Below are 57,671 nucleotides of genomic sequence, written 5' to 3'. Positions count from 1 at the left end.
GTTTCCCATGCAACACAGACCATTTCAAAATATGGAAAGTCCTTGTTGGAGGATGGTCAAGAAGAGATACAGGAACATAATGAAAGGGAGATAACCAAGGCACTTGCGGTGGCTTTTGATGAAAAATACCCAGTCCATATCAACATTCCGTTTGAAGAGCCGTTGTATGGAAGGGTAGAAGAGCCCTCCGTCCAAATTCAAAATCTTGAAGCCCAAGCAGCCCCAGACAGCCCAATGGAAGAAAATTGGGATGAATTGTCTGAGGTTTGGAGACATAGTTCTCGAAAAATGGTTTTGGTAGGTGTTAATCAACCCAATGCCATTGAAACAGAAGTATTGGAGATTTTGGCCAACGACCCCAACACGGTTTTGTTTACCGAGACCACATCGAATCTGCACCATCCAGATTTTTTTGAGAGTATAGATAGCATCATTGCTCCCATTGAAAAATCCGAAGATAGGGAAGAGCTTTTTCAAAAGTTACAACCTGAACTTTTGGTAACCTTTGGAGGTTTGATCGTGTCCAAAAAAATAAAGGCTTTTTTGCGGGAGTACAAATCCAAGCAGCATTGGCATATCGATACCAAAAAGGCCAACGATACTTTTTATTGCCTAACAAAGCATATTAAAACCAATCCCAATCAGTTTTTTAAAAGGATGGGAACAAATGGTTCGGGCGAAAGTGACTTTAAAGCGTTTTGGGAACATAAAAAAGATGGCTACGAGAAAAAGCGCAAGGACTATTTGGAAGAAATTCCATTTTCGGATTTTATCGCTTTTGACCGTATCATTAAAAATATACCCAAAGGGTATCAGGTGCATTTGGCCAATAGCTCCACGGTAAGGTATGCACAACTTTTTGCGATGGACCGATCCTTGCAAGTGTTCTGCAATCGGGGCACAAGTGGCATAGACGGTACTACATCCACGGCTGTGGGCAGTTCCATTTACAGCGAACAACCCACACTTTTGCTCACGGGAGACTTGAGCTTCTTTTATGATAGTAATGCATTGTGGAACAAATATATACGTCAAGATTTCAGGATTGTGCTCATCAACAATTCAGGGGGGGGCATTTTCAGGATCTTACCCGGTAAAGAGGATACGGAAGAGTTTGAGACCTTTTTTGAGACAAGTCACGGACTATCCGCGAAGCATTTGGCGGAAATGTATGGTTTTGAACATATCTGTGCAAAAAATGAGGCAGAACTGGAAGATGCATTAGAGGGTTTTTACTCAGAATCAGACAAGCCAAAAATATTGGAAGTCGCCACACCACGGGTTTTGAACAATAAAATTTTGCTTGGGTACTTCGATTTCATATCTTAGAACCGTAGCTATAAAATCAATAAGAACACTAACACACTATGAGTAAAAGAGACGAATTAATTGAAAAGTACGCCGAGGACATCAAGAGCAAATTTGGACAGACTCCAGATATGGATTTGTTGACAAAAGTTGCCATTGGATTAGGTCCGGCCATTTATAATTTGGATGCCTCGAAAGTTTCAGGTTCTGACGAAAAGGAATTGGAAACGGTAAAGAACAATTTCTTGATCAAAAAATTGGGATTGGCGGAAACACCTGCATTGATGGAATCCATCAATAGCGTTATCGATGCCTACGGAAAGTCGGAAAAGAACAAACAACGTGCTGTCATTTACTATATGTTGACGAAGCACTTTGGAAAAGAATCGGTTTATAATTAAGATTACGACCAATGTAAAGAAGCTGTCCAAATATGGGCAGCTTTTTTTATACCCATAATTTACAGCTACCTTTGCCGAATGATAGAACTGGGAAACTACAATACCCTTAAGGTGCTCAGGAGCACCAGCATAGGACTTTTTCTGGGAGACGATGAGGGCACGGAAATTCTATTGCCCAATAAATATGTTCCTGAAGACTTTCAGATTGATCAGGAAATGAAGGTATTTTGTTATTTGGACAATGCCGAGCGCCCCATATCCACCACGTTAAAGCCAAAGATTGTCCGTAATGGATTTGCTTGTTTGAAAGTAGTGGAAGTGGGGGCATATGGCGCCTTCATGGACTGGGGGCTGGAAAAACACTTGCTTGTTCCCTTTAGGGAACAGTCCCAACGAATGGAAGAGGACAACAAATACATTGTGCATTGTTACATGGACGAGGAGAGTATGCGGTTGACCGGGTCGAGTAGGGTGGATAAATTTTTATCCAATGAAAACGTGGCATACGAACAGAATGATCCAGTTGATGTTTTGGTGCACAGGAAAACCCCTTTGGGTTGGGAAGTTATTGTGGACGACCGTCACAAAGGACTCATTTTTGACAGCGATATTTTTAAACCTGTAAGCGTTGGCGACCGTTTAAGAGGATTTATCAAGAATGTGAGGGATGACAAAAAAATAGATATATCCCTGCAACCAATCGGGGCCAAAATGCTGGAGCCCACAGCCAAAATGATTTTGGATAAACTTGTGGAAAATGGAGGGTTTCTACCGCTTCACGATAAATCATCCCCAGAAGAAATAAAGAAAACCCTGCATTTGAGCAAAAAGGCGTTTAAAAAAGGGGTTGGCATTTTGTACCGACAGCGAAAAGTCAACATTCAGGATGATGGTATCCACATGTTGTGATATGGAAATGTGTGTCAATGTCAGATTCTTTCAAGCTTTAGAGGCGTAAAGTTTTTTTCTTTAGGTAAATATTTTATTTTTGTAGGGATTCAGATTAACTTATTGGTTGTTATGCGTTTAGCATGACACATAATTATAACCCCCTTCATAATATGCCTTTTATTGAAGAAAGCGATTTGTTGGACCTTCATAAGGATATAGACAAGGCCCAGATTATCAACGAAAGACTTCTCGATCAGATAAAATATAAGAACAAGGACCTGCGTAAAATCAAGTTACAGCGAAATATTCTTTTGGGTTTTGTCGGCCTGTTCGTCATTTTCACCTTGGCCATTACATCTTTTACTGCAGGACTTAGCAGTAAACAATCTTTTGATAATCAAAGCAATGTGCTTGTTTCCATTGATAGCTTGGATGTGATTAAGGCGAGAATAGATAATCTTAGAAACCAGAATGAAGAGCTTAGTTTGGTAAAGGAGTTTTACTTGGCCAAAGAGTTTTTGAACAAGGAGAAAATCTATTCCGTACAGGTAAAATCCTTTGTGGAAAATAATGTGACCTTGGCTTCAGAGGCATTGACCAATACACTTTTTGTAAAGACCAATCCTTTTTACGCTTATTCACTAGGTAATTTTGAAACCTTGGAAGAAGCACAGAAATTCAGGAAACAATTGGTTCAAATGGGCTTCCAAGATGCATTCGTGGCATCATACAAGGATGGCCAAAGGGTTAAAATAGAAGATCCATATTAATCTTGGGAAACACAAAGGCTTGGGTACAAGCTGCTAGACTCCGTACACTTCCGCTTTCTTTGTCGGGAATTATAGCAGGAACGGCATTGGCTGCTATGGAAAATCAATTTGATTGGATGCTGTTTATTTTGGCTTTGCTGACCACGGTAGGTTTTCAGGTCACCTCCAATTTTGCCAACGATTACGGTGATGGAGTAAAGGGAACCGATAATGAGGATCGTATAGGACCTGCAAGGGCCATTCAAAGTGGTTCCATAACCCGAAGTTCCCTCAAAAAGGGGATAATCATCTCCATAATCATCAGTATGCTGATTGCCCTGGCATTGATTTATCTGGCCTTTGGCTTGGAAAATTTCTTCTACATAGTGTTGTTTTTTGTACTTGGTCTGTTGAGCATTTGGGCGGCAATAAAGTACACGGTGGGATCCAATGCTTATGGGTACAGGGGCATGGGCGATTTATTTGTTTTCCTTTTCTTTGGACTTTTGGGAGTATTGGGCAGTATGTTCCTTTACACCAAATCGTTGGGATGGAATGCTGTTTTACCTGCCGTTGCCATTGGTTTTTTGTGCGTTGCTGTATTGAACTTGAACAATTTAAGGGATGTGGTTTCCGATAAAAAGTACGGCAAGATCACTATGGTGGTCAAAATGGGGTTCGATAATGGGAAAAGGTATCATTCCTTCTTGATTTTGATGGCCTTGATTTGTTTTGTGCTATTTCTTTGGTTGGAAAACTTTGGCTGGAAAGCCTCTTCATTTATGCTGGCCTTTGTTCCCTTATTGATTCATTTACGCAAAGTGATGCTGACCCAAAATCCTGGAGATTTGGATGTGGAATTAAAAAAAGTGGCGTTGAGCACTTTTTTATTGGCTCTATTATTCTTAATTTCTGTTAATATTTTTTTGTAAATTTGATTTACAACCAAATAAACGTAAAGGAACTTGGAACATCCGATAAAAATTTTGATCGTAGAGGATAATGTTATCATTGCAGATGACATGCAATCCATGCTAGAGGAAATCGGCTATGAGATCGTGGATAATGTAATTGTGTACGAACAGGCCGTAGATGTATTGAAAAATAACCATGTGGACCTTGTGTTGATCGACATTATCTTGGCTTCGGACAAAACGGGTATCGACCTAGGTAAACACATTCGTGATACCTATAACATCCCGTTTATATTTGTTACCTCCAACTCCGACCGCGCCACTGTGGAAAATGCCAAAACGGTAAAGCCGGATGGTTATTTGGTGAAACCTTTTGAACAGCAAGATTTGTACACTTCCATCGAAATTGCACTTTCCAATTTTAATTACGAGAAGAAAGGTGTTCAAAAAATTGAGGATGAGGCAGCAGATGAGATTACGTCAAACTCCGTTCTTAAGGATTCCATCTTTGTCAAAAAACAACATCTATATTATCGGATTCAGTTTACCGATATTCAGTTTATAAAGGCCGACAATGTTTATTTGGAAGTCAATACGGCCGATAAAAAGTTTTTGGTACGTTCCCCGTTAAAGGATTATTTGGAAAAGTTACCAAAGAACAAATTTTACAGAGCGCATAAGTCATATATCGTGAATGTGGACCATATAGATGCCATCAATTCCAAGGACATTATGATCAACAATAACTTGATTCCGATTTCCAAGGACTTCAAGGAATTTATCCTGTCATCAATGAACAGCTAGTTTTCGGATAAGAATTCACAATACACAAGCGCTCCACAAGGGCGCTTTTTTTGTGCCACAACACTTATGAAAGGGGAAGACCACAACTTTAGGGACATTCGCAACAATATTTTCACAGCTTCGAAGAACAGTCATACTTTAGCAGTGTTAATAATTCAGAAAGTAATTTTTTCATTTTCATATAGTGTTCTCGTAAAAGGGTCTTGTTGTAAAAAGCAGGGCCTTTTTCAATTTTAGAAGTTTCCGTGTTTAGAGCAAAACTCCATAAACGGCACAAAACATCGATAAAATGCCACTTGGCATACAGCAGTTGCCATTTCACAACAGAATAGGGCACTTTCACAACAATAACGGTCAAGTCTGTACCCTGAGATTTAATTTTGCAGCTAAACTAGCGTTCTTTATATACCCCATACATTGCAAATCAGCACAAGTTCCGTTTTTTTGAATTGATTTGGTATCGGGGGCAATAAAGGAAAAAAGGGCACGATAACAATATAGGGCCTTTGGCAAATGCCAAAGACACTGTATCAATTAAATTAATGGGACGTTACGTAAGATATTTATTTACCGCTATCTATTTTGTTTTTCTTTCGACTTCAACGGCACAGACTATTGATGGAGAAGAGAAAAGTGTCCTGAAGGAATTTCAAGATACCGACCAACCCGCCCAGCGGTTCCAGGTCTTTTTCAATTCCTTGGACCGGTACAATGTAAATTCCGCTTATGATTGGTTGGATACCATCAAAATCTATCTGGCCAACTCCGAAAAAACAGAGGATACCATTGCATCCCGTCTCTACCAAATAATGCAAGCGCAGGTATATAACGATTTGGGCGAATATGACAAAAGTACCGTATTGGCCAAGGAGTTGATGGATGCCAAGGACTCTTTTGATGTAGCGTATCAAAAAGTAATACTCGATGTGCTCGATGATAATTATGCCAACCTTCAATTGTATGATAAGCAAATAGAAGTACGGGAAGAAAAGCGTGAATTGGGTATTACCGAAAACGTTGCTTTCTACGATATCTATAGCAATTTAGGGCTGTACAGGGAGGCATGGCAACAGTATGCCCAAGAGGTAAAACCCACCATTGCGGACAACGATTCCTATGGTTTGGCCAAGTACCACACTAAAATGGGCAACTACCTTCGATTGGATGATTCGGCTCCAACCGCCCTTAAAGAATTGAACAAGGCAAAAGGCTACTTGAACGTTTACCTTAACGATGTATCCATTCAAAACAGTGAAAGCGACATATTTGAAGCCGAATTGCTCAAGGCCCGAATAGATGGAGGTATTGCCAAATGCCATGTGGAATTGGGTGAGTATGAGACAGCCATACCGCTATTGGAAAAAAGCATCGAAGTATTAAAAACATCCGCCAGCAATGCAGACCAAAGCGAGGTAGTGGAAAACTCCCTGTTTTTGGCCGAAGCCAATCTACAGGAAGACGCTTTTTCAAAAGCGAAAACAATACTCGATATGGAATTTGACAACATCAGTGTTCTTCAAACCATAAAAAGAAACAGCCTGTTGGCCGCCTATTACGATAAAATTGAGAGCTATAAGAACGCGGCTGCGTACTACAAACGCAATGAAAGGATAGAAGACTCCTTGGCAGAGAAGCAATCGACCATAATAAAACAACAATTGGTAACCATTGTAGCCAATAAAAATTTGCAGAATTCACAACGTATGATCGATGAGCAAAAACGTAACATTGAGTTGATACGAAGTGATATGAAGGCCAAGGATGAGCGAATCAATTTGGTGTTCATATCATTGATATTTACCCTTTTAGGTTTTGCAGGATTGGTTTATGCCTATTTAAAAAGTATCAAAAACCAACGATTGATCGCCGAGCAAAAACACATTATTGAAAACTCCCTTGTAGAAAAGGATTCCCTTTTAAAGGAAATCCACCATAGGGTAAAGAACAATCTTCAAATGGTTTCCAGTTTGTTGAGCCTACAGACCAAAAATACCCGAAGCAAGGCAGCCATAGTGGCCTTGGAAGAAGGTAAGAGTAGGGTAAAGGCCATGGCTTTGATTCATCAAAAGTTATATCAGAATGATGATCTTTCGGTTATAGAGATGCAAGGCTATATTGAAAGTTTGATCAATAGTGTGCAATCCGTTTACAAAAAAGGTGGGCACAACATCAGTATTACCATTGATGCCGAAGGAACCGAGTTGGACATTGACCGTGCCATACCATTTGGCCTGATTTTGAACGAACTCGTGTCCAATTCCTTCAAGTATGCCTTTCCCGAAAATGATGAGAACGGTAAAATTTACATCCATTTGCGCAAGAACGGGGATCAAGGTTATTTTGAATATACCGACAACGGTGTGGGACTGCCCGAAGACACTGATGAGCGTTCGCATTCTTCCATGGGAATTCGTTTGATCAATCGATTGGTCAACCAACTTCAGTCCAAATTGAATGTGGACAGAAATGTAGAAGGCGTGCGGTTCTGGTTTAATTTCAGTTGATTTACCGAACCTGACTTTTCAGCACCATTTTATGCAATAGTTTAGGGAAGAAGCGTTTCAAATAAATTCCTTTCACTTCTTTTCCACCCACATATATCTCAAATTTATCCTTCTGAATGGCTGAAATTATTTCTTTTGCCGCCAAAGCAGGCGTAATTCCGTTCTGTGTGGCCACATCATCATTCTTTTGGGTAGAACCATCTGCTGTCAATGCGTTTTTGGCCACATTGGTCTGTACAAAACCGGGGCACACTAGGGTTACCTTGACTCCATCTTTTTCGTGTTCCATGCGCATAACATCAAAAAAACCATGAAGTGCATGTTTGGCACCGCAATAACCAGAGCGATAGGGCGAACCAAACTTGCCCATTAGACTGGTAACCGTGACATAACGTCCTGATTTGTTCGTGATAAAGTGGGGAAGTATGGCCTTGGACAGGGCCACGGTGCCCAAGTAATTCACATCCATCAACTGTTCATACACTTCCAATTTAGTGTCTTTGATCAAGGAGCGTTGACTGATTCCGGCATTGTTCACCAAAATATCGATTTTACCATAAAAGGAAATGGCCCTTTGGGTAAGTATTTCCATCTCATTATGATTTTCAAGGTCCAAGGGCAAAATGGAAATGTTGTCCGTGTTACCACATAATACTTTTACCTTGACGAGTTCTTCTTCCCTTCTTGAGGAAAGAATCAGATTACAGGAGTAGGAACTAAGTGCCAATGCCAAACTCTTGCCTATTCCCGAAGATGCGCCCGTGATCCAAATGGTTTTTCCATGGATACTTTCCATAAGTACTGTTTTAGATTCAAAATATACTTAAATTTGGCCTACTTCATGAAAGCAAGCTACAAAAAGTACACCCTCGATTTTAAAGTGCCCAGTGGTACTTCGCGTGGGGTAATGACCCAAAAAGAAACTTGGTACATCATCCTAAAAAATAATGGTGCATTCGGAATAGGGGAATGCGGTATTTTACGTGGATTGAGTGTGGATGACCGCCCCGATTACGAACAAAAACTCGCTTGGACCTGTGACAACATCCACTTGGGAAAAGATGCTTTGTTGAATCGTTTACGCCAATACCCCTCCATTCAATTTGGGTTGGAGCAAGCTTTTTTGTCTTTGCAAGCCAAGGATTCATTTAAACTTTTTCCGTCTGATTTTACCCAAAAGGAATCGCCGATACCCATAAACGGTCTTATTTGGATGGGCGATACTGCGTTTATGCTCAAACAATTGGAGCAAAAGCTGAAAGATGGTTTCAGGTGTATCAAAATGAAGATCGGAGCCATTGATTTTGAAAAGGAGGTATCCATTCTTAAATCCATCCGCGACAATTTTTCGCCGGAAGAAATCGAACTGCGAGTGGATGCCAATGGGGCTTTTTTGCCAGAAGAAGCTATGGGAAAGCTGGAGCGTTTGTCAGAGTTCAAGTTACATTCCATTGAGCAACCGATAAAGGCAGGGCAATGGGAGGAAATGGCCAAGCTCTGCGAAAACACGCCATTTCCAATTGCCTTGGACGAAGAATTGATCGGAGTTTTTGATGTAACACAAAAGCAACAATTGCTACAAACCATACAACCGCAATATATAATATTGAAGCCAAGTTTGGTCGGAGGTATTGGAGGGTGTAAAGAATGGATTGCTTTGGCGGAAAAAAAGCAAATAGTTTGGTGGATTACCAGTGCCTTGGAAAGCAATATTGGCCTTAATGCCATAGCCCAATTCACATACGCTTTGGGCGCTACAATGCCCCAAGGATTGGGGACTGGGAGTTTGTTTACCAATAATATGGAAAGCCCTTTGGAGGTTGTCGAAGGGAAACTTTTTTACAGACAAGCTAAAGCCTGGGATATGGATTTAATACAAGAAATATGTACATAGAACAAGCCTATAAAGGATTTACGGATCGTTGGAGATATTTTGTGGGATTTTTGATTGTATTTGTCTTTTGGCAAATACTTGGTGGAATACCGCTTCTAGTTGCCGTAATGATGAAATCTGATTCATTTGCTACCATGACCACAGATCTAGGGCAAATGGCAAATACACTCGGTTCCAATCTCTTTTTCTTTTTGATAATGCTGACATTTTTTGCAGCTATGGTCAGTTTGTGGTTTGTGGTAAAGTTTATCCATAAGTTACCATTTAAGCATTTTACCACATCCCGTAAAAAGGTTGATTGGAAAAGAATCATCTTCTCTTTTGTGCTCTGGGGTATAATTTCATCGGGTATGATCATTTTGGATTTGTACCTATCGCCTGAAAATTATGAGTTTACATTTGAACCAGTTCCATTTTTGATTCTATTGCTACTTTCCATCATTTTTGTCCCGATTCAGACCAGTTTCGAGGAATATTTCACAAGAGGGTATTTAATGCAATCCATCGGATTGGCTGTCAATAACAAATGGCTTCCCTTGATCGTTAGTTCATCGCTTTTTGGACTACTGCACATATTTAACCCTGAAGTGGAAAAATTGGGCTATGGTGTTTTGGTGTTTTATATAGGGACCGGTTTTTTTCTAGGGATATTGACCTTAATGGACGAAGGCTTGGAATTGCCTCTGGGTTTCCATGCTTCAAACAATTTTTTTGCCGCATTACTGGTAACAGCTGATTGGATGGCATTCAACACAAATTCAATCTACAAGGATGTTTCCGACCCAGTTCTAGGCTGGGACGTATTGATACCCGTTTTTGTGATTTATCCCATTTTACTGTTTGTTTTCTCAAAAAAATACGGTTGGAACAACTGGAAGGAAAAACTTTTTGGACGTGTATTGTCCAAAGAAGAATTTGTAGCATTGACCGATGGCGAATCCGACTTGGCATAACATCCATCCTGATTTTTGGCTAAATGGTGTTCAGCATACCAAAGAAAGCCTTTTTGAGTTAGGGCATGCCTTGGTAAAATCCGAAGAACCATACAAGAAACCCATTGGGGAATTTTTACGGGATTGGATTTCGCAGAAGCCCACAGTAGCAGTAGACACATCTGGGTCTACGGGCAACCCCAAAACCATAGTGCTCAAAAAAGAGCACATGATGAATTCAGCATTGGCCACGGGGGCATATTTTCAGTTGGGAGCCAATCAAAATGCACTTTTATGTTTACCCTGCACAGGAATCGCAGGCAAAATGATGCTGGTCCGAGCCATGGTTCTCGGTCTACATTTGGATTACGTGGAACCCTCATCAAATCCATTGTCCGGAAATACCAAAACCTATGATTTTGTGGCCATGGTCCCCTTACAGGTTCAAAATTCGCTAGACCAGATGGATAGGGTAAAACAACTGATTATAGGTGGAGCGCCAGTGGATTTATTTTTACGAAGCAAGCTCCACTCACTATCGGTTCAAGCATTCGAAACCTATGGAATGACGGAGACCATTACCCATATTGCCGTGAAACGAATCAATGATGAATCAACCGATTATTTTGAAACATTGCCCAATGTCAGCATAGCTGTGGATGATAGAGGATGTCTTATAATTGATGCCCCCCAAATTTCGGATGAGAAAATAATCACGAATGATTTGGTGGAACTGATAGGCAAACATCAGTTTGAGTGGCTGGGACGATATGATTCCATCATCAATTCGGGAGGAATCAAATTGGTTCCAGAAAAAATTGAGGAAAAGTTCTCCAGCCTTATCCAATCCCGTTTTTTTGTGGCTGGCCTGCCTGATGAGGCTTTGGGTCAAAAATTGGTTCTTGTGGTAGAGGGAGGTATGCTGGACCAGCACGAATTGATTCAAAACATTAAAGGGCTAAAGGAGGTTTCAAAATATGAGGTGCCCAAGGCGGTTTACTTTGTAAAAGCCTTTGAGGAGACTTCGACCAAGAAGGTGGACCGAAAAAAAACGCTTCAACAAATAAGCTAAGTTTTGTACATTCAGAATCTTAAAAAATCAACCATGCAAAGAACTATTAAATTAGCATTGTTACTCTTACCCTTTATGGGCATTTCCCAACAAATACTCCCCGAAGTAGAGCGAGCTCGAGTGATGGACGAGATTTTGGAAGAACGTTTTAATGAACTCCTTCCCCAATTAATGGATGATGCAGGATTGGATATGTGGGTGTTGATATCCCGTGAATACAACGAGGACCCAGTGCTCCGAACCATGTTGCCTGCAAAGTGGTTGAATGCCAGACGCAGGACTATTTTACTTTTTTACAGGGATAAGGAAAAGAATACGATAGACAAATTGGCCGTTGCTCGATACAACATTGGTAAAAGTATCAGTTCTGCATGGGACAAAGAACAAGAACCCAATCAATGGAAACGTTTGATGCAATTGATAGCTGAACGAAATCCGGATAAAATCGGACTTAATTTTTCCAAAGACCACAACATAGCCGATGGTTTGGATAAAACCGATTATGATGAATTCATGGTCAACCTACCTAGAAAATACCAATCCAGAGTGGTATCTGCAGAGCAATTGGCTGTGCGTTGGATAGAGACCCGTACTCCAAGGGAGATGACCATTTTCAATCAGTTGACGGATATAACCCACGACATAATTGCAGAGGCCTTTTCTGAAAAGGTTATAACTCCAGGAATTACCACGACAACCGAAGTGGAGTGGTGGATGCGCCAAAAAGTAACGGATTTAGGCCTGGAGACATGGTTTCATCCCACTGTTGATATCCAGCGAACAAGTGAGGAATTGGTAGGTCATTTATATTCCTTTTCAGGTCGTCCCGATGAAGCCGTAATCCAACGTGGGGATTTACTGCATTGTGATTTTGGAATTACGTATTTGCGTTTGAACACCGACTGTCAGGAATTGGCTTATGTTCTCAAACCAGAAGAAACTGAAGCACCATCTTTTTTGGTAAATGCTTTGTATGATGGTAACCGTGTACAGGATTTTCTGACCCAGAACATGGTCGAGGGTAGAGTGGGAAACGATATTCTGGCCAAAGCCTTGCAAGATGCCAAAGATGCAGGGCTTCGTCCTTCCATTTATACACATCCTTTGGGCATGTACGGACACTCTGCAGGAACCACTATCGGGATGTGGGACGCCCAGGCCGGAGTAATGAAGGATGATGGGGAGAACTATCCATTAAACCCGAATACCGCTTACGCCATTGAGTTGAATGCCACAGTGAACATCCCGGAATGGAATAGGGATATTCGTATTATGTTGGAAGAACCCGGTTTTTTCGGAGCAGATGGATTCCGATACATCAATGGCAGACAAACTGAGTTATTGCTGATTCCCAGACCAAAACCACATTTAGGGAATTAAATGCTTTATACCTGTAACACTCCCATATTGAATTTTTTATCGATAGGAGCGTGGTTGGCAGCCTCAATCCCCATGGAAATCCATTTACGGGTATCCAACGGATTGATTATGCCGTCCGTCCAAAGTCGGGCAGCGGCATAATAGGGGGATATCTGGTCGTCATAACGCTGTTTGATTTCATCAAAAAGCTCTTTTTCCTTTTCAGCATCGACGGATTTGCCACTTTTTTCCAAACTGGCCTTTTCAATCTGTAAAAGCACTTTTGCGGCAGAGTTTCCGCTCATCACGGCAAGTTCAGCACTGGGCCAGGCCACAATCAATCTGGGGTCGTAGGCTTTGCCGCACATGGCATAATTTCCAGCGCCGTAACTGTTGCCTATCACAATGGTAAATTTAGGCACTACCGAATTACTAACCGCATTTACCATTTTGGCCCCGTCTTTTATAATACCGCCATGTTCACTTTTGCTGCCCACCATAAAACCAGTGACATCCTGTAAGAACACCAACGGAATTTTCTTTTGGTTGCAATTGGCGATAAATCGGGTGGCCTTATCTGCAGAATCGGAATAGATGACACCACCAAATTGCATTTCGCCCTTTTTGGTCTTTACCACTTTACGTTGATTAGCCACAATACCCACTGCCCAACCGTCAATACGGGCGTAACCGGTTAAAATTGTCTGTCCGTAGCCTTCTTTATACTGCTCAAATTCGGAATCGTCCACCAAACGTTTAATAATCTCCAACATATCATATTGGTCGCTACGGGATGCTGGCAACAGTCCGAAAATATCATCAGGATTTTCTGTTGGTTTTTTCGCTTCAACCCTATTGAATCCAGCCTTGTCGAAATCCCCAATCTTACTTACAATGTTTTTGATTTTGTCCAAGGCATCTTTATCATCCTTGGCTTTGTAATCTGTAACCCCGCTAATTTCCGAGTGTGTGGTTGCGCCACCCAAGGTTTCGTTGTCAATGGACTCGCCAATGGCCGCTTTTACCAAGTAACTTCCCGCCAAGAAGATGCTTCCTGTTTTGTCGACAATTAAAGCTTCGTCGCTCATAATGGGCAAGTAGGCCCCTCCGGCAACGCAGCTGCCCATTACTGCGGCAATTTGGGTTATGCCCATACTGCTCATTACGGCATTATTTCTAAAAATGCGGCCGAAATGTTCTTTATCTGGAAATATTTCATCCTGCATGGGTAAATAAACCCCAGCACTGTCCACCAAGTAAATGATAGGCAATTTGTTTTCTATGGAAATTTCCTGTGCACGCAGGTTTTTCTTTCCTGTGATAGGGAACCAAGCACCAGCTTTTACGGTTGCGTCATTGGCCACCACCACACATTGTTTTCCCTGTACGTAGCCAACTTTTACGACAACACCGCCAGACGGACATCCGCCATGCTCCTCATACATATCCTCTCCTGCGAACGCACCTATTTCAATGGAATCTGCATCTTGGTCCAACAAATAATCGATTCGCTCCCGTGCCGTCATCTTGCCTTTGGCATGGTGTTTTTCGATACGGCTTTTTCCTCCTCCTAGCTTTACTTTGGCCAGTCTACGCTTTAGGTCGGATAATTTTAATTTATTATGGTCTTCGTTCTTATTGAAGTTGATATCCATTCTACTTTAAATTCGTTTCGTTGGTTAAAGATAAGGAGTTATAATCATTACTTTTGAACTATATGGAAACCAAAATACGATGGGGCATAGTAGGCCCAGGAAAAATAGCTAGAAAATTTGTATTGGACCTTTTGCTTGTGGCAGATGCCGAAGTTACTGCAGTGGCATCACGGTCGTTGGAGCGGGCCAAAGAGTTCGCTGATGAATATGGGGTACAACATACGTTTGGGAGTTATGATGAATTGTTCCAATCAGGAACAGTGGATGTGGTCTATATTGCCACGCCCCATAATTTTCATAAAGATTTATCTGTAAAAGCGCTTGAAAACGGTATTGGGGTTTTGTGTGAAAAACCAATGGGCGTCAATAGGGCAGAAGTGGTGGAACAGGTAAATGCATCGAAGCAACATAATGCTTTTTTGATGGAAGCCATGTGGTCTCGCTTTAATCCATCCATCAAAAAAATAAAACAACTTGTTGATGCTGGCGAGATTGGTAACCTGAAATATCTTCATGCCGATTTCGCCTTTTATGCTTTGGACAGGGATGAAGATTCCAGATTATTGAACCCCAACTTGGCTTCGGGGACTATTCTGGATATTGGGATTTATCCAATTTTCTTGTCTTATTTACTATTGGGAATGCCCGATACCATTATGGCCGCCTCTAAAATCCATGAAAATGGAACGGAATTGCAGACCAGCATGATTTTTGACTACCCAGATGCCCAAGCTATGCTTTACAGTGGTTTTACCAGCAATTCTAAGATGGAAGCCGAAATTTCAGGAACAAAAGGAGAGGTGTTTTTAAACCCAAGATGGCATGAGGCAGATGGGTATACTTTGACAAAAGAAGGGGAAACCGATCAAGTTGACCTGCCGTTAACCGGAATTGGTTACTATTATGAAATCCTGGAAGTGCACAAATGTTTGAAGGACAATAAAATCGAGAGTGATTTGTGGTCGCATCAAAATAGCTTGGATTTGTCGGCTTTATTGGACACTGTAAGGGAAAAATGTGGGGTAAGCTTTCCTTTTGAAATATAATCCTTGATAATAACTTTACATTATCCCTATTTTTGCGATATTTGAAACTCTTCAGAAAAATATATAATGGGAATGAATAAGAACACTGTGCTGGCCTGGGCCACTTGGATTATGATTTTTGTGGGTATTGGCATGATAGCACTTGGCGCTTTTAAATATGATGAAGTAGCAGGATGGGGCTTTGCGGCTGTTGGAATAGGATTTTTTGCCGTAGCTTGGGTATTCAATGCCCTAAAAGGTAGAGTGTAGTCTCTTTTTCATAAACAATTTAATTTACAATAAATGTCAGACGATAAGAAAGTCATTTTTTCAATGTCTGGGGTAACCAAGACCTTTAAAACGGCCAATACCCCTGTGCTTAAAAATATATACCTAAGCTTTTTCTACGGGGCCAAAATCGGGATTTTGGGTCTAAACGGTTCAGGTAAGTCCACCTTATTGAAAATAATCGCAGGAGTGGATAAAAACTATCAGGGCGATGTGGTTTTTTCTCCCGGGTACTCCGTTGGGTATTTGGAGCAGGAACCTCAGTTGGATGAGAACAAAACTGTTCTTGAAGTGGTAAAGGAAGGTGTTGCCGAGACCGTGGCCATTTTGGATGAGTACAATAAAATCAATGATATGTTCGGTTTGCCCGAAGTTTATGAGGATGCCGATAAGATGCAAAAGTTAATGGACAAGCAAGCAGCGCTTCAAGATCAGATTGATGCCGCAAATGCCTGGGAACTGGACACGAAATTGGAGATTGCCATGGACGCCCTTCGTACTCCAGAATCCGACAAGAAAATAAGTGTGCTTTCCGGTGGTGAGCGAAGAAGGGTAGCCTTGTGCCGTTTGCTTTTGAAAGAACCGGATGTGTTATTACTGGATGAGCCTACCAACCACTTGGATGCCGAATCCGTACATTGGTTGGAACACCATTTGGCACAATACAAAGGAACTGTGATAGCCGTTACCCACGACCGTTATTTCTTGGACAACGTTGCAGGTTGGATTTTGGAATTGGATCGTGGCGAGGGAATTCCATGGAAAGGAAATTACTCTAGTTGGTTGGATCAAAAGGCGAAACGATTGGAGCAAGAAAGCAAACAAGCTTCCAAGCGTCAAAAAACATTGGAACGCGAGCTGGATTGGGTCCGTCAAGGCGCCAAAGGTAGACAGGCCAAACAAAAGGCCCGTTTAAAGAATTATGACAAACTGCTCAGCCAAGACCAAAAACAGGTAGAGGAGAAGTTGGAAATCTATATCCCGAACGGACCTCGTTTGGGAACCAACGTTATCGAGGCCAAAGGCGTAAGCAAAGCTTTTGGGGATAAATTACTCTATGAAGATCTTAACTTTAAATTGCCACAAGCTGGTATTGTGGGTATTATTGGACCGAATGGTGCGGGTAAGACCACCATTTTTAAAATGATCATGGGAGAAGAGACTCCCGACAAAGGTGAATTTGAGGTTGGTGAGACGGCGAAGTTGGCCTATGTGGATCAATCACATTCCAATATTGACCCGGAAAAAACCATTTGGGAAAACTTTAGTGATAGCCAGGAATTGATCATGATGGGAGGGAAGCAAGTAAATTCCCGTGCTTACCTGAGCCGGTTTAATTTCTCTGGTAGCGAACAGAACAAAAAAGTAAATATGCTCTCCGGTGGAGAGCGTAACCGTCTCCATTTGGCCATGACGCTAAAGGAAGAAGGTAACGTACTGCTTTTGGATGAGCCTACCAATGATTTGGACGTAAACACGCTCCGTGCTTTAGAAGAAGGTTTGGAGAACTTTGCTGGTTGTGCAGTGATCATTTCCCATGATAGATGGTTCTTGGATAGGATCTGTACCCACATCCTTGCATTCGAAGGCGATTCTCAATTATATTTCTTTGAGGGTTCTTTCTCCGATTACGAAGAGAACAAAAAGAAACGCTTGGGAACGGATATCATGCCCAAGCGTATCAAGTACAAAAAATTGATTCGTTAAAAAAAGGAGGAATTATTCTTCTCCACCGAGATTTTTGATTCCTTCCTCCAATAGTTTCTTCGCTTTTTCCAAATAAGCTTTTTGGTGTGCTGCCAGGCTATTCGGATCTTGAGTGTTTCTGGAACTTGAACCGATGGAGTTGGAGAGTTCCACTAATTGCTCAATGGCTTGTTCTGCGGATTGGAGTTTATCATCGGCATGTTTCTCGAAAACTTTGATCATTTCCAGTTCCATGGATGCTACCGAAGCGGTTTCTGCCACTTCAGTTTCTGGGTTTTCTTCATAGGAAGCCTCCACTTCAATTGTGGCCTCATTAGTAGTTCCAAGGGTACATTGGTCGATTATGGTTATCAACTCGTTGATTTCACCCAAAGCTTTTTTGGTAAAGAACCTACCAGCTTCCCAGTCAGCGGGTTCTATAGCTTGCTCCAAGGTTTCCATGGCATCCAAGGTCTTGTTTTTTGCTTTTTCACAACTACAATCAGCCATGAAGGATTCAGCTTTTTCCATAGCGGTCAAAGCCCTTTCAGCATAGTACATTTGGTGCTCAAAGTTTGTGGCATTCATGGCTTTTTTGCCATGACTGAGTGCATAGGTTACTTTGGAATAAAAATTATCACACTGATTTGCATAGGTAGCTTGTATGGCAAAAAGTATTGCCATCACTACAAAAACATGGGATTTGGGAGCCATATTCAAGTATTTGATTTGGTTACTAAGTTAGTTGTTCTAACGATGAAAACCCGTTAATATTATATGGGATTAATAATCTTCGTTTGGATACCAGTCCAATTGTACTACTTCTATATTGGAATCCCCTTCGTTCACAATGCTTTTGAACTTTTTGACATCGCTGACATCAGGCCGTCCCCTATAATGATATGGGTATACCTCTTTGGGTTTGAATTCCAAGACGGCATCAGCTGCACTTTCCACGGTCATGGTATAAGGTAGGTTCATACAAACAAAAGCTTTGTCGATATTTTCCAAAGCACGCATTTCAGGAATATCCTCTGTATCTCCTGAAAAATAGATGAGCTCGTCCCCAAAAGTGAAAACATACCCGTTTCCCCTTCCTTTTACATGAAATTCTTTGGCTTCTTCACGTAGGTTGTACATGGGAATGGCTTTTGCTGAAAATCCTGCTATTTCTTTGGTCTCACCATTCTTCATTGCAGTTGTTTTGGATGATAAGTTTTCCTCCATTTGCTGTTTTACCGCTTCAGGAGCAATAATTTCAACACCATCCAAATCCAATTCATTCAAGGTTTCTGGATTAAAATGGTCACCGTGTATATCTGTAATGAAAATAAGGTCCGGTTGTTGTTGACCTTCAAAAGCAGCTTTGCCTCCAACGGGATCTATATATATGGTAGTTGTATTCCAATTGATTACCGCAGTGGCATGTTCGATTGGAATTATGGTAGCAGCAGGAGGGGTATCCACAACCAACACTTCATCTTCTGAAGCTGTTGAAGCTTCTTCCTGTTTCTTTTCGTTTTGCTTACATGAAATAAAGAATATTAGCAAAGCACTAGCGGTTAAAAGCATATTTTTTTTCATGGAGTCTTTTTTTAAATCCTTTTAAAAATAAGGGATCATGAACGGAATTGTAATTTTTTGTGAAAATTATTTCCGTCCAAATAATCCAAATACAAATCCAATGCGTATATAAACCAAACACGATTGATTAAAAACCTTAAACGAGAATCAATTAAAACAAAAAGTTATGACTGAAACAAAAAATAACAATAACGGATTGAAAGTAATTGCTGGTCTGTTGGGTGTAGTTCTTTTAGGAACCATTATTTACACTGTGAGTCTTTATCAAGATAAAAAACAAACCACGGAAGCTCTTACTCAAGAGAAAGAATTGGTTGTAGAGGATTTGAACAATTTGAAGTCTGAATACGACAAAGCTATTTTGGAAAGCAATGCTACAAACGAAGAATTGGTTGCAGCTAGGGATAACATTGCAAAATACATCGATTCTGTAAGCAGCATGAAAGCTGATATCGCTACACTTTCCCGTTACAGAAGGCAAGTAAGTGTTCTTAAAGCTGAAAGAGAAGAACTTTTAAAACAAGTGGATTCCTTGACACAATCCAACAGCTTGTTGGCCATGCAGAGAGACAGTACTTTTGCTGAGTTGGAACAACAAACTGTCTTCAACGATTCTTTGATCATCCAGAACACGCAACTGGCCGATGCCGTTGAAAAAGGTTCTGCCCTTAACCTAAGCACTATCAGTGTTGACGCCATTAAAGAAAGAAACAGTGGTAAATTGGTTTCTACAAGAAGAGCCAAAGCAACCGATAAATTCAAAGTTTGTTTTACCATTGCTGACAACGTAATCGCTGAAGCCGGTGACAGAGAGTTCTATATCGAAGTTCTTGGACCACAAGGAAACGTATTGGGCGAAGGTTTGACTACAACCACGGAAGAAGGAAGCTCTCTTACATATAGTAAAGGAACCAACTTCTACTACGAGAACGATGCTTTGGATGTATGCGACTACATAAACAAGCCTAGTGGGGATTTCCAAGATGGAAACTACATGGTAAATGTTTATGACAACAAATTGAAATTGTTGGGAACTTCCAGCTTCGAATTGAAGTAATAAACACACACTATCACTATAATGAAAAGGCCCGTCCAATTTTGGACGGGCCTTTTTTATGCTTCATTTTTTTGTGGCTTATTTTAAGCTGCCGACCATATCCTCAGGCTTTACCCACTCATCATATTCTTCAGGGGTTACATAACCAAGATTTACGGCTTCTTCTCTAAGTGTGGTGCCATTTTTATGCGCAGTGTTGGCAATCTCAGCAGCTTTGTAGTAACCAATTTTGGTGTTCAAGGCCGTTACCAACATCAAGGAGTTGTTCAATAAGGTTTTAATGGTATCGTGATTTGGTTCAATACCAGAAGCACAGTTCACATCAAAACTGACACAAGCATCCCCGATCAATTGGGCGGATTGCAAAATATTGGCTGCCATAACAGGTTTAAATACATTTAGCTCGTAATGACCCTGCGTACCTCCAACACCGATGGCCACATCGTTCCCCATTACCTGTGCACACACCATGGTCATGGCCTCACATTGTGTAGGGTTCACTTTACCTGGCATAATGGAACTTCCAGGTTCGTTGGCAGGAATAATGATTTCCCCAATACCAGAACGAGGGCCGGAAGCCATCATACGGATATCGTTTGCAATTTTGTTCAAGGAAACGGCCAACTGTTTCAATGCGCCATGACTTTCCACAATGGCATCGTGGGCCGCCAAAGCTTCAAACTTGTTTTCGGCCGTTACAAATGGTTTCCCAGTAAATTCCGCAATGTATTTGGCAACAAGCACATCGTATCCCTCAGGCGTATTTAAACCAGTGCCCACAGCAGTTCCGCCCAGAGCAAGCTCGCTCAAATGTGATAAGGTGTTATTTAGTGCCTTTAACCCGTGATTTAATTGGGAAACGTAGCCAGAAAATTCTTGGCCCAAGGTTAGGGGAGTGGCGTCCATCAAGTGGGTCCTGCCGATCTTAACCACATCCTTGAACTCTTCGGATTTTTTCTGTAAAGTGTTTCGCAACTGTTCCACGCCAGGTATGGTAACCTCTACTATTTTTTTATATGCGGCAATGTGCATTCCCGTAGGGAAAGTGTCGTTGGAAGATTGGCTTTTGTTCACATCGTCATTGGGCTGAATGGTTTTCTTGCCTTCCCCAATTTTTTTACCTGCAATTTCGTGTGCACGGTTGGCAATTACTTCGTTCACGTTCATGTTACTCTGCGTGCCCGAACCGGTTTGCCAGATGACCAAAGGAAACTGGTCATCGTGCTTGCCATCCAGTATTTCATCACAAACCTGTGCAATAAGGTCTCTTTTTTCTTGACTGAGCACTCCCAGTTCGTTATTGGTGTAGGCCGCAGCCTTTTTTAAATAAGCAAATCCGTACACCACATCCAAGGGCATGGATGCCGGAGCACCAATTTTAAAGTTGTTTCGGGAACGTTCGGTTTGGGCGCCCCAATATTTATCGGCGGGTACTTTTACCTCGCCCATGGTGTCTTTTTCAATCCTGAAACTCATAGTTTAAAATTTTGTCTTACAAAGGTAGGATATAGGGCATTTATATGGTAGTTGATATAGATAAATACACTTTTTTTTGCCCATCTACTTGCTTTTTTTGATAAGAAGAAAGTATCTTTGTTAAAACAAAAGGAGTAAAGATGTTCGAATTTGACCAATATTTAGGTTTTTTAGCTTTTCTAACAATTTTGACAATCGGTTTTTGGTTGATGATATTCCTATTGACCTTTGTAGTACCTTATTGGTTGATTGGCAACCTAAGGGAAATGTTTAAAGAAAGAAAAGAGGCCAAACGAGCCCAACTAGAAGAATAAGATATACAAAAAGAAGCCTCATTGGCTTCTTTTTTATTTCAATCTATTCCGTAAAAATAGTCCTCATTGGGTTGAAGACTATTTTTTTACCATACACATACAGAAACTAGAAGTTGATACATAAAAAAAGCAGCCGATAAGGCTGCTTTTCTATTTTACGTTCTAGGTAACTTACTAATCTTGGAATTGTCCCTGACCCTCATCGTCGTCAGGGCCTTGTTGTCTACCTCTTTGACGTTGTTCTTTGGGCTGGTTAAACCTGTATATGAAAGACAGATTCACTTGTCTTTGTCTCCATTGGAACTCACTGTCCGATGTAAATGTAGGTGTCTGGGTAAATGATCTACGTTTTCTGGAGTTGAACAGGTCACTGGCATTCAATGAAAGTGTAGCCTTGTCATCAAATAGATCTTTGCTCAAAGCCAAGTTTAAAGAGAACATTGGGTCCGATTCCGTTTGTGCATTCTGTCTAGGTCCCATGTAAAAGGAGTTGGCCTGAAGCTCTATCTTTCCTGGCAAGGTAAACTTGGAACTTAAACGTGCAAAATAGCTTGAGTTGGTCGTACCATAATCAACACCATTGAATTCTCCATCAGAAGAGAAGGTAAAGTAGTTGATGCTACCATTCAATCTCCACCATTTGGTAGGGCTGTACATTACACCCGCTTCGGCACCGATTCGCTCGTTGGTGGACAGGTTAATAGGGACCCTTCGGATAATCTGGATACCGTCTGAGGTAAATTGACCGGTATTCTCGGTAATAAACTCAAAAGATTGTGTTTCACGTTGATAGTATACTGAAGATGTAAGCGTTAATTTTTTCCATCTTTTCATGTATCCAAGGTCAAATGCGTTGGCAAAGGCAGGGTCCAAATCAGGATTTCCTTGAAAAACGTTGGTTCTACTTGATCTAGAAGGGAAAGGATTAATGAACCATCCTCTAGGTCTGTTGATTCTTCTGTTATATCCAAGTGAAATATTCTGGGTTTTTGAAATTTCATAAACAAAGTTCACAGTGGGAAAAAGCCCTAAATAGTTCTTGTCAAAGTTTAGATCAACATCTTCCCCTACAAGTTCTTGTAAAGCCTCAGTGTCGATAGTGGCATCAACTTCACCTCGCATTTCCGTATTTTCCAAACGTAGACCGAGCAACACGGAAAATTTACCGTATTTGTTTCCATACTGCGTATAAAGTGCATTTACATTTTCGTGGTACGTGAAAATATTGGTCAAATCCTGATTGGTATCAAAGTTGCCCGTTCCCTGATTCAAGGTGTCCAATTGATAATCGTTCACTTCCTTTTCAAAGGTACCTCGGTAACCCGCTTCAAATTGAGCATCTCCCATGGGCAACACATAATCGATTTGAGCCAAGATATCATCTTGCTTTTGCTTTTCGTAAATATTTTCCAAAGCGATCAGACTATCACTTGGAATGGTACGGTCTTCACGAATACCCGTAAGTACATCTTCATTATTGTAGGAGTATTGGAGATCCGCGGTCAACTTTTGGCCATCGTCGTCAATATTATTGGTATAGTTCAAGGAGAACTGTCGGCTATTGCCTTTCTCAGCCTGATCTTCTGTCCTAAAAGTTCTACTATTGATGCTGCCATCAACAAAACGCTGGTTGTCATTCTCGTTTATATCATTTTCATCCGACCATCTATAGAAGAAACTACCTGTAACAGATGACTTTTCGGTAATAAAATACTCCATACCAATATTCAGGTTGAAACCATCATCATTTCTACTGATATCCCTGTCCTCCAGAATTCTGTCAAACTCACTTTGCTCGGACATATAGGTGTTGTCGTTGTAACCACCTCCGGGAGACTCTCTATGATAATATCCAAGTGTGTTGAAAATGTTGAACTTCTCTGTTCTTATGTTGAAGTTGGTGGTTGCCCTTGCATTAAATGGTATACCGCCCGTAAGATTGATGGACCCGTTGATACCCAATGTTTTCTCCTTCTTCAGGATAATGTTAAGGATACCTGCCGTACCCTCGGCATCATAGCGGGCAGAAGGACTGGTAATTACCTCCACCTTTTCAATAGCATCGGCAGGTAGTTGCTGTAAAACGTCGGTAGAACCAAATCCTGCCAAAGCAGAAGGTTTACCGTTGATAAGGATACGAACGTTATCATTGCCCCTTAAGCTAATGGCTCCTTCCACATCTACAGCGACGGAAGGAATATTGCTCAGGGCATCACTTACGTTACCTCCACTAGTGGTGATATCCTTACCAATGTTATATACTTTTTTGTCCAAGCGAACCTCGACAGTGGTTTTTTCCCCAACAACTTCAACTTCTGCAAGCTGTGCAACATCGGGGGACATGGAAATAGACCCTAAATTGGTGTCGGAATTGTACGTTTGCCCCTTTCGCGAATAGGTTTTGTAAGAAATAAATTCAACACTGATGTTGTAAGTTCCGGGAGCCGTCTCAATTTCAAAATTTCCATCGAGGTCCGTGATTCCACCGGTTACTTGGTCAGGGCTATCTGCTTTTTGCAAAACAAAGGTTGCGTATTCCAGAGGTTGCCCTGATTCTGAGTCGATTACTTTCCCCGAAATTGTTATGGGTTTTTGGTTTTGTTGCGCTAAGCCTTGAAATGTGGAGAAGGTCAATAGCAGCAACGGGATGATTATCCTGTGCATAGTTTGATTTTTACGCTGCAAAAATTGGAGTAAAAAAGGAGGGCACGAAATATAAATCCCCCAACAACGTAAATGAACCTGTGAATGACCTTAAAGAATTGTTAATCCTTTTTCTTCTTCTTTTTCTTCTTCTGTTTTTTCTTTTTGGCTTTGAATTGATTTTCTTGGAGTTCCATGAAGGCTTCGTACTTTTCTTCAGGTAGACCAGCCTTTAGTTCGGCATCTTGGCGTCGTTTGATATTTTCGATCTCTTCCTTCATTTTAAGAGGCTCCAACTCCAAAATTTGAAGCTCTATACGCTGTTGTACGGATTGAACCAATGAAGTACGAACCACGGCTTGTTCAAACGGGTCTAAACCTATTGCTTCTGTAATGGAAGGCATTTGTTCGTCCACAATTTCTTCGGCGGTAGGTGGAGTTTCTTCTTTAGTGCTTTCAGTAGGTCCTGCCTGTGGAATAGCACTTCGTCCTCGGCCATACATACTGCGAGATCCATATCCATAAGGAGAACCATAACCGTATTGGGCTGAAATATCATTGATGAACAATACTCCAATAAAAAGAATTATATAGAATAAGGTTTGTTTACTTTTCATGGGATAAAGATACTATTTAGGATTAATTTAAGGGCCTATCAGGTGTTAAATGTAGTTGGATATCAGAATCATAGCAAGTTGGCTATATTCTCAGGAGGTCTTCCCACAACAGCCTTTTTGCCGTTGACAATGATAGGTCGTTCTATCAATTTTGGATTTTCGGACATGGCCGTGATCACTTCATCATCGGTCAAGGTTTTGCCCTTGAATTTTTCTTTCCAAATGGCTTCGGTCTTTCTTACCAAATCAATAGGGGATATGCCCAGATATTCGATCAAGGTTTTCAATTCCTCTTTGCTCGGAACATCATCTAGATACTTCACAACTTCAAATTCTTTTCCCGATTTTTCCAAGATGGCCAAACCTTCCCTTGATTTTCTGCATCGGGGGTTATGGTATATTTTAATCATGATCTATGCTTTTACTCTTGTTCTTCCTTTTGCCCCATCATCATCAGATAGGCTTTTAAAAATGCATCCAGATCGCCATCCATTACAGCATCCACGTTTCCTGTTTCCTCGCCTGTCCGTACATCTTTCACCAATTTATAAGGATGCATCACGTAATTACGGATTTGTGACCCCCATTCAATCTTCATTTTGGAAGATTCGATTTCAGCACGGGCTTCTTGCTTTTTTCGAAGTTCTATTTCGTACAACTGTGACTTCAACATTTTCATGGCCGTGGCCCTGTTGTCGTGTTGAGATCGTGAATCAGAGCACGATATTTGAATTCCCGTGGGTTTGTGTACCAGTTGGACCTTGGTTTCCACCTTGTTCACATTTTGCCCCCCCGCACCACTAGATCTCGCAGTGGTTATCTCAATATCCGATGGATTTACATCGATCTCGATACTATCGTCCACTAACGGATACACATAGACCGAGGCAAAGGATGTGTGTCTCTTCGCGTTGCTGTCAAAAGGGGAGATGCGCACCAAACGATGCACCCCATTTTCACCCTTGAGCCATCCAAAGGCATATTCCCCCTCGATTTCCAAGGTAACGGTCTTGATCCCGGCCACATCACCCCCTTGATAATTGAGTTCCTTTACTTTGTAACCATTCTTTTCGGCCCACATCAGGTACATCCGCATAAGCATGGAAGCCCAATCACAACTTTCGGTGCCACCGGCACCAGCTGTAATTTGAAGTACGGCGGTAAGCTCATCACCTTCGTCCGAAAGCATGTTGCGGAACTCCAATTTTTCAATGGCCACTTGGGCCTTGTCAAACTGCTTGGTCACTTCCTCTTCAGAAACCTCACCAGCTTGCTGAAACTCCAGGAACACCTCAAGGTCGCCAATCAATGTTTTGGCTTCTTCAAAGTCTTCTACCCATTTCTTTTTGGATTTGATGGATTGCATTTGTTTTTGGGCTTCTTGTGGATTGTCCCAAAAACCGGGAGCGAGGGTTTTTTCCTCCTCGTTCTCTATTTCAATAAGTTTGGCATCAATGTCAAAGATACCTCCTTAACGCACCCAGGCGCTCAATAAGATCTTTCTGCTGATCTGTAGTTATCATGTAATGTATTTATTTGGGGTAAAAATAAGTTTCTTTCTGCAGAATACCTTAGGTATTTCATTGTTGTTGGGAAGCTTTTACCTGTACAGTATATTCTGTTTCGTTTTTACCCAATGTATAAACGACTCCTTTTAAAGGGGCACAATCGGTATAGTCCTTTCCGTGACAGACTTTTATGTGGTTATAATTGGCCAAAACGTTGTTGGTGGGATCAAACCCTATCCAACCTACATTGGGTACAAAGGCTTCGGCCCAAGCATGCATTTGCGAATCACCAAAAAAACCGTGCCCTTGATGTAAATATCCAGAGACATATCTCGCTGGAACCCCATGGTGTTTGGCTATGGCACAAAATAGATGCGTAAAATCCTGACAAACCCCATGTCTGTTTTCGATGATTTCGTCCAACGAGGTATTTACATCGGTAACCCCGGTCTTAAAGTACAAATGTCCATACGCCCAGTGATTGAGCTCCGTCAAGTTTTCAAAAATTGATTTTTTTTGGTCAAAGGTGTAAATGGACTTATGTTCTTCTAGTAATTGTGTGAACCTTGTTTTTCTAAGGTATGGTTCGTGATCCACCCTGAAATCCAAACTATCCACTAATTTCCGCTCTTCTTCGATATTCAAAGGCAAATCAAAATCGAATGGATTTATCTCTTTTTTGGTAAGTTTGAAGTGCGCATTGAACTTAATATGGTCCAACTCCTTTTTGGAGCGTACTTGCACTGTCTTAAACCCCAATCCATTCTCAGAAACGCTATTTTTTTCGTCAAGATCGTTCTCAAAATGCCAGTAGGTAAGCTCTTGTGTATCGTTCTCTTCTGGAATGACCAAAAACTGCCAAAACGCCTCGTTAAGCCCCATTTCATAGGAGTTTCGAGTATCATAATCTATTTCATATTCATACAGCATTCGAGTGAATTTCAATCCGGCCAAGTTACTCAAAAAAGTATCAGTAGTTGAAGAATTCTTTCTCCATACTCTCGCTAATTTTGAACATTTTGTTAAGGATCATGTTCAGGTTTCCTTGGATATCCTCCAATACTTCATCTACCTGCTTAAATTGAAATTCGGCCTTGACTTTTCCCACTAAAAATGCTGTTGAACTTTGGGAATACTCCACCTTCTTGTCAATTTCCAGAATATGTTTGTGCACTTGATTGATACAATTCATGAATGATCTTGGACATTTACCATTCAGCAGTAAAAATTCTAAGGTAGAGGTGCCAGTGGGAGTCTTCTTGTACAGTCTCCTCATCATGTCGTAGGATTCCGCGCATTTTAACAAGGTGGTCCATTCATAACTGTTTCCAATGGGATCTTTGTAACTTCCCTTGGCCATGAGGGCGTCGTTGTATTTTGTGTTGATGATACGGGTAATCTGAATGGCCCTTTCAATGTTTACTCCCATCATGATGATGGCATATACTTCATCGTGCAATAACGTACCTCTGATTTTACCTCTCAACACAGCAGTGATTTCGGTTATATTGATGGTAAAATCATATAGGTTGGTTTTTTTATAGGTTTCCGTGGGGTAATTCATCACAAAGTGATAAAACTTGTTCAAACTTTCATAAAGCTCAGTCGATATCAAATCACGAGAACTGTTCGCGTTTTCTCTTGCAATTTTTATACTGCTTATAATGGAGTAGGGCTTTTCGGGATTCAATCCTAAATCATATAAAACCTCCTCTTCGTTCAGTTCCTTATTGAGGTCGGCCACTGGATCTCCGACCATGAACAGCATAGATTGCAGTACAAAATTTCGTGACTGGGAAAGTTGGTTGGGCGCATCCAGCGATGAAAAATAGTTTACGTTCATAAAACGAGCAATGTGTTCAGCACGTTCTATGTATCTACCCATCCAAAATAGGTTATTGGCAACTCTTGCAAGCATATAGTTATTGTTTTAGGACCCACGTATCTTTGGAACCGCCCCCTTGAGAGGAGTTCACGATTAAATTTCCTTCTTTCAGGGCTACGCGGGTAAGCCCTCCTTTTAATACAAACTGTTCATCCTTTCCCAACACCGTAAATGTTCTCAAGTCGACATGACGTTGTTCAAAGGATTCCTTCTGATCTATATAAGTTGGGTGAACGGAAAGTGACATAATGGGTTGTGCCACATATTTACGCGGATTGGCCTTGACTTCTGATTTTACGCGTTCAATTTCTTCCTTTGTCAATCTATTTCCTATGGAAATACCATATCCACCCGCTTCATCCACAGGTTTTATAACAAGGTCCTTAATATTATCCAGTACATATTGCAATTCCTTGGGACGACTGCAATGGTAGGTGTGTACATTTTTAAGAATGGGTTCCTCGTCCAAATAGTATTTTATGATCTCGGGCATATAGGTGTAAATGGCCTTATCGTCAGCCACACCCGTTCCTGGGGCATTGGCAAGGGTAACGTTGCCCTTGCGATAGGCCGCGAAAATACCAGGTACACCCAAAGCAGAATCGGGACTAAACTCCATGGGGTCAAGGAAAAGGTCGTCAATTCTTCGGTATACCACATCCACTCGGACAGGACCTTGTGTGGTTTTCATATATACAAAATCGTTTTCCACAAATAGGTCACGTCCTTCCACTAATTCCACGCCCATGGCCTTGGCCAGATAGGAGTGCTCATAATAGGCCGAGTTGAACATCCCAGGGGTAATCACAACGGTTACGGGCATATCGACTCCAGGCGGTTTCGCCGTTTCCAATAAGTGCAACAAGTTTTCGGCATAATTGGTCACCGAGTGTGTCTTGTAATGATTGAAAACCCCAAAAAGGGCTCTCTTTAAAGCGGTTCTGTTACAAATAACATAGCTTACGCCGGAAGGGCAACGGATGTTGTCTTCCAATACATAATAATTGCCATCCGAATGCTTTATAATATCAGTACCAGAGATGTGATTATAAATTTTATTAGGTGGATCAATCCCCATCATTTGGTGCAGGTAGTTAGGGGAGGAGCTCAACAGCTCAATGGGCACCACTTTGTCCTTTACAATTTTTTTATCGTGGTATACATCCCATAAAAAATGGTTGAGGGCAATATTCCTTTGTATGGCACCCTGTTCTATGATTTCCCATTCATCGGTGGAGATGATTCTTGGGAAAAGATCAAAGGGAAAAATTTTTTCCTGACTTTGTTTATCACCATATACCTGAAAGGTGATTCCTTGGTTGAAAAAAGATGATTTGGCCTTATTGTTCAGGTTGACGTAATCATCGATTGTTCTCGAACCATATAAGTCCAGAAGCTTCTGGTAAACGGATTTGACATCTCCATTTTTGTCGAAGACTTCATCAAACAGGCCATCTTTTTTCACATAGCTGGAAAAGATGGATTTATCCTCAGTTGTACCCATATAGTTTTTCTTTTAATATAGGTGATTCATTTGGCTTTATTGGTTTACATTATTTAAAAATCACTATACAGAAACGAGGAATATTTAAAAATCGGCTTTGAATTTTATGGAATTGTGGTTTTGTCAAGAAGGAAAGTTATCAAGGGGTTATTTAAAAGGATTTCCATAATTTTAATGCAACATATCAACCAGATTATGAAGAACACTGCTACCCTCATCACTTTGCTTTATTTTGTTTGCGCCTCGATGGGTGCCCAAACTTTTGAAAAAGCCAAGGATTTTCAAAAGTTTGCTGGCTATTTCGATTTTTTCTATGATGATTCCACGGATAAAATCTATCTGCAAGTAGATGATTTAGAGAAGGAATTTTTATACGTCTACGCACTGAGTAGTGGCGTGGGGAGTAATGATATTGGTCTTGACCGTGGCCAGTTGGGCAACGAACAGGTGGTGTTTTTCCGTAAAGTGGGAAAAAAATTGCTTTTGATGCAGCCAAACTTGCAATATCGAGCCATTACAGATAATGAATTGGAACGTAAATCTGTTGAGCAGGCCTTTGCCAAATCCATTCTGGAAGGCTTTGAGATTGTCGAGGAGTCCAAAGGAAGCTATTTGATCGACTTTTCCGACTTCTTGATGCGGGATGCCCACGGTGTTTCCAACCGATTGAAAAGGGCCAAGCAAGGTTCGTATAGTCTGGACAAATCCAAAAGTGCGTGGGCGTTTGACCGTACCAAGGCATTTCCCAAAAATGTGGAGTTTGATGTTACGTTGACCTTCAAAGGAGAACCGCAAGGTGCTTGGATTCGTTCCGTGACACCGACTCCCAGTTTGGTAACCGTAGCTCAGCACCACTCACTTATTGAACTTCCCGATGATGACTATGAAAAAAGATCATTTGATCCACGTAGCGGAGGATATCCTTTCTCTTATTATGATTATGCCACGCCTGTACAGGAATCATTGGTAAAAAGATTCATTAGAAGACACCGTTTACAAAAGAAAGACCCAAACGCAGAAATGAGCGAAGCCGTTGAGCCCATTGTGTATTATTTGGACAACGGAACCCCGGAACCCATACGCTCCGCTCTATTGGATGGTGGTAAATGGTGGAATCAAGCGTTTGAAGCGGCAGGCTATAAGAATGCCTTTCAAATGAAAATGCTGCCCGATGATGCCGACCCCTTGGATATTCGTTACAATGTAGTGCAATGGGTGCACCGTTCCACACGTGGCTGGAGTTACGGAAGCAGTGTTTCCGATCCAAGAACAGGAGAGATTCTAAAAGGTCATGTAAGTTTGGGAAGTTTGCGAATTCGTCAGGATTTTATGATTGCCCAAGCCCTTATGAATCAACCTTTTGCCGAAAGAGATGATAATTATGAACCCATGTTGGAATTGGCCTTGGCAAGAATCCGTCAGCTTTCTGCACACGAAATAGGGCATACGCTCGGTTTTGCCCACAATTTTGCAGCCAGTACCAATAATAGGGCTTCTGTGATGGACTATCCACATCCGCAATTTGAGTTGGAAGGCAGTGAAATCACTTTTAATAATGCGTACGATACAGGAATAGGGGAGTGGGACAAGGTGATCGTGGCCTATGCTTATTCCGATTTTCCGAGTGGAACTGATGAAGAAGCTGCATTGAATGCCATTTTGAAAAAGGCCCAGGATGATGGATTAAGATATATTTCCGACCAAGATGCTCGCCCTACGGGAGGAGCGCATGCATTCGCCCACTTGTGGGATAACGGCAAAAGCGCCAGTCAAGAATTGGATGAAATGTTGGAAATCCGAAAGAAGGCCATTGAAAACTTTTCCATAGACAATATTAAAACAGGCGAGGCCTATTCTGTACTGGAAGATGTGTTTGTGCCCCTGTATTTCTTCCATAGATACCAGACTGAAGCAGTCTCCAAGGTCATTGGTGGCCTGGACTACAATTATGCGGTTAAAGATGGAGGTCAAACTTCCGTAAAACCTGTAAATCAAGCAGTCCAAGAAGCTGCTATGGCATCTTTACTAAAAACATTGGATGCCGAAGTAATTGCCGTTCCCAAGGATAAATTGAGCCTTTTTCCTCCGAGGGCCATTGGATTTGGTCGTTCCAGGGAATCGTTCCAGGGACGAACAGGAGTGAGTTTTGATGCACTTTCCGTTGCAGAAACGGCTGCGGATATGACCTTGGGACTGTTGCTACATCCGCAACGCGCCTCACGATTAATCCAGCAAAAAAGCTTGGACAAAGGACAATTGGGGCTAAAAGAAGTACTGGATGAGGCCATCAAGGCCACTTTTGATGTATCACACCGTGATGATTACGAGGCAGAAGTACAGAATACGATCAATTTTAGGGTACTTTATCATTTCATGAACCTAGCAGCCCATGATGATGTGCATCCACAGGTAAATGCCATTGCCAATGAGGCATTGAACAATCTAAAAACACAACTTTTAAGCAATGGTAAGAATGCCATAGCTGTCGAAATGGTAAAAAGAATTGATGCTTTCATGAAGGAACCATCTGAATTTAAATTGATACCTGTTGAAAAAATCCCTGATGGTTCGCCTATTGGGATGGACTGCATGGACTAAACAATTATATGGAGATAAACTTGATAAGTGACACGGTCACTAGACCTTCAGCGGGAATGTTGGAGGCTATGATGAATGCGAAAGTAGGAGACGATGTATTTAAAAATGATCCTACGGTAAATGAATTAGAAGCCAAAGTTGCCGAGTATTTTGGTATGGAAGCCGCCTTATTTTTCCCCAGTGGCACCATGACCAACCAAACGGCGATCAAAATACACACCCAACCAGGGGACCAGTTGATTTGCGATAAATATGCCCATGTTTACAATTACGAAGGGGGAGGAGTTAGCTTTAATAGCGGGGTTTCCTGTAAATTGGTTGATGGTGACCGTGGGATGATGACCGCCGAGCAGGTGGAAGCCTCCATTAATCCACCCGATTTTTACCATAGCCCATTAACTACCTTGGTTTGTATTGAAAACACCACAAATAAGGGTGGCGGTGCTTGTTGGGATTTTGAGGAATTGAAAAAGATTCGAAAAGTCTGTGATGAGCATCATCTAAAATATCATTTGGATGGTGCCCGACTCTGGAATGCCTTGGTGAAAAAAGGCGAGGACCCAAAAGCTTATGGCAAGTTGTTCGATACCATCAGCGTATGTTTGAGCAAAGGCATGGGGTGCCCAGTAGGTTCTGTATTGGTGGGAAGTAAAGCCGATATAGACAAAGCCTTGCGGATACGAAAGGTGTTTGGCGGTGGAATGCGTCAATCAGGGTATTTGGCTGCAGCAGGTATTTATGCTCTGGAAAACAATGTAGACCGACTGACCGAAGACCATAAAAAAGCAGAAGAAATAGGAGAGGTGCTTGAATCGTTGGATTTTATCAAAAAAGTGGAACCCATTGAGACCAATATCATCATTTTTGAAATAGATGAGACTAAAATGTCTTCAGAAGCTTTTCTGGAACAGTTGACCAAAAATGAAGTGTCCATCATAGGTATGGGGCAAGGCAAACTTCGTATTGTTACCCATTTGGATTATACCGATGTCATGCACCAGCATTTCTTAAAAGTTTTGAAAAGCATTGGGTAATTGTCACTTCGAGCGCAGTCGAGAAGTTTAAAAAAATCTCGACTGCGCTCGACCTGACAATTAAAGTTGAAGTATCAAGTTCAAGAGAATACAACTTTCCAAAAATCTAATAATCCAACCATCCAAATCAGTTCTCGATACGCTTCGCACTCGAACTGACAAAATATAGCTAGGATGTCACTTCGAGTGGTTTTGGCAAAGCCAAAATTGTATCGAGAAGTGTGTTTAATATATATTATGTTTTACCATTAAAAATGGTATCAAGTTCAAGATAATCTGACAATCCAATAATCGAGGAATCAAACTATCTGAGTACTACTTCATAAAAGTATCCATGCCGGGAATGTTGGGCATGCCCTCTTTGGCTACGGCCGCCAATTCAGCCTCATTTACCTTGGTGGCTTTTTCAATGGCTTTGTTCAGTGTCAATACCAAATAATCTTCCAATTGCTCCTTGTCTTCCAGCAGGGAATCGTCAATGGTAATTGATTTTATCTCGCGATTGGCCGTCAAGGTCACTTTGAGGAGTCCATCCGATGATGCTTCATTAATCATCACGGTGTTCAATCGTTCCTTGGTTGCTTCAACTTTCTTTTGGGTTTCTTTTATTTTACCCATCATTCCCATTAGATCTCCAAACATATCTTCAAGTTTTGGGCTTGTCGGACCACCGTCCGAACAAGCAATGCATTAATATTTATCAAACCTAAGGTCAAAAGTAGTAAATTGGCTAAAACACTTTCCAATGAAACAAACGAATTCAAGAATTTCTATTCTGGTTTTATGCCTTATTTTTGCGACCGCTTGCAAAAACAACAAAGAAGAATCCATGAATATAACTCCTCCTGTGGCTCCTAAGCATCCAACGCAACTTGAAAAACATGGCGATGTAAGAATCGATGATTATTACTGGATGAACAATCGGGAAGACCAGCAAGTTCTCGACTATTTGAACGCTGAGAACGAGTATTTCCAAAAAATGACAGCCCATACCGAGAAATTCCAAGAGGAACTTTTTAAGGAGATGAAAGGTAGAATCAAAGAAGATGATTCTTCGGTCCCTTATAAGTTGGACGGATACTGGTACATTACCCGATACGAGGAGGGGAAGGAGTACCCCATTTATTCTAGAAAAAAGGAAAGTTTGGAGGCTGCTGAAGAATTATTGTTTGATTGTAACCAAATGGCCGAAGGACACGAGTTTTTCAATTTGAGGGGTGTTTCTATCAGTCCAGATAATACCATGGCTTCTTTTGGAACAGACACTATTTCCAGAAGACAGTACAACATTCAGGTTAAAAACCTTAAATCTGGCGAGATTTATCCTGATATCATTGAAAACACAACCGGTAGCTCTGTTTGGGCGAATGATAACAAAACTTTGTTCTACACGAAAAAGGACCCGGTTACGTTACGTTCGGATAGAATTTTCAAGCATGTACTGGGAACCACTTCCGATGAGGACGAATTGGTTTTTCATGAAAAGGATTCCACCTACAATACTTTTGTGTACAAGACCAAATCCAGAAAGTATATCGTTATTGGTTCAGGAAGTACATTGACATCGGAATATAGAATTCTAAATGCAGATGACCCCGAAGGAGAATTCAAAGTGTTCTCCCCGCGGGAAAAAGGTGTGGAATATTCCATCTCCCATTTTGAGGACGACTTTTATGTGCTGACCAACAAAGACGGTGCCACCAACTTTAAGTTGATGAAAACCAATGAAAATAATACATCATTAGAGCATTGGGAGGAATTTATCCCGCATCAAGAAGATGTTTTGTTGGAAGATGTGGAGATTTTCAGGGATTATTATGTGGTGACCGAGCGTAACAATGGCCTTAACCAAATGAAGATTTCCAAATGGGACGGTTCCGACAGTTATTATTTGCCTTTTGATAGTGAGACCTATGTTGCTGGACCTTCGGTAAACCTTGATTTTGATACCAAAGTGCTCCGGTATTACTACAATGAAATGGGCGAGCCGTATGCCATTATCGATTTTGATATGGAAACCCAGACCAAAACAATCATGAAGCAGCAAGAAGTTTTGGGTGGGAAGTTCAACAAGGACAATTACAAAACGGAGCGCTTGTGGGCCACAGCTAGGGATGGCAAAAAAGTGCCTATTTCTATAATCTATCATAAAAATACGCCTTTGGATGGCACTAGTCCGTTGTTGCAGTATGGTTATGGTTCTTATGGGGCAACCATAGACCCTTATTTTTCATCTATCCGTTTGAGTTTATTAGATCGTGGTTTCATTTATGCCATCGCGCATATTCGAGGCGGCGAGTATTTGGGAAGACCATGGTACGAAGATGGTAAACTGTTGCATAAAAAGAACACCTTTACCGATTTCATCGATGTTTCCAAATATCTGATAGACATTAACTACACAAGTTCTCAACACTTGTATGCCATGGGTGGCTCTGCAGGTGGACTGTTGATGGGAGCCATCATCAATATGGAGCCTAGCATGTACCATGGGGTAATCGCGGCCGTGCCTTTTGTAGATGTAGTAACAACGATGCTGGATGATACCATTCCATTGACCACGGGTGAGTATGACGAATGGGGCAATCCGAATGAAAAGGAATATTACGATTATATTAAATCCTATTCACCTTATGATAATGTGGAAGCCAAGGCGTATCCACATATGTATGTGTCCACAGGCCTACATGATTCCCAAGTGCAATATTGGGAACCGGCCAAGTGGGTGGCCAAGTTGCGCGAGTACAAAACCGATGACAACCTGTTGTTTTTGGATACCAATATGGATGCTGGACATGGTGGGGCATCGGGCCGTTTTGAGGCTTTGAAGGAAACCGCAAAGGAATATGCCTTTATTTTGGACCTCGAAGGAAAAGCGCTTTAAAAATAAAATGTTACATTTGCACGGAACAAATTTCTTATTGTTTTAAGAATTGTTCCCTACCTAATACCAGTTATGAAGAAACAGATAAATGCGTACAGCAATATCCTAGACCTAATTGGAAGTACCCCCTTAGTTAAGCTAAACAGAATTACCGCCCCTCTTACTGGAAATTTCTATGCTAAACTGGAATGCTTTAATCCTGGACATTCTTCAAAAGATAGAATTGCGATTCATATTATTGAGGAAGCCGAGCGTAAAGGTATTCTTAAGCCGGGTAGCACCATTATTGAGACCACATCGGGCAATACAGGCTTTAGCCTTGCCATGGTGAGCATTGTTAAGGGATACAAATGTATTTTGGCCGTAAGTTCAAAATCATCCCCTGACAAGATTGACATGTTGCGTTCCATGGGAGCAAACGTATATGTTTGTCCAGCCCATGTCAGTGCAGACGATCCACGTTCGTATTACGAAGTGGCCAAACGTTTACACAGTGAAACACCGAATTCCATTTACATCAACCAATATTTTAACGAGCTTAATATCAATGCTCATTATTCCAGTACGGGACCAGAAATTTGGGAGCAGACCAACGGTCAGATTACCCATTTGGTGGCTTGTAGTGGAACAGGAGGAACAATATCAGGTATAGCCCGTTATTTGAAGGAGCAAAATCCAAATGTCAAAGTATTGGGTGTGGATGCTTATGGTTCCGTATTGAAAAAATATCACGAGACGGGAGAGTTTGATCACAATGAAGTGTATCCATACCGAATTGAAGGATTGGGCAAAAACTTGATACCAGCAGCAACTGATTTCAATGCAATTGATAGATATGTGAAGGTAACTGATGGCGAAAGTGCCCACATGGCCCGTAAATTGGCCCATACCGAAGGTATTTTTGCGGGTTACACCAGTGGTGCCGCTACTCAGGCATTGTACCAATTGAACACGGAAGGGGAGTTTACCGAAGACAGCAATGTTGTTGTTGTGTTCCCAGACCATGGTTCAAGGTATATGAGTAAGGTGTATAGCAACGAATGGATGGAAAACCAAGGATTTTTCGATATTCAAGATGCTGAAATACCTGAAGAAATCAAGTACATTAAATAAAACCAGTACCTTATAATACCTCAAGAACGGCAATGATTTTCATTGCCGTTTTTTATATATGAACATTTCGTTATGCGAGGTTCATAAAAATATATACTTTTGCATTTGAATTAATATTACGGTAGATGAGAGATTTATTTGATAGAATCATTGAGAACAAAGGACCTTTAGGAAAATGGGCTTCGCAAGCAGAAGGCTATTTTGTATTCCCAAAATTGGAAGGACCTATTTCCAACAGAATGAAGTTTCAGGGAAAGGACGTAATAACGTGGAGTATCAATGACTATCTGGGTCTCGCCAACCTACCTGAAATCAAAAAAGTGGATGGAGAAGCCGCTTTGGAACACGGAGCTGCTTACCCAATGGGTGCTCGTATGATGAGCGGTCACACCGATTACCATGAGCAATTACAAAACGAATTGGCAGAATTCGTACATAAAGATGCTGCTTATTTGTTGAATTTTGGGTACCAAGGTTTTATGTCGGTAATCGATGCTCTGGTGTCCAAAGATGATATTATTGTGTACGACGTGGATTGCCACGCTTGTATTATTGATGGTGTTCGTTTGCACATGGGTAAGCGTTTTACATTTAAGCATAACGACCCAGAAAGTTTAGAGAAAAACTTGGAGCGTGCCACTAAATTGGCCAATGAAACCGGTGGTGGAATCTTGGTCATTTCCGAAGGTGTTTTTGGTATGCGTGGCGAGCAAGGCATCCTTAAAGAAATTGTTGCCCTAAAGAAAAAGTTTCTGTTCAGACTTTTGGTAGATGATGCCCACGGATTTGGAACCCTTGGAAAAACTGGTGCCGGTGCAGGAGAGGAGCAAGGTGTGCAGGATGAAATTGACGTGTATTTGGCCACTTTTGCCAAATCCATGGCAGGTATAGGGGCTTTTGTTGCTGCAGACAAGGAAATCATAGAGTACCTTAAATACAATCTACGTTCTCAAATGTTCGCCAAATCATTGCCCATGGTATATGTGAAAGGTGCATTGAAAAGACTGGATATGTTGCGTACCATGCCAGAACTTAAAGCCAAGCTTTGGGAGAATGTGAACGCACTTCAAAATGGGCTGAAAGAAAGAGGATTTGATATCGGAACCACCACGAGTTGTGTGACTCCCGTTTACTTGAACGGTAGTATCCCAGAGGCAATGGCCTTGGTAAAGGACCTTCGTGAGAACCATGGAATCTTCTGTTCAATCGTGGTATACCCAGTAATTCCAAAAGGGTTGATTTTACTTCGATTGATTCCTACGGCTACCCACACTATGGAGGATATAGCAGAAACATTGGATGCTTTCTCCGCTATTAGGGAGCGATTGGAAAACGGAACTTATAAAAGACTTTCTGCTGCTGTAGCTGCTGCAATGGGAGAGTAATCCCCATTTTTTGGGTTGTCGTAGTTGAGGACTTCATAAATGGATATTTATAGAGAAGCCTCTTTTTTGACGATTTCGATATAGTTTTTACGAAAAATAGGGGAAAACAAAATACCTATAATCAAAAGGCATAATCCTAAAAAACTATAAAGTACAATAGTGGAGTCCAAATCCAAAAAAACCAATATGGCATAAATAACGGATGGGATAAAAGCTATCCAAATCCCATATTTTGGGCCGCGAACTATAAGTTCTTCGCCATTGGTCAAATCGGTTTTTAAGATTTTAGAACCAAACCAAAAAACCTTTGCCTCAATCTCGTAATTACCTGGATTTAAGTCAATTTGGATTTTTTCTCCGTTTTCTATTTCACAAACCTTTTGGTCATTCGCATAAATCCGGTATTTCTGGACTCCAGTTCCTTGCTGGTCAGGGCGGGATATTGTTATCATATTTTATGGTTTGATGCAATCAGAATCTGAAGTACAGCTGCAAAAGAGTTGTTGTTTCATCAATGAATTTACAAAAAAATGGATGATGCCATTACTGCCTTTCTTCAAAAGGTATGATTTTCCCATGTTCCACGTAATCCTTTAAACCTTTCAACAAGATAGCCCAACAATAGGAAGACCTTCTAAAATGATGATTGCACTTAGGCCATCCTGTATGCCAAAATTTTAGGAGAACTGTACCTGTGCTGTTTTCTTCTAAGTCAAATCCAAAAGATGTCGGGTTCCAATCAGGGTCGGATTTGGTCATTTTGATATGGAAAGATTTGTTTTCTTCCAACTTGATGACTCTTCCATACCAATCATACTCAGGAGTAAAGAAAAAATTGTACACTTCATTCTCTTTTGGGATTCCTTTGCAGTTTTGTGGCCACCAATTAATCAGGTGTTCGGGTTGTGTTATGGCCTTGAATGTTTTTTCAATTGTCCCGTTGACTTCCAGATCATGGTATATTGATTGTTCCATTTTTATAGTTGTTTTCCTTTAATATGACAATTGAGGACTATTCATTTTCCAAGTAATCAATCAAGCTCATTAAAGTCTGTTCGTTTGCTGGAATAAAATAGTTTATCAACTCAAGATACTTTGGCGTGTTTTTATATCCAATTCCGTAGGACTCTACTTTGGTAAACCCATCTTTCAACTCATTAAAATATATAACGTTGTAGAAGTCTTCAGCTTCCTTCTTCATGAATTCAGGAAAATTATTCGTTATTTCCGCCTGTAGCGTAATCAGCTTTTTGGGCACATAGTTGACAATATGGGTTGTGATGGTCGTACTATCGCCAATGACTCCCTCTTTATTGTAATTGGTTTTGATGGTTCCGCCTACTTTGAAATTTACTTCGGCCAGGGGAACGGCCCAACTTTCCCAACCTTCTTTGGTGGTGTAGGCACTCCAAACCTTGTCCAATGAAGCCTTCAAAGTAATTTCTTGAACCAATACCAATTCGGGGCTCTGGGTGGAGTCTATGGTGGAGATAACTCTCTTATTGTCTTTTTGTCCATACACGCTGGTTAGTACAAAAATTGAAAAAAGAAAGGTCAGTGTTTTTTCATGTCTCATTGTTTTAATACTTATAAATCAGCAAATATTAAATCCAAATTTCATAGAAATTAATCAAAAACCATCAATAATTACTTAAAATACTGTGGCAATTGATGATGATCATATAGAAACAACAAGTATATAAGCCAATTGAAATCCTTCCCATCATAAAATAGCTCTTAAAACCCTATCTTTGCACCCTTGAAAAAAGAGAATTAAGTTTCGAATAATTTATTATAAAATACAATGCAAGACGGAATCTACGCAAAGTTCAATACCTCCAAAGGGGAAATATTGGTAAAACTTACCCATGATAAAACACCGGGCACGGTAGGCAATTTTGTTGCACTGGCCGAAGGAAATATGGAGAACAGTGTAAAACCACAGGGAAAACCATATTACGATGGGTTAAAGTTCCATAGGGTAATTGCCGATTTTATGATTCAAGGCGGATGCCCAACAGGAACTGGAACTGGCGATCCTGGGTATAAATTCGATGATGAATTCCATCCCGACCTGGTACACGATGGTCCTGGGGTGCTGTCCATGGCCAATGCTGGCCCTGGAACCAATGGAAGCCAATTCTTCATTACCCACGTGGCTACCCCATGGTTGGACAACAAGCACACTGTTTTTGGCCGTGTGGAAGAAGGTCAGGATATAGTGGATGCCATTGCACAAGGCGACACCATCGAAACCTTGGAAATTGTTAGAGTAGGGGACGAAGCCAAAAAATGGAACGCTATTGAAGCCTTTAGGGTATTTGAGGGTGAACGTGAAAGACGTATTGCCGAGCAAAAAGAACAAGCTGAGGCCGAGCTGGAGAAATTGGCTGCAGGTTTTGACAAAACCGATAGTGGATTGCGTTACAAGATGATTCAGAAAGGAAGTGGTGTGAAAGCTGAAAAAGGCAAAACCGTTTCCGTACATTATGAAGGTTCATTGGCCAACGGTCAAGTTTTTGACTCTTCCTACAAAAGAAACCAACCCATTGATTTTGTTTTGGGCATAGGGCAAGTAATTCCCGGTTGGGACGAAGGCATTGGACTATTGCAAGTAGGGGACAAGGCTCGATTTGTCATTCCTTCGCACTTGGCCTACGGAAGTACGGGAGCAGGTGGGGTTATTCCCCCAAACGCAACTTTGATTTTTGATGTGGAACTGATGAACGTGAAATAATAAAGGTCCTTCATATAAACATAAAAGCTTCCAGTAATGAATGGGAGCTTTTTTTATTTGGCCCTGTTCACACTCAACAAAAGCAAGAAAAGATTTAGAACAAGCAAAAAGAACAGAATACTGAAAAAAGTGGTCATGGCTGTACGTATTTATTACGTAACAATCCAACGATTAAAAACCCTACCTATTGTTCAGTTGATTGTTTAAATGATTTTTTGGAACCGTTTACGCTCCACATCAACAATAGGGCATTAACAATCAAAAGGAACGAAAGTATTCCGAAAAAGGTGTTCATTTATACTGGTTTAATGGTTAATGGGAAACTGTGTTTATTATTTAGATAGCAAAAAGTGGATTGGTTGCGTATCAGGAGCAAAAAAAAAGCCCGGGCATTTGCCCGGGCCTTATCTATAAAAAAGTTAATTATAACCTATTCCGCAATTTGTACATTAACGGCGTTTAATCCTTTTTTACCTTGTTGTAGTTCGAATTCTACAACGTCACCTTCTCTAATTTCGTCGATTAAACCAGAAATGTGTACAAAGTGATCTGTGTTTGAACCATCTTCAGTGATAAATCCATAACCTTTGGAGTCATTGAAGAATTTTACTGTTCCTTTACTCATAATATAAATTGAAAAAAATTAATTGGCTCCAAAGGTACGTTTAATTTATTGGGAAAAAGCCTAAATCTTTATAAATAAAAAAATTAAACTGTTGGATCGGGTGTTAAACGTAGATATGGCTTGATTTCCTCCACTCCTTTGGTAAAGATTCCTTTGGCCTCTTCCGTAGGTATGGCGGGGCTTACCACCACTTTTTCTCCATTTTTCCAGTTTGCGGGCGTTGCCACTTTGTGATTTGCCGTCAATTGCAAAGAATCGATTATGCGCAGCAATTCATAAAAATTACGCCCAGTTGAAGCAGGATAGGTCAACGTAAGCTTGATTTTTTTGTCAGGACCAATGATAAAAACCGAACGAACAGTAAGTGTACTATCGGCATTTGGGTGAATCATATCGTAAAGGTCCGATACCTTTCTTTCCACATCGGCAACTATTGGGAAGTTGACCTCGGTGTTTTGTGTTTCGTTGATATCCTTGATCCATTCTGCGTGCGATGCCGCACCATCAACGCTGAGTGCCATCATTTTCACGTTTCTTTTGTCGAATTCATCCTTGAACTTGGCTGCAGTACCTAACTCTGTGGTACATACGGGAGTAAAGTCCGCAGGGTGTGAGAACAAGATACCCCAACTATCTCCAAGATATTCGTAAAAGTTCAATGTTCCTTCTGAAGTAACCGCTGTAAAATCCGGAGCAGTATCTCCCAGTCTTAAAGTTGCCATATATTTTCTAATTTTAGGTTTGTAAATCAGTACTCTACAAAATTACTAGATTATTTGGTTGTCGCGTTTAAAATCAGTTAAAAGTGTATTAAAAACCCAGCATTTTTGAATGGAATGCAATCCCATCAATCAAAGTATTACTTTTAGAGGATGAAAAAAGAAACATTGGAACAACTACGTTACCCTATCGGAAAATTCGAGGCCCCCGAATCCATTACGGAATCCGATCTTCAAGAATGGATCATGATTTTGGAAACACTGCCACAGCGATTGACAAATTTGGTGTCTCCACTTTCCGAAGAACAATTGGAAACTCCTTATCGTCCTGAGGGATGGACCGTACGGCAGTTGGTTCATCATATTTCCGATAGTCATCATAACAGCTACATCCGTTTCAAATGGGCCTTAACGGAAAACACCCCAACCATAAAAGCTTATAATGAAAAGGCATGGGCCGAATTGTTCGATACACGCACGGCACCCATACAAATGTCCTTGGACCATTTGAGTGCCATACATGCCAAATTGGTCTATTTGCTGAAAGGCCTTTCGGAGCAGGATTTACATCGTAGCTTCATCCACCCAGATGGAAACCAGGAAACCACATTGAAAGAAAATGTTGCCCGCTATGCATGGCACAGCAACCATCATTTTGCCCATATTGAAAATCTGATAAAGCGTAAAGGTTGGTAGGCTAAAGTTGGGGGCTATACATTTTTCCATTTAATGTTACAACCCAAGCTTGGCTTTTGTTCGCTATCCACTTCTTTATTGTCCAGAACGGCGTCCAAGGCATTTTTTAAGTCGGTCCCAGTTAAGGGAACATCATTACCAGGCCTGGAACCGTCCAATTGTCCACGGTACACCAAGTTCATGTTTGCATCAAAAAGATAAAAATCGGGCGTACAGGCTGCATCATAAGCTTTGGCCACTTCTTGGGTTTCATCATACAGATATGGGAAGGTATAGCCTTCTTCACTGGCTTTTTCCTTCATTAAATGTGGTGCGTCTTGCGGATAGTTTTCCACATCGTTACTGGAAATGGCCACGAAGCCAATCCCTTTATCCTGATATTCCTTCGCCAATGTTACAATCATTGGATTTACATGGATCACAAATGGGCAATGGTTGCAAATAAACATGACCACCGTCCCTTTTTCTCCTTTCACATCGTTCAGGGTAATTGTTTTATTGTAAACTGCATTCAATAATTCAAAATCGGGTGCCTTGGTGTCCAAGGGAAGCATGTTGCTGGGTGTCCTAGCCATTGTTCTTCAATTTTAAGATTGCTATTGCATGGGATAAAAATAAAAAACGACCTGTAAAATTACAGGCCGTTGTACTATTTAAAAGGAATTTATTTTTAGATATCGTCAAAACTGACATCGGTAAAGTTGTTGTCAGTTGCGCTTCCATTTTCACTAAAACTTCCTTCTTCCTTTTTAAAATCCTTTTGATGACGCTCAGAGATGACTTCGGTACCTTTTTCGTCGATAATGTAATCCATCATTTCCTCCATTATCTCACGGAAAGCACTGAAATCTTCCTTGTACAGATAAATTTTATGCTTTTTGTAGTGGAAAGAACCATCGTCGTGGGTAAACTTTTTACTTTCAGTGATGGTTAGGTAGTAATCTCCGGCCTTGGTACTTCTAACGTCAAAAAAATAGGTTCTCCTTCCTGCTCTTAAGACTTTCGAATAAATCTCTTCCTGATCCATTGTATCTTTCTGGCCCATATGGTATAGTGTATATTGGTACTATGTTGAATTATGTCATCAAAAATGTAAAAAAAAAGCTAATTCAGCAACTTTTTTATGATTCTTTACCTGAAAGTTGATTGATATAAAGGTCTTTGTAATACCCATCGGTATTGTTCAATTCTTCGTGGGTACCTTCTTGAATGATGCGACCGCCATCCAGCACAATGATTTTGTCAGCGTTTTTAGCAGATGACACCCTATGACTCACAATCAGGGTGGTCTTGCTTTCGGAAACTTGCTTTAAATTGTTGAGGATTTCTTCCTCGGTCTCCGTATCCACAGCGGACAGGCAATCATCGAACAAATAGATTTTTGGATCTTTTAAAAGTGCACGGGCAATGGAAACCCGCTGCTTTTGACCTCCACTGAGCGTGATGCCCCTTTCGCCCAAGACCGTATCGTATTTTTTGGCAAAGCCTTCAATGTTTTTATGCACTACCGCTTTTTTGGCAACCTCCACAATGTCATCATGCGTGGCATTTTCGTTGCCAAAACGGATATTGTTCTCAATGGTGTCCGAAAATAGAAAAGCATCCTGGGGGACGGCACCAATGGAACTTCGAAGGCTGTCCAAATTCAAGTTTTGTACCGGAACGCTGTCAATCAACACTTGTCCGGAAGAGGTATCGTACAGACGGGCCACCAAATCCAAGATAGTGGATTTTCCTGACCCCGTTTTACCCAAAATGGCCACGGTCTGTCCTGCTTTTATACTGAACGAAACATCAATCAAGGCCGTAATATTGGTGTCTTCGTAGGTAAAGGTCACGTTTTTGAACTCTATATCCCCTTTGATCGGCGTAGGTGTTCCAACGAGGTTTTGGATGGAAGGTTCTTCCTTCAAAAATTCATTGATACGCTTCTGTGAAGCCTCTGCCCGCTGCACAATGGATGTCAGCCAGCCCACAACGGCAACAGGCCAAGTGAGCATGTTCACATAAAGGATGAATTCCGCTATGATCCCAATGGTCTCGATTTCCCCGTTGATATACTGTCTTCCCCCAATATAGATGACAAAAACATTACTGATACCGATCAACAAGATCATCAAAGGAAAAAACCAGGCATTTACTTTGGCCAAGGCCATACTGGTATCTTTTCCCTCGTTGGCCAGTCCCCTCAATTCCGTATTTATTCTTGGCTCAATGCTGTATGCCTTGATGACGGATATACCTGAAAAAGATTCTTGTGTAAAAGTGGAAAGGGTGGACAAAAACTCCTGCACCTTGGTACTTCTTTTATGGATGACCTTACTGATTTGATAAATCAAAACAGATAAAATAGGAAGTGGTAGCAAGGTATATGCCGCCAGAGTAGGGGCCTTTATGAACATCAATGGAACCAAGCACACAAAAAGCGTCAAGGTTTGTATGCCGTACATAATGGCAGGCCCACCGTACAATCGTACTTGGTTGATGTCCTCACTGATTCGGTTCATGAGATCCCCGATCCTATTTTTCTTATAAAAATTGAGGCTCAGGAGTTGATAATGGTCAAACACCTCGTTTTTTAGATCATATTCAATGTATCGGGATACATTGATAATGGTCTGGCGCATCAAAAAGGTGAAAAGTCCCGATAAAATAGCCGCTCCAACGATAATCAGGATATATTGAAGCAATAAGCCTTTGGCATTCGAAAGTGAAATCACATCAGCTGTAAAATCCTCAACGGCCTGTATGGATTTGTTCACATAGGAAGGCATTACCAAGGAAAAAACACGGGCGATAATCGTAATGATTATCCCCAAAAACAGTTTGAGCCAATATTTTTTAAAGTATTTATTTAGGTGCTTTAGTTCCTTCATAAAAAGGGGAAAAGGTGGTTTTTTTAGCGTCTGTAGCGGTAGATAATCCTGCAAATATATACCATACCACACAAAGTAAATGTTATAAAACTGATAAGAAAGCAAGTTTGGTAGGTAAGATTCAAATATAAGATTACTTTTGCGGTGTGAAAGCCAAACAATGACTTTAAAAGTTCTTTAAACATGTTAACCAGAAGGCACATCCGAGTAAAAGTGATGCAATGTATTTATGCATTGGTGCAATCCAAGGACGATTCTTTGCAAAAGCAGGAAAAGTTTCTGCGAGTCAGTATAGAAAATATGTACGTTCTATACATTTTGATTTTAAGCCTTTTGGCCGAACTTCACCGTTTGGCAGAAAAACATGTGAGCCATGCTTCCAAAAAATATGTGGCCACGGAAGAGGACAACTACCCCAATCCTGAAAAATTTGTAAAAAACCGATTGTTATTGCAATTGGTAAACAACGAAGCACTGAAGAACGAACTATCCAATCGAAAGTTGGACAATTGGTATTTGAACGATGAATATGTAAAAATCGTATACAAGACCGTCGTTGCGAGTGACATTTACAAGGATTATATGTCCAATGACGAGGATAGCTACGCCGATGACCGTAATGTGGTCATCCAACTTTTTAAAGAAATCATTGCGCCCAACGAAAAGATCTACGATTACATTGAAGACGATAAATTGACTTGGGTGGACGATTTTCCTATTGTGAACACTTTTTTGGTAAAACGCCTTAAAAAGGCTAAACAGGATTCGGGCGACCGTTTCTTTTTACCTTCCTTGCTCAAGGACCAACAGGATATGGACTTTGCCAATGACCTTTTGACCAAGACCTTGCTCAACGATGGCAAATGGGAGAAGGAAATAGAGGGCAAGACGCCGAATTGGGACAATGATCGTATTGCGGAGATTGACTCCATCATTCTAAAAATGGCCATTTGTGAGTTGTTGAACTTTTCATCCATTCCGGAAAAAGTAACCCTGAACGAGTATTTGGAGATTGCCAAGGAATACTCCACACCCAAGAGCAGCATCTTTATCAATGGGGTTTTGGACAAGTTGGCAAAGGAGTATAAATCGGACGGAAGGCTCCAAAAAATTGGCCGCGGTTTGCAATAAACAATAATTCCTTAATTTTGGGAAAACAAATTTTAATCATGAAAAGAATAACAACAATTTTAAGTTTGATCATGGTGGTTGCCCTAACCAGCGTATCATGTAAGGACAAAGCATCTGAAAAAATAGTTGCTGACAATGTGGAAAGTGCTGTGAGCAGAGATGAAGCTGATAAAAAAGTTCCTGTAATGACCTTTGAGAAAACAGAGCACGATTTCGGCACCATCCAAAGAGGAACTCCACAAGAAACTGTTTTCACCTTTACAAACACAGGTAATGCTCCTTTGATCATTACCGATGCAAAAAGCAGCTGTGGATGTACAGTGCCAAATCCTCCAAAAGAGCCTATCGCACCAGGGGATACTGGAGAGTTGTTGGTTAAATTCAACGGTTCCGGTCAAAATCAAGTGACCAAGACCATCACTGTAACAGCCAATACTGCCAAAGGTTCTGAAATCGTTAGAATCAAGGCATTTGTTCAAGCAGCAGGAGCTACACCAGCAGGTCCTGTAAAATAATCAAAAGACGTAAATGGAAAACCTTCAATCATTACTTCCGCTGATATTGATTTTTGTTGTGGCGTACTTTTTTATGATTCGCCCGCAGATCAAACGTCAGAAGGATGAGAAAAAATTCGCTTCGGAGCTTAAAAAAGGTGATAAAATCATCACTAAAAGTGGGCTTCACGGCAAAATCGTGGAATTGAACGACAAAGACTTTTCCTGTGTCATCGAGACCATGGCAGGTCGTTTAAAGTTCGATCGCTCAGCCATCTCCATGGAAATGAGCAAAAAATTGAACACTCCCGCCGAAAAGAAGTAAGCGAAATAGCATATATCCAATGGGACGTCCCTGGAAATCTAATTTTCCAGGGACGTTTTTTTGTATCTTATCCCAAATTTAAAATATATGGGAACAAGAAGACAATTTGTAAAGCGTAGTGGATTGGGCGTAGCAGGGTTGGGAGCATCAATGGTGTTTCCGATGGAATTATTGGCGTCCATCAGAAGAAACATCAGCCCCAACGATAAAATACAAGTTGGTCTTATTGGATGTAATGGAATGGGTTTTTCCGATTTGAGTTCCATGCTACAAAACAGCGAGGTGGATATTGTTGCCCTATGCGATGTGGATGAAAACGTACTTCGTGAAAAAACCGCAGAGCTGGAAAAAGGAGGTATTAAAAAACCAAAATGGTATTCTGATTATCGAAAGCTACTGGAAGACAAGGATATTGACATTGCCATAATAGGAACACCTGATCATTGGCACTGCCTACAACTTACGGATGCCATTGATGCAGGTAAAGATGTTTATTGCGAAAAACCAATTGCTAACTCTGTTGCGGAAAGCGATGCGATGCTTGCCAAAGTGAACTCGAGCGACAGGATGGTGCAAATAGGGCAGTGGCAACGTAGCGAACCCCACTTTGTGGATGCCATCAACTATGTGCATTCAGGTAAATTGGGACAAATTCGTTTGGTAAAAGCCTGGGCATACCAGGGTTGGATGCAGTCTGTCCCCGTGGTTCCCAACAGCCCAGTTCCCGAAGGTGTGGATTATAAAATGTGGCTGGGGCCAGCGGAGCAAAGGCCGTTCAATAAAAACAGATTTCATTTTAACTTTAGGTGGTTTTGGGACTATGCAGGTGGATTGATGACGGATTGGGGCGTACATTTAATCGATTATGCACTTTTTGGAATGAAAGCTTCCACTCCGAAATCCGTAATGGCCATGGGGGGCAAATTTGCCTATCCCGGCGATGCTGCAGAAACTCCCGATACGTTACAGACAATTTACGATTTTGGTAATTTTTCCCTGTTGTGGGAGCATGCTACGGGAATTGATGGCGGAAACTATGGTAGAAATCATGGTATTGCCTTCATTGGAAATAACGGAACCCTGGTGCTGGACCGTGGTGGATGGGAAGTTATCCCAGAGCACGACCGACCGCATTGGAGTCAAGATTTAGGTCCTAAAATCGAAACAGTCCCTTTGCAAAAAGGAGTGGGGCAAGGTTTGGGGTTGCATACCCAAAACTTTTTGGAAGCGGTAAAAACAAGGGACAAATCCATACTTAAAGCCCCGATAAAAGTAGGTTACGATGCCGCAATGGTAAGCCATTTGGGGAATATTGCCTACAAAACGGGCGAACGTCTTTTTTGGGACGTAGACAACCATAAGTTCAACCATTCTGAGGCGGATACTTTGTTGACGAACCAATACCACAACGGTTGGGAGTTTCCTAAGATGGGGTAGTTGTCAAAATTTTTTGGTGTTTTGATATAATTTAATGGCCCTTAGGTAATTCTGTGCACCCTCCATACTTAAATCATGTTGAAAACCATTAAGTTCCGGGTGGTTTTGCTTGACCCAGTTGACCAGTGAATCCAATTGTTGTTGCCAAACTTGCCAATTGGCATCCTTGCAGTCCAGATTCTCAATTTTGGCAATATTGCCTGATGTAAAACTGAAACGATGTTTACAGGTCAACGGATTGTTCTTTAAAAATTCGAACCTGAGCGATTCCACAGCAACCGTTGCTGTGAATTGACCATTTTGATTTTCAACGGAAATCAATTTATAATTGGGTTGGAAAATGGAATCCCATTTAAATTGCTCGTAATAACCCTCGAGATCAAAGTTCATCACATAATCGCCTTCGGTAATGGTAAGGCTATCCGATATGACTTCCTTGATTTGATTGAAATCTGAGTTTTTGAAACCTTCGTAGTACTTTTTTATTTGTTCGGTCTTATCTATGTTATCTCCAGAACAACTGGTAATCAGGTATAAAATCGAAAGGAATAGAAGTTTTTTCATGGTGTGGATACCCCAGCTTATGTACATCTTAAATTTGATTCTCTTTGATCTCATTCCAAGTGATTAATTGAATATTGTTCTTTTTGAGAAGGGACTTATTCTTCAGGTTTGTGAAAAAATCAAAATCGATTTGTCTCCATTTAGAACCAAAATTTGGATGGTTTATGGTAACTTCTTTCATTTCATTATCGTCGAACGCAGGGTGGATAAGGATAAGGTTAAGTCCATTTTTTAAGTTCTCGAGTGTTTTGGTATAATAGTCCGCCAAATTGCCCGTCTCGAAATGTTTATATTCTCCCACGTAAGTGTGGTCAATTAAAAAATCACTTTCTTCAATGTTCCCTTTAGAATTTAGGCCTACCATATCCATCATTTGTTCATTTATCAGGACGGGAAGGCCATAATCTTTGCCCAAAGCCTTAAAAATTTTGAAAAACTCTGGGTCAGCTCCTACACTGTACATGTGTGAATCGATATGTGTTGGTTTTAAGCCAAAATTCAAAGCTTTCTCAATTTGTGCCCGAAGTTCTCGTTCAACCTCTTGTTTATTGGCATTTTTTCTTAGCTGTTCCCTTTTTTTAAAGAAATGTCCATTTGCGTCAACTAGACTAGGAACATTCGAAATGGGTAGAACTGGTCCGAATTTATAACTTTCCCATTCACAGGTTAGGGTTAAATGAATACCATTATCAAATCCGGGATTTTTTTTGGCAAATTCCGCCATTTCCTCAAACCCAGGACAAGGAACCATGATACTGTAAGAGTTGACAAATCCCTCCTCCAGCGATTGAATTGTAGCTTTGTTTTCAGAATGGCAAAGCCCTGCATCATCTGCATGTATTATTAGCAGTTTAGTGTTTTCTGAAAACCCCAGTTTTTGTAATGTGCTCATATTCAATCAGGTTCTTATATTTTGATAGGATAGTTTGTTTTGTACAAATGTTGCCTAATGGTAAGTACATAGGGCATTTTAATGCCTTTTCACATTGTCATGAACTTTTTTTCCTTTTCAGAATTTTAACAATCCTATTGTTGATGATTTCTGATAAGTTCCAATTGTACAGTTTAGGATCGGTTGTGCTGTAGAACTCAATGGTAACAGCATCAAGATCTTCGTGGTATTTTGCAAAACTTTGGTATCCCGGAACCCAGCCTCCATGTTCGTATTCATAAATAGAAGCATATATTTCCTGTTCTCCCGGTTTAAATAACGAGCCATCGTTCAATGCCCTCAGGAACGTGCCCACATCTTCGGCTGTGGCAAGCATCCCATGTTCGTCTGCCTTTAAGTCAAAGGGATGCCCTACATGGTAACCACTCATCACATCATCCATATTTACATCGCTCAAAGAACCAAAGGTGTTGTTTAGGTTGAGGGGAGTTAAAATTTCTTCCTGTATGAATTGAAAGTTACTATAGCCAAGTGCATCATCCATTATCTTATTGATTAAAAGATAATTCGTATTACAATATTCATAGTCTTTACCGGGTTCAAAATTGGCCGGCTTGTCCAGAATCAATGCAAGACTTTCTTCATAAGATTGTGTTGGAGCTGCCCAAAAATTTGGAGTGTCTGTGAAGTTGGGCATTCCACTTCTATGCTGTATCATCAACCTCAAGGTAATTTTCTCCGCATTTTCGATTCTGCCCACAAGTTCTGGTAAATAATCAGCTATGGTTTTATCCAGAGAAAGTCGTCCATCACTTACCAGTTTCGTAACCGCTACAGCATCATATAGCTTGCTAATGCTGGCAATCTTAAACAATGCGTGAGGATTGGCAGGTGTCTCGGATTCTCGATTATGCCAACCGGAAGCAAAATACTGAGGTGGTTTACCAGCTTGGTCAATATAAACAATCATTCCGTCAAAACCATGATCAATGGCTTCATCCACTTGTTCCTGAACCGTATCAGGCAGCGGCAGTATCCATGCTTTTACCAATAGCCATGGAACAAAGTACAAGGAGGATATTGATGCAACTATTAATACTATCCCCAGAATTCGTTTTGTTTTTTTCTTTGTCATAATTCAGGACTGTGAATTTCTTAATTACCCATAACGGTCTCGCCCATCATTTCATTGTGGTTGACGCACAGTGAGCGATGGCATGGCCGGTGCACCTGCCTACCGGTAGGCGGGATTTTCCTGCGAGCCAAAGCTGTGTGCGGAATCAGGGCCGCCCTATGATGATAACCATGTGTCAAAATTGGCCTAAAAGAACATGTTTTTTCAACTCAGTTCATTGTCAGGCATAGTTTTTATTTCTGTTTCTTTTTTTACAAAACATTTTACATAAATCAGAACTAAAATAGGAGCTATAACTAAACCGCTAACAAAATTCAGTAATGAAATCCAATCAGTCAATTCGTTTCCACCTTTTGAAATCAGCACCAATTCGCCTAAAGGTCCTTTTGAAAATATAGTATTGTAAATGAAATTCCACCCCAAATGAAGTCCGATAGGCAGCATCATCGATTTTGTTTTTGAAAAAGCCCAAGCCCAAGCGTAACCCATCAACCCAGTTCCGATAAAAACCAAGATCATTGCCATTACATTTCCTAAAACCCCGTATGAGAACCAATGATAAACTCCGAATGCTATTGCGGAAATCAAGATGCTTTTTTTGGAGCCTATTTTTTGGATAAGAATGTATAATAGTGCCCCACGAAAAATCAGTTCTTCTGTCAATACGGATTTAAAATCCCACCACAATGATTTTAAGATTATTCCGCTCGTAACATTCTTATTTAAAATCCAAGTAGATGATTTTAGGTATGCCTCTAAATATTGGATGAAAACACAAAGTATACCTGTTAATAAAAACCCGATCAAGAATTGTTTCAGCCTTTGTACTATTGGCAGAAACCCTAAAGCTAAAATATGCTGTTTTTCAATAAAATATAAAAGCAACCAAGAAATTGCAATTATCACTAAAATTCCTATCATTTACTTGGTTTAAATTATGCACAACGGGGCTCGTACAAGAGCAGTCGGATTTATGGTCTGGACATTCACCGCTTGCTTAAAGGTGGTTAAAGTAGTGATTACTATTCTCTTGACCAACTCCCGTTATTTTTTATATACGTGGTTACACCTAGTTTTCATCAGACTTTATTAAATCCATTATGATATCCAAAGCCTTATCATTTCCATTGAAATAATCGGTTGATGATATGCTAACTGGAATATGGGGAGCAATCCAATTCCTATTGTCTTCTGCTTTTGATGTTTGATGAAATTGTGTGGAAATAACCCCCATTAACCCTGAATATGGCATCTTAAACCATCCTGCTTCTCCTATATGATTTGGTTTTGAACCACTGGGTTCGCCTACAAGAATTGCATCGGTATATTTTGTGATGTCCGTTAGCAAGTTTTGAGCCGCAGAAAATGTTTCCCGTCCCATTAATACGAAAACGCTTCCATCTGGATTCATAACCTCGAAATTGATAATGGTTTTTAACATTGGGGGCAAAATGGAACCATTTCCACCATGATTATGTCTTAAATCCAAAATTAAATGTTGAACCTTGTTTTTAGATGCCTGACTACGTAATTCGATATTAAAATCTTTTAAGGATTGTGTTTCCTTTTGTGCAACTATATTAAACTGAACATAGATACTATTGTTTTCTGGGATTAATTTGTACCAATATGGGTCTTCTGTTTTTGACAAGAACAATGGTTGTTCACCGCCTTTTAGTTTAGGTATTTTAGGAAAACCGGAAAAATTCCAAGATACCGGATTCATTATTGCTTTTTGGGGCTTACCCTTTATATCCCTTAAAGTAATTGTTACTTGATTGGCGTTCTTCGCAATTCCTAAGCCTTTCAACACATCTGGTAGTCCTAAATAATATGGACCTAACCAAAGTGTTTGCATAGCGTTATCCCTGGCATTTATGGCATTTGTTCTTCGAAGTGCTTCTTCAGCGGTTATATTTCCAATCGATTCCACTTCATAACCAATCCATTGTTCAAAGCCAATCTCAGCATCAACAATAAAAAGTCCATCACTAAACTGATAAAACTGAACTGGAATTTTCTTTAAGGCACCTTTGTTGGGGGATGTTGGAACAATTAAATTATGTCCATTACCCAAACTACCAACAATTTTCATTAATTCTACAATTATTTGTTCATCATTCAATGAGGCTATTTTTGTTTTTAAATTTAGAATTGCTTTTGAAAATTCTGTTTTGGAAATGGCGTGATAAGGGCTATAATGTAACTCGTTAATTCTGTTTTCCAAGTATGAAATATCTTTGGCCCAAGCTTCTTCTCTTGTAGTATTTGTATGATTATCGTTACCGAACAGTGCTAAAAAGTTTTCATCCTCAATGAAGTCTTTAAAAGCAGCATCATTTTTTAAGAACGGTTTTTCGTCATAACGAGATGCAAATCCTTTTTGCAACCATAATAAAGCATTCTCCTTATCCCCATCTTTGGCATAGGCTTTGGCAATTTTAATCATTATATCGTTAGAGGGTGCTGAGCCTGTCGGTATATCAGTTAATATCGTACCTCCAGATTCGAGAGTTTTTTTTAATGAGATAATTGCGTTTGTGAACTGTCCAGTTTCATAATAGGACAGCCCTAACAAATAAAATAAATCAGCGTCGTTTTGATATTGTGTGGTCAGGCTTTTTAAAATTTCAATGGATTCTTGCCATTTTTCATTCTTAACTGAGTTTATCGCTTCGGTTCTGTGATTAAAATATTCTAACGGGCTTTCAATATTACTTGTTCTCGTTTGGGAAAACGTATAATTTATATTTATTATAAGGAAAAGGATTATGCTCGTAATGGTTATATGCTTCATCTTCAATTCTAGTTTCTTGCTTATTAGGACTAAGTATGGAAAGAATTGTTACACTTGATAAGTTTTAATTGGGTATAACGTCCCAGCTATGAGCAGTGTGGGAATGGAAAGCGGGAAGTTTTCAATTTTGTCCACCTTCATACTTGTTGATTCTCATTTCATAAATATCCAAACTGTGAGCTGAATAGAAAGCTGAAACTTCGATTTAACACTTCAATCCACATTATATATGGCCATTGTTGTTCGCGGTTTTTTTAATTGCTCAATCGATAATATGGAATTTGCAGAACATCTTCAAACCCCAATTTTTGAGCCAATGTATATGAGCCTATGTTTTCCAATCGACATGCCCAAATTGGTTCGTAATCATTTTTCAAACAGTGGTCGATAAGCTTACTGCAAGTGTATCGTGCCAATCCTTTTCCCCGAAATTTAGGCACGGTCTCCATGCCAAGTTCTAAAAATTTGTCAATTATGACCGATGCGTAAGCCGTACATGCAAGTTCATTTTCATAGTATGTGCTGTAACCAATCGCATTGTCAATAAAATCATCCGCATTGTTCCAAAAATTCAAAGGGATAACAGTTCCCTGCATACTTTCAAATTCCTGTTTTCCTGTTCTCACAGCCGATGTTGTTGGAACTTTTATGTCTTTTTTAAGGCTTGCATATTTTTCAGGGTTGAATTTAAAATTCACTCTTGTATTAAGTTCAACTATATTTTTTGTTTGACCTGAATCGTTATCAGATGATTTAATCGAACAATCGGCAAACAATTCCTTCAGTGTCGAATCCCACTGTTCTGGATATGCTTGCATCCATTCATGTGTGTCTCTTAAGTTTTCCTTGTTCAAGGCATAATCCTTAAATGCTCTGTTAAATGCTTGGTTGTCGTGCTTACCAAAAAGCAGCGACATTCCATATGGGTGGATTACGTAAACAGTTGTTGGATTATTTACGTCGTCAACATAAACCTTTCCCGACACGTGGTTTTCCACAACGGCACGTGCAAACAGATTATTGATTTTAACTTCCTTTAATGCACCAATGACTTTTGAGTAATCTTCTTTTAATAGCTCTTTCATCTCTGATTTTTGTCCAAATAGCACCCAACGGTCAAGTGTATAAATAGTTTTGGGTTTTATGCACTTGCTGTTCTGTTGAGTATAAATATAATCAAAACAGTAGCATCTGGTTTAGCACTGGGACCACTATTGTCTATGCACATTATTGGAAACAGTCTTTAGATATGTTCAATCCTTTGATAGATTTCCTTTTTAGAGTTCTCAAATATTTCTCCACCAAACTCTTCATTGTCCAATGAGATGATGGAAATGTCTTTTATACCCATAATCCCGAAAACGAATTTCAAATAGGTTGTTTGGAAATTCATATGTTCGTTTTTTTCGTTTTCTCCATAACCTGTGTCACCACGACTTGACAGAATGAACATTTTTTTATTCTCAAGAATACCAACATAATCCCCGTCTGGTTTGCCTGAACGGAATTTCCAAGTTTCGTTAATCCTCATAAGTTGGTCGATGTAAGATTTTAGTCCGCTTGGAATTGACCAGTTGTACATTGGTGTTCCCAAAACATAAATATCATGTTCTTTAAACTCTTTTACCAGTTCATCGCTAAGGGCCACACCCGACTGGTTTTCTTTTGTTCTGTCACTGGGTTTGACAAATGCACTTGCAATCCATTTTTCATCAATGGGCGGCATCTCTTCCAATCCTACTTCTCGGTGTGTGAAAACGTCGTTGGGATTTTTCTTTAGCCAATTTTCTTTGAATAGTTGTGTGAGCTTTCTACTGTGCGATTTTTCCTTTCTTACACTTGCGTTGATGATCAATACTTTGTTCATATTCATAAATTTTGATTATGAGACAAAATTCCGAATCCAGAAAGTGAAAAAAATTGACCTAGTTCAAGATGCTTCGATTTTTTTACGAATTCTGCTTAAAAATTCAGCAGTAATCCCCAAATAAGATGCAATTAGATAGTTGGGTACCTTTTCTGCAATTTTGGGTGGATAAGCCGGGTAAACTGACCCACCTTCGCCGGATGAAACTGACCATGGCAAATGGACTGCCCAGATTTGATCTATCCTTGGGTTAAACTTAGTTTTTATTTTTCAATTTTCTTCTCATTGATTC

55 protein-coding genes (1 of these 55 running past the window's edge) are annotated in these 57,671 nt (G+C 40.5%); 27 read left to right on the top strand and 28 right to left on the bottom strand.

The window, feature by feature from the left end; genetic code table 11:
* From menD to PY092_RS09930, 7 genes are all read left to right on the top strand, one after another.
* Positions 1-1,329, top strand: partial view of a 2-succinyl-5-enolpyruvyl-6-hydroxy-3-cyclohexene-1-carboxylic-acid synthase gene (menD, locus tag PY092_RS09960; protein ID WP_275615704.1) — the 3' portion only. Its footprint begins 411 nt before the window's first position; only the last 1,329 of its 1,740 coding nucleotides appear in the window; the start codon falls outside the window, past its left edge; its stop codon occupies positions 1,327-1,329.
* Between the two features lie 38 nt (positions 1,330-1,367).
* Positions 1,368-1,709 (top strand): DUF2853 family protein, encoded by a 342-nt coding sequence (locus tag PY092_RS09955; RefSeq protein WP_275615703.1) that lies wholly within the window; start codon positions 1,368-1,370, stop codon positions 1,707-1,709.
* Positions 1,710-1,787: 78 nt separating this feature from the next.
* Complete coding sequence (locus PY092_RS09950; protein WP_275615702.1) at positions 1,788-2,618, top strand: CvfB family protein; 831 nt, start codon at positions 1,788-1,790, stop codon at positions 2,616-2,618.
* 152 nt (positions 2,619-2,770) lie between these two features.
* Positions 2,771-3,370 (top strand): SPOR domain-containing protein, encoded by a 600-nt coding sequence (locus PY092_RS09945; protein WP_275615701.1) that lies wholly within the window; start codon positions 2,771-2,773, stop codon positions 3,368-3,370.
* A gap of 2 nt (positions 3,371-3,372) precedes the next feature.
* Positions 3,373-4,281, top strand: coding sequence for a 1,4-dihydroxy-2-naphthoate octaprenyltransferase (menA, locus tag PY092_RS09940; protein ID WP_275615700.1), 909 nt, complete (start codon positions 3,373-3,375; stop codon positions 4,279-4,281).
* 33 nt (positions 4,282-4,314) lie between these two features.
* Positions 4,315-5,067 (top strand): LytR/AlgR family response regulator transcription factor, encoded by a 753-nt coding sequence (locus PY092_RS09935; RefSeq protein ID WP_275615699.1) that lies wholly within the window; start codon positions 4,315-4,317, stop codon positions 5,065-5,067.
* Positions 5,068-5,609: 542 nt separating this feature from the next.
* Entirely contained in the window at positions 5,610-7,571 is a 1,962-nt protein-coding gene (locus tag PY092_RS09930) for a sensor histidine kinase (RefSeq protein WP_275615698.1), read from the top strand.
* A gap of 1 nt (position 7,572) precedes the next feature.
* Here PY092_RS09930 and PY092_RS09925 read toward each other — a convergent pair whose 3' ends face one another.
* The gene (locus tag PY092_RS09925; protein WP_275615697.1) at positions 7,573-8,367 is read right to left on the bottom strand and encodes an SDR family oxidoreductase; all 795 of its coding nucleotides are present in this window, start codon (positions 8,365-8,367) and stop codon (positions 7,573-7,575) included.
* A 45-nt stretch (positions 8,368-8,412) separates the two neighbouring features.
* Here PY092_RS09925 and PY092_RS09920 point away from each other — a divergent pair, with 45 nt between their 5' ends.
* The 4 genes from PY092_RS09920 to PY092_RS09905 are packed head-to-tail and all read left to right on the top strand — an operon-like array spanning position 8,413 to position 12,849.
* A complete protein-coding gene (locus PY092_RS09920; RefSeq protein ID WP_275615696.1) occupies positions 8,413-9,465 on the top strand; it encodes an o-succinylbenzoate synthase in 1,053 nt (350 codons plus the stop codon).
* Entirely contained in the window at positions 9,456-10,418 is a 963-nt protein-coding gene (locus PY092_RS09915) for a CPBP family intramembrane glutamic endopeptidase (protein ID WP_275615695.1), read from the top strand. The genes PY092_RS09920 and PY092_RS09915 overlap by 10 nt, the downstream gene beginning before the upstream one ends.
* Positions 10,396-11,469 carry an AMP-binding protein gene (locus PY092_RS09910; protein WP_275615694.1) on the top strand — a complete coding sequence of 358 codons (1,074 nt, stop codon included), beginning with the start codon at positions 10,396-10,398 and terminating at the stop codon, positions 11,467-11,469. The genes PY092_RS09915 and PY092_RS09910 overlap by 23 nt, the downstream gene beginning before the upstream one ends.
* A 33-nt stretch (positions 11,470-11,502) precedes the next feature.
* A complete protein-coding gene (locus tag PY092_RS09905; protein ID WP_275615693.1) occupies positions 11,503-12,849 on the top strand; it encodes a M24 family metallopeptidase in 1,347 nt (448 codons plus the stop codon).
* 5 nt (positions 12,850-12,854) lie between these two features.
* Here PY092_RS09905 and PY092_RS09900 read toward each other — a convergent pair whose 3' ends face one another.
* Positions 12,855-14,483 carry an acyl-CoA carboxylase subunit beta gene (locus tag PY092_RS09900; protein WP_275615692.1) on the bottom strand — a complete coding sequence of 543 codons (1,629 nt, stop codon included), beginning with the start codon at positions 14,481-14,483 and terminating at the stop codon, positions 12,855-12,857.
* Positions 14,484-14,545: 62 nt separating this feature from the next.
* Here PY092_RS09900 and PY092_RS09895 point away from each other — a divergent pair, with 62 nt between their 5' ends.
* The 3 genes from PY092_RS09895 (at position 14,546) to ettA (ending at position 17,503) form a co-directional block, all read left to right on the top strand.
* Complete coding sequence (locus PY092_RS09895; protein ID WP_275615691.1) at positions 14,546-15,529, top strand: Gfo/Idh/MocA family protein; 984 nt, start codon at positions 14,546-14,548, stop codon at positions 15,527-15,529.
* A gap of 66 nt (positions 15,530-15,595) precedes the next feature.
* Positions 15,596-15,778, top strand: a complete 183-nt coding sequence (locus PY092_RS09890) for a CAL67264 family membrane protein (RefSeq protein ID WP_166247939.1) — start codon at positions 15,596-15,598, stop codon at positions 15,776-15,778.
* 33 nt (positions 15,779-15,811) lie between these two features.
* Positions 15,812-17,503 carry an energy-dependent translational throttle protein EttA gene (ettA, locus tag PY092_RS09885; RefSeq protein WP_275615690.1) on the top strand — a complete coding sequence of 564 codons (1,692 nt, stop codon included), beginning with the start codon at positions 15,812-15,814 and terminating at the stop codon, positions 17,501-17,503.
* A gap of 12 nt (positions 17,504-17,515) precedes the next feature.
* Here the strand turns inward: ettA and PY092_RS09880 are convergent, their stop codons facing one another.
* Both PY092_RS09880 and PY092_RS09875 read right to left on the bottom strand, forming a co-directional pair.
* Entirely contained in the window at positions 17,516-18,196 is a 681-nt protein-coding gene (locus PY092_RS09880; protein ID WP_275615689.1) for a hypothetical protein, read from the bottom strand.
* A gap of 69 nt (positions 18,197-18,265) precedes the next feature.
* Positions 18,266-19,066: an MBL fold metallo-hydrolase gene (locus PY092_RS09875; RefSeq protein WP_275615688.1), complete on the bottom strand. Its 801-nt coding sequence runs from the start codon at positions 19,064-19,066 to the stop codon at positions 18,266-18,268.
* 166 nt (positions 19,067-19,232) lie between these two features.
* On the opposite strand from PY092_RS09875, the gene PY092_RS09870 reads away from it, so the two are divergent.
* Positions 19,233-20,123 carry a hypothetical protein gene (locus PY092_RS09870; protein ID WP_275615687.1) on the top strand — a complete coding sequence of 297 codons (891 nt, stop codon included), beginning with the start codon at positions 19,233-19,235 and terminating at the stop codon, positions 20,121-20,123.
* A 78-nt stretch (positions 20,124-20,201) separates the two neighbouring features.
* Here the strand turns inward: PY092_RS09870 and fumC are convergent, their stop codons facing one another.
* From fumC to PY092_RS09830, 8 genes are all read right to left on the bottom strand, one after another.
* A complete protein-coding gene (fumC, locus tag PY092_RS09865) occupies positions 20,202-21,599 on the bottom strand; it encodes a class II fumarate hydratase (protein ID WP_275615686.1) in 1,398 nt (465 codons plus the stop codon).
* Between the two features lie 488 nt (positions 21,600-22,087).
* On the bottom strand, positions 22,088-24,577 hold the full coding sequence (locus tag PY092_RS09860) for a TonB-dependent receptor (RefSeq protein WP_275615685.1): 2,490 nt from the start codon (positions 24,575-24,577) through the stop codon (positions 22,088-22,090).
* Between the two features lie 101 nt (positions 24,578-24,678).
* Complete coding sequence (locus PY092_RS09855; RefSeq protein ID WP_275615684.1) at positions 24,679-25,173, bottom strand: hypothetical protein; 495 nt, start codon at positions 25,171-25,173, stop codon at positions 24,679-24,681.
* Between the two features lie 68 nt (positions 25,174-25,241).
* Positions 25,242-25,583: an arsenate reductase (glutaredoxin) gene (gene arsC, locus PY092_RS09850; RefSeq protein ID WP_275615683.1), complete on the bottom strand. Its 342-nt coding sequence runs from the start codon at positions 25,581-25,583 to the stop codon at positions 25,242-25,244.
* A gap of 11 nt (positions 25,584-25,594) precedes the next feature.
* Positions 25,595-26,696, bottom strand: a protein-coding gene (prfB, locus tag PY092_RS09845; RefSeq protein ID WP_275615682.1) for a peptide chain release factor 2 whose coding sequence is annotated in 2 segments (ribosomal slippage) — positions 25,595-26,632 and positions 26,634-26,696 — 1,101 coding nt in all. Because the reading frame shifts where the segments join, the coding sequence is not laid out codon by codon here.
* Positions 26,697-26,753: 57 nt separating this feature from the next.
* Positions 26,754-27,611 carry a transglutaminase-like domain-containing protein gene (locus PY092_RS09840; RefSeq protein WP_275615681.1) on the bottom strand — a complete coding sequence of 286 codons (858 nt, stop codon included), beginning with the start codon at positions 27,609-27,611 and terminating at the stop codon, positions 26,754-26,756.
* Positions 27,612-27,651: 40 nt separating this feature from the next.
* Entirely contained in the window at positions 27,652-28,599 is a 948-nt protein-coding gene (locus PY092_RS09835; RefSeq protein ID WP_275615680.1) for an alpha-E domain-containing protein, read from the bottom strand.
* Between the two features lie 4 nt (positions 28,600-28,603).
* Positions 28,604-30,070: a circularly permuted type 2 ATP-grasp protein gene (locus tag PY092_RS09830; RefSeq protein ID WP_275615679.1), complete on the bottom strand. Its 1,467-nt coding sequence runs from the start codon at positions 30,068-30,070 to the stop codon at positions 28,604-28,606.
* 195 nt (positions 30,071-30,265) lie between these two features.
* On the opposite strand from PY092_RS09830, the gene PY092_RS09825 reads away from it, so the two are divergent.
* Positions 30,266-32,668, top strand: a complete 2,403-nt coding sequence (locus tag PY092_RS09825; protein ID WP_275615678.1) for a zinc-dependent metalloprotease — start codon at positions 30,266-30,268, stop codon at positions 32,666-32,668.
* 8 nt (positions 32,669-32,676) lie between these two features.
* Positions 32,677-33,702: a threonine aldolase family protein gene (locus tag PY092_RS09820; protein ID WP_275615677.1), complete on the top strand. Its 1,026-nt coding sequence runs from the start codon at positions 32,677-32,679 to the stop codon at positions 33,700-33,702.
* A gap of 315 nt (positions 33,703-34,017) precedes the next feature.
* On the opposite strand, the gene PY092_RS09815 is transcribed toward PY092_RS09820, so the two are convergent.
* Positions 34,018-34,344 carry a YbaB/EbfC family nucleoid-associated protein gene (locus PY092_RS09815; RefSeq protein ID WP_275615676.1) on the bottom strand — a complete coding sequence of 109 codons (327 nt, stop codon included), beginning with the start codon at positions 34,342-34,344 and terminating at the stop codon, positions 34,018-34,020.
* Positions 34,345-34,447: 103 nt separating this feature from the next.
* Between PY092_RS09815 and PY092_RS09810 the strand changes: the two genes are divergently transcribed.
* The 3 genes from PY092_RS09810 (at position 34,448) to PY092_RS09800 (ending at position 39,084) form a co-directional block, all read left to right on the top strand.
* A complete protein-coding gene (locus tag PY092_RS09810) occupies positions 34,448-36,586 on the top strand; it encodes a S9 family peptidase (protein ID WP_275615675.1) in 2,139 nt (712 codons plus the stop codon).
* Positions 36,587-36,658: 72 nt separating this feature from the next.
* The gene (locus tag PY092_RS09805) at positions 36,659-37,699 is read left to right on the top strand and encodes a cysteate synthase (protein WP_275615674.1); all 1,041 of its coding nucleotides are present in this window, start codon (positions 36,659-36,661) and stop codon (positions 37,697-37,699) included.
* Between the two features lie 125 nt (positions 37,700-37,824).
* Positions 37,825-39,084, top strand: coding sequence for a cysteate-C-fatty acyltransferase (locus PY092_RS09800; RefSeq protein WP_275615673.1), 1,260 nt, complete (start codon positions 37,825-37,827; stop codon positions 39,082-39,084).
* A 47-nt stretch (positions 39,085-39,131) separates the two neighbouring features.
* Here PY092_RS09800 and PY092_RS09795 read toward each other — a convergent pair whose 3' ends face one another.
* From PY092_RS09795 to PY092_RS09785, 3 genes are all read right to left on the bottom strand, one after another.
* On the bottom strand, positions 39,132-39,536 hold the full coding sequence (locus tag PY092_RS09795) for a hypothetical protein (RefSeq protein WP_275615672.1): 405 nt from the start codon (positions 39,534-39,536) through the stop codon (positions 39,132-39,134).
* 91 nt (positions 39,537-39,627) lie between these two features.
* Complete coding sequence (locus PY092_RS09790) at positions 39,628-40,059, bottom strand: SRPBCC family protein (protein ID WP_275615671.1); 432 nt, start codon at positions 40,057-40,059, stop codon at positions 39,628-39,630.
* A 37-nt stretch (positions 40,060-40,096) separates the two neighbouring features.
* Positions 40,097-40,660, bottom strand: a complete 564-nt coding sequence (locus PY092_RS09785; protein ID WP_275615670.1) for an SRPBCC family protein — start codon at positions 40,658-40,660, stop codon at positions 40,097-40,099.
* 228 nt (positions 40,661-40,888) lie between these two features.
* Here PY092_RS09785 and PY092_RS09780 point away from each other — a divergent pair, with 228 nt between their 5' ends.
* Positions 40,889-41,821: a peptidylprolyl isomerase gene (locus tag PY092_RS09780; RefSeq protein ID WP_275615669.1), complete on the top strand. Its 933-nt coding sequence runs from the start codon at positions 40,889-40,891 to the stop codon at positions 41,819-41,821.
* A gap of 430 nt (positions 41,822-42,251) precedes the next feature.
* Here PY092_RS09780 and PY092_RS09775 read toward each other — a convergent pair whose 3' ends face one another.
* Complete coding sequence (locus PY092_RS09775) at positions 42,252-42,446, bottom strand: cold-shock protein (protein WP_108246532.1); 195 nt, start codon at positions 42,444-42,446, stop codon at positions 42,252-42,254.
* An 83-nt stretch (positions 42,447-42,529) separates the two neighbouring features.
* Entirely contained in the window at positions 42,530-43,168 is a 639-nt protein-coding gene (locus PY092_RS09770; protein ID WP_275615668.1) for a peroxiredoxin, read from the bottom strand.
* A 150-nt stretch (positions 43,169-43,318) separates the two neighbouring features.
* On the opposite strand from PY092_RS09770, the gene PY092_RS09765 reads away from it, so the two are divergent.
* Positions 43,319-43,861 carry a YfiT family bacillithiol transferase gene (locus tag PY092_RS09765; RefSeq protein ID WP_275615667.1) on the top strand — a complete coding sequence of 181 codons (543 nt, stop codon included), beginning with the start codon at positions 43,319-43,321 and terminating at the stop codon, positions 43,859-43,861.
* Positions 43,862-43,875: 14 nt separating this feature from the next.
* On the opposite strand, the gene PY092_RS09760 is transcribed toward PY092_RS09765, so the two are convergent.
* From PY092_RS09760 to PY092_RS09750, 3 genes are all read right to left on the bottom strand, one after another.
* The gene (locus PY092_RS09760) at positions 43,876-44,436 is read right to left on the bottom strand and encodes a thioredoxin family protein (protein WP_275615666.1); all 561 of its coding nucleotides are present in this window, start codon (positions 44,434-44,436) and stop codon (positions 43,876-43,878) included.
* A 95-nt stretch (positions 44,437-44,531) separates the two neighbouring features.
* Entirely contained in the window at positions 44,532-44,906 is a 375-nt protein-coding gene (locus tag PY092_RS09755) for a PUR family DNA/RNA-binding protein (protein WP_127138808.1), read from the bottom strand.
* A gap of 76 nt (positions 44,907-44,982) precedes the next feature.
* Positions 44,983-46,737, bottom strand: a complete 1,755-nt coding sequence (locus tag PY092_RS09750) for an ABC transporter ATP-binding protein (RefSeq protein ID WP_275615665.1) — start codon at positions 46,735-46,737, stop codon at positions 44,983-44,985.
* A gap of 183 nt (positions 46,738-46,920) precedes the next feature.
* On the opposite strand from PY092_RS09750, the gene nusB reads away from it, so the two are divergent.
* The 4 genes from nusB to PY092_RS09730 all read left to right on the top strand — a co-directional run bounded on the left by nusB (position 46,921) and on the right by PY092_RS09730 (position 50,124).
* Entirely contained in the window at positions 46,921-47,868 is a 948-nt protein-coding gene (gene nusB / locus PY092_RS09745; RefSeq protein ID WP_275615664.1) for a transcription antitermination factor NusB, read from the top strand.
* Between the two features lie 38 nt (positions 47,869-47,906).
* Positions 47,907-48,383, top strand: coding sequence for a DUF1573 domain-containing protein (locus tag PY092_RS09740; RefSeq protein WP_275615663.1), 477 nt, complete (start codon positions 47,907-47,909; stop codon positions 48,381-48,383).
* A 13-nt stretch (positions 48,384-48,396) separates the two neighbouring features.
* Entirely contained in the window at positions 48,397-48,687 is a 291-nt protein-coding gene (yajC, locus tag PY092_RS09735) for a preprotein translocase subunit YajC (protein WP_275615662.1), read from the top strand.
* Between the two features lie 87 nt (positions 48,688-48,774).
* Positions 48,775-50,124 (top strand): Gfo/Idh/MocA family protein, encoded by a 1,350-nt coding sequence (locus tag PY092_RS09730; protein ID WP_275615661.1) that lies wholly within the window; start codon positions 48,775-48,777, stop codon positions 50,122-50,124.
* Positions 50,125-50,127: 3 nt separating this feature from the next.
* On the opposite strand, the gene PY092_RS09725 is transcribed toward PY092_RS09730, so the two are convergent.
* From PY092_RS09725 to PY092_RS09695, 7 genes are all read right to left on the bottom strand, one after another.
* Entirely contained in the window at positions 50,128-50,688 is a 561-nt protein-coding gene (locus PY092_RS09725) for a hypothetical protein (protein WP_275615660.1), read from the bottom strand.
* A 28-nt stretch (positions 50,689-50,716) separates the two neighbouring features.
* Complete coding sequence (locus PY092_RS09720) at positions 50,717-51,580, bottom strand: polysaccharide deacetylase family protein (protein WP_275615659.1); 864 nt, start codon at positions 51,578-51,580, stop codon at positions 50,717-50,719.
* A 97-nt stretch (positions 51,581-51,677) separates the two neighbouring features.
* Positions 51,678-52,715: a serine hydrolase domain-containing protein gene (locus tag PY092_RS09715; protein ID WP_275615658.1), complete on the bottom strand. Its 1,038-nt coding sequence runs from the start codon at positions 52,713-52,715 to the stop codon at positions 51,678-51,680.
* A gap of 204 nt (positions 52,716-52,919) precedes the next feature.
* Complete coding sequence (locus tag PY092_RS09710; protein ID WP_275615657.1) at positions 52,920-53,636, bottom strand: CPBP family intramembrane glutamic endopeptidase; 717 nt, start codon at positions 53,634-53,636, stop codon at positions 52,920-52,922.
* A 148-nt stretch (positions 53,637-53,784) separates the two neighbouring features.
* On the bottom strand, positions 53,785-55,512 hold the full coding sequence (locus PY092_RS09705) for a hypothetical protein (protein ID WP_275615656.1): 1,728 nt from the start codon (positions 55,510-55,512) through the stop codon (positions 53,785-53,787).
* A 254-nt stretch (positions 55,513-55,766) separates the two neighbouring features.
* Positions 55,767-56,597 carry a GNAT family N-acetyltransferase gene (locus PY092_RS09700; protein ID WP_275615655.1) on the bottom strand — a complete coding sequence of 277 codons (831 nt, stop codon included), beginning with the start codon at positions 56,595-56,597 and terminating at the stop codon, positions 55,767-55,769.
* Between the two features lie 158 nt (positions 56,598-56,755).
* Entirely contained in the window at positions 56,756-57,379 is a 624-nt protein-coding gene (locus tag PY092_RS09695) for an FMN-dependent NADH-azoreductase (protein ID WP_275615654.1), read from the bottom strand.
* A 125-nt stretch (positions 57,380-57,504) separates the two neighbouring features.
* Here PY092_RS09695 and PY092_RS09690 point away from each other — a divergent pair, with 125 nt between their 5' ends.
* A complete protein-coding gene (locus PY092_RS09690) occupies positions 57,505-57,633 on the top strand; it encodes a hypothetical protein (protein WP_275615653.1) in 129 nt (42 codons plus the stop codon).
* Positions 57,634-57,671 lie beyond the last annotated feature (38 nt).

It is taken from the genome of Flagellimonas yonaguniensis, from assembly GCF_029193885.1.
GTDB classification, from domain to species: Bacteria; Bacteroidota; Bacteroidia; order Flavobacteriales; family Flavobacteriaceae; genus Flagellimonas; species Flagellimonas yonaguniensis.
The sequence above is the reverse complement of the archived record's forward strand: the minus strand, read 5'-3'. Positions and strand labels throughout refer to the sequence as shown.

Coding starts and splice junctions, on each gene's coding strand:
- PY092_RS09955 (WP_275615703.1), top strand. CDS start 1,368: ATGAGTAAAAGAGACGAATTAATTGAAAAGTACGCCGAGGACATCAAG.
- PY092_RS09760 (WP_275615666.1), bottom strand. CDS start 44,436: ATGGCTAGGACACCCAGCAACATGCTTCCCTTGGACACCAAGGCACCC.
- PY092_RS09925 (WP_275615697.1), bottom strand. CDS start 8,367: ATGGAAAGTATCCATGGAAAAACCATTTGGATCACGGGCGCATCTTCG.
- PY092_RS09890 (WP_166247939.1), top strand. CDS start 15,596: ATGGGAATGAATAAGAACACTGTGCTGGCCTGGGCCACTTGGATTATG.
- PY092_RS09775 (WP_108246532.1), bottom strand. CDS start 42,446: ATGAGTAAAGGAACAGTAAAATTCTTCAATGACTCCAAAGGTTATGGA.
- PY092_RS09825 (WP_275615678.1), top strand. CDS start 30,266: ATGAAGAACACTGCTACCCTCATCACTTTGCTTTATTTTGTTTGCGCC.
- PY092_RS09695 (WP_275615654.1), bottom strand. CDS start 57,379: ATGAACAAAGTATTGATCATCAACGCAAGTGTAAGAAAGGAAAAATCG.
- PY092_RS09945 (WP_275615701.1), top strand. CDS start 2,771: ATGCCTTTTATTGAAGAAAGCGATTTGTTGGACCTTCATAAGGATATA.
- PY092_RS09860 (WP_275615685.1), bottom strand. CDS start 24,577: ATGCACAGGATAATCATCCCGTTGCTGCTATTGACCTTCTCCACATTT.
- PY092_RS09700 (WP_275615655.1), bottom strand. CDS start 56,597: ATGAAAGAGCTATTAAAAGAAGATTACTCAAAAGTCATTGGTGCATTA.
- PY092_RS09830 (WP_275615679.1), bottom strand. CDS start 30,070: ATGGGTACAACTGAGGATAAATCCATCTTTTCCAGCTATGTGAAAAAA.
- PY092_RS09870 (WP_275615687.1), top strand. CDS start 19,233: ATGACTGAAACAAAAAATAACAATAACGGATTGAAAGTAATTGCTGGT.
- PY092_RS09770 (WP_275615668.1), bottom strand. CDS start 43,168: ATGGCAACTTTAAGACTGGGAGATACTGCTCCGGATTTTACAGCGGTT.
- PY092_RS09805 (WP_275615674.1), top strand. CDS start 36,659: ATGAAGAAACAGATAAATGCGTACAGCAATATCCTAGACCTAATTGGA.
- PY092_RS09930 (WP_275615698.1), top strand. CDS start 5,610: ATGGGACGTTACGTAAGATATTTATTTACCGCTATCTATTTTGTTTTT.
- PY092_RS09840 (WP_275615681.1), bottom strand. CDS start 27,611: ATGCTGTATGAATATGAAATAGATTATGATACTCGAAACTCCTATGAA.
- PY092_RS09755 (WP_127138808.1), bottom strand. CDS start 44,906: ATGGGCCAGAAAGATACAATGGATCAGGAAGAGATTTATTCGAAAGTC.
- PY092_RS09910 (WP_275615694.1), top strand. CDS start 10,396: ATGGCGAATCCGACTTGGCATAACATCCATCCTGATTTTTGGCTAAAT.
- PY092_RS09740 (WP_275615663.1), top strand. CDS start 47,907: ATGAAAAGAATAACAACAATTTTAAGTTTGATCATGGTGGTTGCCCTA.
- PY092_RS09820 (WP_275615677.1), top strand. CDS start 32,677: ATGGAGATAAACTTGATAAGTGACACGGTCACTAGACCTTCAGCGGGA.
- fumC (WP_275615686.1), bottom strand. CDS start 21,599: ATGAGTTTCAGGATTGAAAAAGACACCATGGGCGAGGTAAAAGTACCC.
- arsC (WP_275615683.1), bottom strand. CDS start 25,583: ATGATTAAAATATACCATAACCCCCGATGCAGAAAATCAAGGGAAGGT.
- PY092_RS09900 (WP_275615692.1), bottom strand. CDS start 14,483: ATGGATATCAACTTCAATAAGAACGAAGACCATAATAAATTAAAATTA.
- ettA (WP_275615690.1), top strand. CDS start 15,812: ATGTCAGACGATAAGAAAGTCATTTTTTCAATGTCTGGGGTAACCAAG.
- PY092_RS09780 (WP_275615669.1), top strand. CDS start 40,889: ATGCAAGACGGAATCTACGCAAAGTTCAATACCTCCAAAGGGGAAATA.
- nusB (WP_275615664.1), top strand. CDS start 46,921: ATGTTAACCAGAAGGCACATCCGAGTAAAAGTGATGCAATGTATTTAT.
- PY092_RS09785 (WP_275615670.1), bottom strand. CDS start 40,660: ATGAGACATGAAAAAACACTGACCTTTCTTTTTTCAATTTTTGTACTA.
- PY092_RS09835 (WP_275615680.1), bottom strand. CDS start 28,599: ATGCTTGCAAGAGTTGCCAATAACCTATTTTGGATGGGTAGATACATA.
- PY092_RS09810 (WP_275615675.1), top strand. CDS start 34,448: ATGAAACAAACGAATTCAAGAATTTCTATTCTGGTTTTATGCCTTATT.
- PY092_RS09895 (WP_275615691.1), top strand. CDS start 14,546: ATGGAAACCAAAATACGATGGGGCATAGTAGGCCCAGGAAAAATAGCT.
- PY092_RS09750 (WP_275615665.1), bottom strand. CDS start 46,737: ATGAAGGAACTAAAGCACCTAAATAAATACTTTAAAAAATATTGGCTC.
- yajC (WP_275615662.1), top strand. CDS start 48,397: ATGGAAAACCTTCAATCATTACTTCCGCTGATATTGATTTTTGTTGTG.
- PY092_RS09875 (WP_275615688.1), bottom strand. CDS start 19,066: ATGAAAAAAAATATGCTTTTAACCGCTAGTGCTTTGCTAATATTCTTT.
- PY092_RS09765 (WP_275615667.1), top strand. CDS start 43,319: ATGAAAAAAGAAACATTGGAACAACTACGTTACCCTATCGGAAAATTC.
- PY092_RS09790 (WP_275615671.1), bottom strand. CDS start 40,059: ATGGAACAATCAATATACCATGATCTGGAAGTCAACGGGACAATTGAA.
- PY092_RS09855 (WP_275615684.1), bottom strand. CDS start 25,173: ATGAAAAGTAAACAAACCTTATTCTATATAATTCTTTTTATTGGAGTA.
- PY092_RS09905 (WP_275615693.1), top strand. CDS start 11,503: ATGCAAAGAACTATTAAATTAGCATTGTTACTCTTACCCTTTATGGGC.
- PY092_RS09795 (WP_275615672.1), bottom strand. CDS start 39,536: ATGATAACAATATCCCGCCCTGACCAGCAAGGAACTGGAGTCCAGAAA.
- PY092_RS09880 (WP_275615689.1), bottom strand. CDS start 18,196: ATGGCTCCCAAATCCCATGTTTTTGTAGTGATGGCAATACTTTTTGCC.
- PY092_RS09950 (WP_275615702.1), top strand. CDS start 1,788: ATGATAGAACTGGGAAACTACAATACCCTTAAGGTGCTCAGGAGCACC.
- PY092_RS09725 (WP_275615660.1), bottom strand. CDS start 50,688: ATGAAAAAACTTCTATTCCTTTCGATTTTATACCTGATTACCAGTTGT.
- PY092_RS09715 (WP_275615658.1), bottom strand. CDS start 52,715: ATGACAAAGAAAAAAACAAAACGAATTCTGGGGATAGTATTAATAGTT.
- PY092_RS09710 (WP_275615657.1), bottom strand. CDS start 53,636: ATGATAGGAATTTTAGTGATAATTGCAATTTCTTGGTTGCTTTTATAT.
- PY092_RS09690 (WP_275615653.1), top strand. CDS start 57,505: ATGCAATTAGATAGTTGGGTACCTTTTCTGCAATTTTGGGTGGATAAG.
- PY092_RS09915 (WP_275615695.1), top strand. CDS start 9,456: ATGTACATAGAACAAGCCTATAAAGGATTTACGGATCGTTGGAGATAT.
- PY092_RS09800 (WP_275615673.1), top strand. CDS start 37,825: ATGAGAGATTTATTTGATAGAATCATTGAGAACAAAGGACCTTTAGGA.
- PY092_RS09705 (WP_275615656.1), bottom strand. CDS start 55,512: ATGAAGCATATAACCATTACGAGCATAATCCTTTTCCTTATAATAAAT.
- PY092_RS09920 (WP_275615696.1), top strand. CDS start 8,413: ATGAAAGCAAGCTACAAAAAGTACACCCTCGATTTTAAAGTGCCCAGT.
- PY092_RS09815 (WP_275615676.1), bottom strand. CDS start 34,344: ATGTTTGGAGATCTAATGGGAATGATGGGTAAAATAAAAGAAACCCAA.
- PY092_RS09720 (WP_275615659.1), bottom strand. CDS start 51,580: ATGAGCACATTACAAAAACTGGGGTTTTCAGAAAACACTAAACTGCTA.
- PY092_RS09730 (WP_275615661.1), top strand. CDS start 48,775: ATGGGAACAAGAAGACAATTTGTAAAGCGTAGTGGATTGGGCGTAGCA.